Below are 57,671 nucleotides of genomic sequence, written 5' to 3'. Positions count from 1 at the left end.
AACAAATTAAAATGCGAGGTTTCGAAAAGAAACTCTTTACGTCCAATTTGTTAATGAAATACTTTAACATTGCTTCTGTAATTTCGAAATCTGCGATTACACCATCTTTTAGTGGACGAATGGCTACAATATTACCAGGCGTACGTCCCACCATACTTCTTGCTTCTTCACCTACTGCTAATACTTTACCTGTGTTACGATCAATAGCAACAACAGATGGCTCATTTAATACAATACCCTTACCTTTAACATGGATTAATACGTTAGCCGTACCTAGGTCAATTCCGATATCTCGCGCAAACATTCCCGTTTTTTCCTCCTCGATATTCAAAATCAGGTTACACCCGAATTCTTTTACACCTAATTTCTGATTTTATCATAAATTTAACAGAAACGTAATATTCGCAAAAAGAATTCTTCTGAAAAATATTACCGAATTGAAACGGAATGTTTGCGATCGCATACTTATTGACGTACCGGCTTTTCTACATCTTCTTTTCTATACTTTTGCTTTGTTGCTTCTCCGCCTCTTAAATGACGAATAGACTTATGATAATCAAGAATTTCTTTCACTTCATTTGCGAGCTCTGGATTAATTTCTGGTAGACGTTCCGTTAAGTCTTTATGGACTGTACTCTTTGATACCCCAAATTCCTTTGCAATGACACGCACTGTCTTTCTTGTCTCCACGATATACTTACCAATCTTGATAGTTCTCTCTTTGATGTAATCGTGCACACCACTCGCCTCCCTAAATTGGATGTGAGAAGGGTGAAATGAGCCTCGCTGCATACGACTTAGAAGTAAGTGTGAGTGCTGTTTGTAAGCGTTAAACATTCTTGGATTTATAATGAAATGATTCACGATTTCTCACCTCAAACACTCTCTTTGCTTTGGTTTATACCATTGTATTGCCCGCACTACTGATATATGCTACATGTTCACTATTTTTGCGGACTAAGTTAAGAAAAATTACGTTTTTTTGTGAGAAATACGTTAACAGTGACTATTTTGGCGAAAAAAATGACACCTTGTATACAAGGCGTCATTCTTCTCGCTCTAACTCTTCTTCTAACAATTGATGGTGGGGAACCTCTTTCTTACCGGCAATGTAATAATATAAAGTAAATAAAACAAACAATAAAATAATAGCAGTCGACAGAACAAACAAAAATGACACAGTATCCCCTCCTTTTTGTAATATATATTCGAGAATCTCGTCATTTTTCCTTGTTATTACAACTTTTTTCTCGAAATTGAGTATTTTTATATGGAAATAAAAAAATCAGCTCTCCTAGTGAGAACTGATTTTTTCACTTTCTTATTCTTGTGAAGAAGAACTGTTAGATGATTCTGTAGAACCATTTGTTGATTTTTCTTCTTTCTTCGGTTCTTCTTTTTTGTCACTAGTTGAACCGCTAGTTGATTTCTCTTCTTTTTGAGACTTGTCTTCTGTTTTACTTTCTGGTTTCGTGCTCGTTGACTTTTCTTCTTTTTGAGATTTGTCATCAGCTTTTTTACCAGAAGCGTTCGTTGCCTTTGCAGCACCTGCATCAGCTTTAATTTCTGCTACTGACTTATTTAAGTAGCGCTCAGGATTCACAGCCACATTGTCTTTACGTACTTCAAAGTGAACGTGAGAACCTGCTTCTTTATTCATGGCACTTAGACCGGATTTTCCTAATACTTCACCTTGTACAACTCGTGCACCTTTTTCTACTTTTACACTGCCTAAGCTTTGATAAGAAGCTGCTACACCATTTCCGCTATCAACTGTTACAACATAACCAAGAAGTGAATCTTTTTCAGCTTTCGTTACTGTACCACTTAAAGCAGCTGTAACATTGAATTCTTTTCCATTCTTCGCAGCAATGTCAATTCCTTTGTTCGGGGAATATGTGTTGTTATAAAAGACAAGTGCTTTTTCTTGTTCCGCCTCAGTTGCTGCATCTTCATAGAACTTCTTCTGTACAACTACTTCCGCATTAGCAGGAGCTGGCATTTTCACTACTTCTGAAGACTTCGTTACTGGTACTGCTGGATCTTCCGTTTGTGTATACGGCGTTGCTTGATCTTGGTTCGGAGTCTTCTTCGGATTAGCTCCTTGGAACCATAGCGCAACCATTAAGATTACCGCTGCACAAGCAATGTATAGTGCCGGAAATACCCATCTTTTTTGAAATAAATGTACTACCTTTTGCGACTTTTTATTATTTCTTCCTCGCATTCCATCATCACCTCAGCAATCATTTTGAACAATATTCACGCATCCTATACAACCTATAACTAATTACTTTTCGACAAAATCTGTAAAAATATGTATAGGAATTGTAAAATTTCCGAGGAAATGATAGAAAAAAGAAAAAACTGAGCATTTCGGCTCAGTTTTTAATCTAATTGTTTCTTTTTATACACGATTAAACATGCAATAAGTGAAATAATAAGCCAAGCTCCAACATTTATCATATGGCCACTAATACTACTAAATCCTGCACCCTCTACTAAGCTTTTAATTGCCTTTTCGAGATGAGATGTTGGAAGATAACTAATCATTGTCTTAATTACTTTATTTTCAACCATTGGCTCAAATTGTACAGCTAAATACATCGTCATTAATATTGGCATTCCAATTAGTGATGTTTGTGGGACAGACTCAGCTAGTAATCCAATCATCGTTCCAATTAAAGTAAATAGAATTGTTCCACATAAGAAAACAAATGCTAGTAATAAGAAATTTCCACTTAATTGATCCAAAATGAATAAGTTTACAATAGAAATACCTAACGTTAAACATACTGTTAATATACTTTTCCCAAAAAGAACTTCAACAGATGAAGCTGGTGATAGCATTAACACACGTAACGTATGCTTTTCTTTCTCTTCTGCAATTACCATTGATTGAACAAACCCTGCAACAAATAGAAAGGCCATTAAGGTAATAATGCCAACCCCTGCACTCCCTTGTCCAAACCTGCTATATATAAATGCAAATATAATTGGTAAAGATGCCATTAGCAGCACTTGTGAATTCGTCTTAAAATCTTGTACTTCTTTTCTAAAAATAGCTGATACACGTCTCATTGAAAATGTCATTATAATCCCCTCCCAGTAACTTCAATAAAGATATCGCCTAGCGTTGGTTCGTGTGAATGAATCGATAGTAACTCGCCTTTTTTCATCCATTCTGAAATGCGTTTTGCACCTAATTCGTCTTTTTGCACGACTTCTTTTTGCTTATCTTTTAATACGACCTGTATTTGATCTTTCGCGTACTGCAAGCGAAGATTTTCTGGTGTATCAAGCGCTACAATTTCTCCGCTACATAGAAAGGCAATGCGGTTACAAAGCGTCTCTGCTTCTTCCATATTGTGCGTCGTTAAAAAAATTGTCGTTCCTTCTTTATTTAAATCTTTTAAGACTTTATGAATGTTTTGTACGTTAACTGGATCGAGTGCAGATGTTGGTTCGTCTAAGAAGAGAATATCTGGTTTATGAAGTATTGCTCTAGCTAATGTAACGCGCTGCTTCATTCCTTTTGATAGTTTCTTTACTAATGTTTTTTTATCATCTAATAAGTTCACTTGCGCTAGTACTTCATCGATTCGTTCTTTTTTACAATCGTATAAGTCACAAAATAATAGTAAGTTATCATAAATGCTAAGCCTTTCATATAAGCCACTGTTGTCTGTTAAAATACCAATTCGTTTATAATCGATGCTGCTTGGCCCTGTAATATCTTTCCCTAATACTTTTACCGTTCCAACGCTATGAAGTAATTGAGAAGTTAATATTTTTACTGTCGTCGTTTTCCCAGATCCACTCGGTCCGAGGAATCCAAAAATCTCTCCTTGCTTCACTTCAATATTTACATTTCGAAGTGCTGTTTTTTCGTTGAAACTTTTCATTACATCTTTCATTTCAATTGCCAATGTCATCTCGTCATCCCCTTTGTTTTTTTCTTTTATAGATGAAAGTCGCTTTAGCGCTTTTCGTTTGTTTGTTTCGCTTTTCTTGACCCCATCATATGAAAATCAAAGGGTTTACGCAGTAAAATACCGGTAAAAGGAGTATTTTTACCGGTGAATGAATCGTATTTTGAGCTTATTGGAGTACTTCTTATAGCCCAATTACACCTTTCAACTCATCCATTCGTCCTTTCGAAAGCGGAATTGAACTTTTTCTTTCGTCGTCTAAAATTAAGCTGAAACTGTTACGAGTCCAAGTAATTACTTCTCGTACTCTTTGTAAATTCACAAGATAAGAGCGGTGACATCTAAAGAAACCAAAACCTGTTAATCTCGCTTCTAGTTCACTTAATGTTAATGCACATACGAAATCACCTTCACGCACATGAATATGTGTTACTCCGTTTTGCGTTTCAATAAAATGGATTTCCATCGGGTCTAATAAAATGATTTTATCGTTCACTTTCGCTGGTATTCTTTCTAACTTCATTTGTGGAATCATTTGAATGACTTTTTCTTCATCGACTTCTTCTGCTTCTTCTTGTTCGATTTCTATTTTTTTCACACCATCATTGTTTAATATGTATACATCTTCTGTTAACGAAAGGGCGTCCGATAGAAACGATGATGTAATAAAAATTGCCTTTCCTTGCTCTTTCATTTTCATAATTGCTTTTCGAATCATAATCGTACTCTCTGTATCTACATTTTGCTCTGGTTCTTCCAAAATAACTAAATCCGGATTATGGATCATAACTCGCCCAATATGAAGACGACGTTTCTCTGAAAATGATAGTTTTTCTATTTTAACGTTTAATTTATCTAAAAGGCCGACATATTGTACAACTTCTTCCGTACTCATATTTGATTCATAAAGCCCTATTAAGAACTTGAAGTATTCCTTTACCTTCAAACGATCATATGCTTCATCTTTCAAAAAACAAAAGCCGATGCGAGAATAATTTCTCTTTCCAATCACTTCATCTTCAAATAGCACATTGCCAGTTGAAGCTTCTTCCTCACCAATAATAATACGGTGTAACACTTTAGCTGTATGGTTATTACATTGCAAAACAACACATTGCCCCTTCTCAACCTTCAGTTCAACTGCCGGTAACTGGTTCGTCTTACCTAATTGTTTCAACTCCAGTAACGCCATTTTGTCTCCCCCAAATACTTTTTATCTTATTATACCAAACAATTAATGGAAAATTATGATATTTTAAACAAAAAGCAGGTGCCAGGAGACCCTGACACCTACTTCTTCACCATCAACTTACCTTCATAATCGTTCATCGTCTTTATTTTAACGCCTTTGTAGTAATGAGCGACGATATCTGTATATTTCTTACCTTCTGCTGCCATGCCGTTCGCGCCGTATTGGCTCATGCCAACGCCGTGACCGAAGCCCTTCGTCGTAACAACGATTTTATCTCCCTCTTGTTTCCACGTGAAATCAGAGGAGCGTAAATCTAATTTGTCACGCACATCTCTTCCGGTTAATGTTTTCCCTTGAAATGCTACATCTTTTACACGTTTTCCTTCCGTACGCCCTTTAATGTCGCCAACTTTTCCGTCTGCTAACACTTTCACACCGAGACGTTTTTGAAAGTCAGCTACGGTAAAGGTTTGCTCACTCGTAAATTTCGGAGAAGCTTGATCCCACGGACTATCTACACTCTTTAAGTACGGATAATCATTTCCCCAATAATCGGCTGCATTTTCTGTCCGGCCATTACTCGTTGAGAAGAAGGATGCTGAGATTGGCTTTCCGTCATACGTTAAAACTTGTCCTGCGGTTTTCGAAACAGCTTCTTCGATTTTCTTCAAATTATTTTCGTAGTTATTGCCCCATTGTTTTTTCAATTCTTCTTTGCTTTTGTACACTTGATCTTTCACCGTATCTGTCACGTCCGCATTGTTTTTCTTACCTCCGCTTAGCATACGCTGCACGACAAATGTTCTCGCTGCTAATGCCTGCGCCTTTAGCGCCTCTATTTCAAAACTGGCATTCATCTCAGAAGCTACTACACCGGTCACATACTCCTCCATAGGTAATGACTCTACCTTTTTCTGTTTCTCGCGATATACAGCAACTTGAACCGCTGTATCCACTTTCCCTGGAGCTGGTATACTTTCTATCGCTGGAGGAGTTTTAGAAGCTGCTTTTTCCTCTACTTTTGCTTTCGCAAACGGAATCACAAGAGCAGCAGGTACAATGATAACGAGCGCTATGAGAAGCGCTACTGTAATAAAAAGTGGCTTTGAAAATTTCATCTTATTTCCCCCAATATGAAAAAGCTTTACTCCATTCATTCTTATGGAACAACTCTTTCTTTTAGAACATACTTAAGGGGAACCATATAAAACAAAAATTTTCTAAATATTTTTACTGGTACGTGCATAAGTATAGAATTTCTTGACTATAACAGTAATAAGCCCAAAAAAATAGCCTCTATGTCAAAAGACATAGAGACTATTTCAATTAAGCGTGAAGATCAGAAACTTCTTGTTCTTTCACTTCTTCTACTTTTTCGTTTACACGTTCAATAGTTGCACCTAATGCAGCTAATTTCTTATGGAAGTTTACATAGCCACGGTCAAGATGTTTTAACTCAGTTACACGAGTGTAACCTTCTGATACTAAACCAGCTAAGATTAATGCAGCTGCAGCACGTAAATCAGTTGCTGCTACTTCAGCACCTTGTAAGCTGTTTGGACCGTTCATAATAACAGAACGACCTTCGATTTTAATATCAGCATTCATACGACGGAATTCTTCAACGTGCATAAAGCGGTTTTCAAATACCGTTTCTGTAATCATACTTGTTCCATCAGCTTGTAGTAATAATGCCATCATTTGTGATTGCATGTCTGTTGGGAAACCTGGGTGAGGCATAGTTTTAATATCAACCGCTTTTAACTTATCTGGGCCGATAACACGTACACCTTCATTTTCCTCAATAATTTTAACACCCATTTCTTCCATCTTCGCTGTAATTGAGCGTAAATGTTCAGGCACAGCATTTTCAATTAAGATATCTCCACCAGTAATTGCCGCTGCAACCATGAATGTTCCCGCTTCAATACGGTCAGGAATAATAGAGTGGTTTGCACCATATAATTTATCAACGCCTTCGATACGAATCGTTCCAGTTCCAGCTCCGCGTACTTTCGCTCCCATCGCATTTAAGAAGTTAGCTAAGTCAACGATTTCTGGTTCTTTCGCTGCGTTTTCAAGGATTGTTGTCCCTTTTGCTAATGTAGCTGCAGACATAATGTTTTCTGTCGCGCCCACGCTTGGGAAGTCTAAATAAATTTTAGCTCCTTTTAGTTCTCCCTCAACGTATGCCTCAACAAAACCGTTACCAACCTGTACTTTTGCTCCCATTGCTTCGAAGCCTTTTAAATGTTGGTCAATTGGACGTGAACCAATTGCACATCCACCAGGAAGTGCAATACGAGCACGACCGTTACGTGCTAATAAAGGTCCCATTACTTGAACAGATGCACGCATTTTACGTACATATTCAAATGGTGCTTCAATGTTTAGCTCTTTAGAAGCATCGATTGTTACTTTGTTATTTTCAAATACGACTTCAGCATTTAAATGACGTAATACCTCATTAATTGTGTATACATCAGACAAAACTGGTACTTCAGATAGTACATTCTTTCCATCACTCGCTAATAGGGCTGCAGCGATTATAGGTAATACAGCATTTTTTGCGCCCTCAACACGCACTGTGCCGTTTAACCGCTTTCCGCCACGGACGATGATCTTTTCCAAATTATTCCCCTCCGTGTCCTTTTTTCAGTATCTATTCACTCAATACTCAGAAGTTATGATCGGTGTGCCAACCACAATTGTATCTTTGTTGTCTGTAGAACGTATTGCTATTTGCACATTTATTTTCTCTCTATTTGTTGAAAGAGCGTCATCCCACTTTTTATTGTATGCGGAGACTGACACAAATGCTCTTTCTTCTATCTGTTCGATCGCTCTTGCTGAAAGATCTTTCAAAACCTGATTGGTTTTATTTTGCAAAACACCTTCAATCTTATCATTCAGTACACCTTGAACACAAGTGTAAATTATAGGTTTTTCACTAAAAATTTTATTCGTTTTCTGAATATACTTCGGGTCCCATTTTGCCCCGCTTACTTCAAAGATAATGAAAGTGTTTTCTTTAGTATTTTCCTTACTCCAAGTTACTACTACTCGTTCTTCATAGGAAGAAAATTTTTTATAGGATGTAGCTTTATATCCATCTGGAGATTGCTCTAATTCCCACTTTTGAATATTCGCCTTCTCCTTCACATCGTTTAACAACTTTTGAAACGTATGTATATTAGAAATTGTTTTTGTTTCTCGTGCTAACCATGACCATTTCTCTACTTTAGCATCATTTTTCTCTACAGCTGCGATCATGTTCTCCATCTTCTGTTCATCGCTTATCGGTTTCATCTCTCTATATCCAACCAAAAATAAAACAACACTAAGTGCAACAATAAGAATGGCTTTAAGCTTCAATTTCATCCCCTCCTATCCCCATTGTTAACGGAGATTTGAGGTTCTATACACTTACTTTACTAAATACGTTAAACTCTTTGAATAGCCTAAATAATCAAGGAAAAAGTTACTTACAGATGTCCCAATTGCAATTGTAATTAAGATGAGTAATACTCTCGTCTGCATCACCTTTCCAGGCTTCATTAAACGCTCAATGTGAATACCTTGTAAGGCCCACCACGTAATGGTAATAAACAATAAATGCGAAACGATGGCAATCAGTGCTTGTTGCCCTAAAAGATGTGCCAAAAAACCGACTCCTTTTTACCTAGCCACTACTTACGAAATACTATAAAAACGATACCATAATAAGTAGGAGCCACACTTTTTCAAATACAAATAAGCATCTTACATTTTACATCGTAATTTTCTCTTTAAAAGCGTATACTTATATGCATTTTCAATCGTAGTTCACACAAAATAAAAAGCGCAGAGTAACGACTCCACACCTTTTATTTTCACTATTGTACCACGTTCCCTAAGAAGAAGAAATCTTTCATTAATGGAAAATATTCATAAAAGAAATTGTATCCAATCATCGGCATAATCCCTAGTATTACAATCGAAATTGCGCAAAGGCTCATCACAACCTTTATATTGAGTGGCAAACGAATTTTCTCTTCTACTTCTCCTGTACGGAAAAACATTTGCTGTAAAATACGGAAATAATATACGAATGAAATGACTGTCGTCCCCATCATAATAGAAGCTAGTACGTAATGAGCTGGCTCTACATGAAGGGCCCCTAAAAAGATGTTAATTTTCCCAATGAAACCAGCTGTTCCTGGTATCCCCGCTAGCGATAAAATAAAAATCGTCATCACGATCGCTGTAAATGGCGACCTTTTATATAATCCAGTGAAAATGGTGATATTTTCTTTGTCGCTTTGTAAGATTAAGGCGTGGATAATTGCAAACGCGCCTATATTCATAAGCATATACGCAAGCATGTAAAACCACATGCTATCCATCGTAAATGGCGATAATGCTACAAGCGGTACGAATAAATATCCTGCATGCGCGATTCCTGAATAAGCAAATAAGCGTTTTACGTTATATTGCTTTAATGCGACTACATTTCCAATAATCATCGTAATACTAGCTAGCACAGCGATGTATATGCTCATACGTCCGTATAAAGATTGCATGTCTCCTTGCACCGATACACTTGCAAAAACCATGAGGAACAGACGAATAATGAGTAAAAACCCAGCAATTTTAGAAATCGTTCCAAGAAAAGCAGTAACGGGTGTAGCCGCTCCTTCATACACATCAGGCGCCCACATATGAAACGGCACTGTCGCAATTTTGAATGAGAGGCCAACGAGTAATAGTAGAAATGCGAGAGCTAGCAATAACTGAATACCACCAGCCAGTTCCCCGGCAAATACTTTTTGCATATCCACGATATTGGTTGACCCTGTAATACCGTACAAATAACTCATTCCAAAGAGCGTGATTGCCGTTCCAATTCCTCCATTAATGACATATTTCATTGCTGCCTCATTTGATGCACGGTTCTTTTTTCGTATCCCAACTAAAATATAAGAAGAAAGTGAAAGCAATTCTAGGCCGACGAAAAGTGTAATGAAGTCGACACTAGAAGCCATAAACATAGCCCCAAGAAGCGCCATTAAAAATAAGTAATAATATTCTCCCTTATCTTCAATTGGATTTTTCTTATCATCGCTCATTACGGTGCATAAGATGAGAGCCGCTCCGCCTAATAACAACGTTTTATATCCTTTTGAAAACCCATCTAACACAAACGAGCCATTTAAAATATCTCCCGCTGGTTCACCGTATAGCATAATTAATGATACGATTGCTAATACGATAGCTGCGATTGCACCAAGCGCTACATACCTATGGTTCAGCTTAAAAAACAAATCACATATGGAAAGAAGGATGGCAGCCCCGAGAATGATGAATTCTGGCTCCATGAGATGCCATGATAAGCTAAGTAACGTATTCATATCCACCCTACTTCACCCCCAATGTTTTCAATGTATTTTGAAGCGGATCCCCTAGTATTTCTGGCATTACTCCAATTGCAATAATGCAGAAGATAAGTAGCAAAATCGGGACATACTCCCATCCGTGTATATCAGCTTTCGCTTCCCACTCTTTCTTACCAAATGTTACTTGAAGGGTTGCTCTTAATACGTATACAGCGGTTAAAATGATGCCAAGTACTCCGGCCGCAGCAATAACTGGCTCCCCTTGGAATAAACCGAGAAAGGCAAGAAACTCGCTAACAAATCCAGACATTCCCGGCAATCCAAGCGATGCCATTCCTCCCGCTAAGAAGAAACCGCTAAGTACTGGTACACTTTTTGCAAGTCCGCCAAGCGCTGTAATATCCGACGTTCCAAAACGCTGTTCTATAACACCAAGTAAGAAAAAGAGTAAAGCTGCAATTAAACCGTGCGAAACAACTTGGAATAAAGCGCCTTGTGTACCTGGTGCATTTAACGCCCCAAGGCCCATTAATACAATACCCATATGTGAAATACTAGAGTAAGCAAGCACCTTCCGGAAGTCCGTTTGAATGAGCGCTAAGAAGGCTCCGTACAATAAATTGATGACTCCTAAAATCGCAATGAGCGTTGCAAACTCGCGAAAGTATTCCGGGAATAGTCCCTGTCCGAAGCGGATTATACCGTATGCTCCAATCTTCAGTAAAACACCTGCATGAAGCATAACGACAGCCGGATGTGCTTCAATATGTACATTGACCATCCAGCGATGTAACGGGAAAACGGGTAGTTTAATCGCAAAAGCAATCATTATGCTAAGAAACAAGCCGAACTGTAAGCTATTTGGGACAGCCATTCCTCCACCAGCACCTACACTCGTTAATATTTCTTTAAGCTCTGTAATATTTGTTGTACCTGTTTTCGCAAATAAAACCGAGAAAACGATAAGCAAAATAGCGGAGCCAATACCGTTATATATTAAATAACTATAAGCAGCCTTTTCACTCGACAATTTCCCCCACTTCCCAATTAATAAAAACATCGGTGGCAATGTAATTTCAAAGAAGATAAAGAACAACATTAAATTTTGAGCAGCGAAGACACCGAGCATCCCTATTTCTAACATGAGTAACAGCATATAAAATGCTTTCAAATTCCTTTTAATCGTAAATGCCGCAATTGCTGCAAGCATCGCTAGAAGGGCCGTCAGTACCATCATAACGAGCGATAAACCATCAATACCAAGCTCGTAATAAATGGAAAACCACCTTTTATCCACCGCTGCAAAATCCCCAAATGTAATCCATTTCACTTTTTCATCAAATAGAGACAAACTCTTTCCGGAAGCATATGTACAAGCGAGGACGATAGCCATTCCGAATGGAAGCACCGTTCCAAATAAACCGAGCGCTCGCACTGTACGTGATTCTTTTTTCGGTGTTAATGTAAGTAAGAGAATTCCTAAAAGCGGGGAAAAAATGAAGAACGTTAATAACAAATCATTCATCGTAAATCCCCTCCCGTATAGAGCAAAATAATGAAGAGTACTGCAAGTGAAACAGCTGTTACAGTCCCGTACACTTGTACATTTCCGTTTTGGAGTCTAGAGCCAATTGCACTTATCCCTTTCACTAAACTCCCTATTAAAACGGCAATTCCTTCGACTACATACACTTCAAATAGGCGAAGCACATGAGCGATTCCTTTCGTAATAGGAAGCACCGTCATATTGTATAGTTCATCCACATAATATTTTTCTTTCAAAAGTTTATAAAGAGGCGAGTCCTCGCCACCAGCCCAATCTCTAGCAATAGATTTCTTGCCATATATGAAATATGCAAGAGCAATCCCTGTCAAAGAAACGAGCGTCGCAACAATCATAATCCAAACTGGTCCGTGTGCCTCTCGCACTTTAAATGCTACATCTTTCGTAAGCCAATCCCCGAGAAACGTTCCAAACCACGGTGTATTTATATAGCCTGCCACGACTGCAAGAACGCCAAGGACAATCATCGGATACGTCATGATGCGGGGCGATTCATGCACATCTTCCTTCGTCTTCGCTTCCCCAGTAAAGACAAGAAAGTATAGGCGGAACATGTAGAACGCTGTTAGGAATGCTGCAATTATCGCTAAGACGAATAAAACATAATTGCCGTTCATCCAAGCTGCCGCTAAAATTTCATCTTTACTAAAGAAACCGGAAAGGAGTGGCACACCACTAATTGCAAGAGTACCGATTAAAAATAAGGCACCTGTTACTTTCATCTTCTTCTGTAAACCGCCCATTTTATTAATGTTTTGCGTATGCACGGCATGAATGACACTTCCTGCCGCCAAAAATAGCAACGCTTTAAAAAAAGCGTGTGTCGTTAAATGGAACACACCAGCTACATAACCGGCAGATCCTAATGCAAGCATCATATACCCGAGCTGGCTAACTGTAGAATAAGCAAGTACTCTCTTTATATCCGTTTGTACAAGACCGATGGAAGCTGCAAAGATTGCAGTAAAGGCGCCAACAATTGCTACCGTCTGCATCGCCACCGCACTTGCTGAAAATAGCGGAAACATCGTTGCCACTAAATATACGCCAGCTGCTACCATCGTCGCCGCATGAATAAGTGCCGAAACAGGCGTCGGCCCTTCCATCGCATCCGGTAACCACGTATGAAGCGGGAACTGACCTGATTTCCCCATCGCCCCGATAAAAATTAATATCGCCGTTATTGTAATCATTGTCGGAGTCAGATCACCCGTATGAATCGCTCTAAAAATTGCGTCATATTCAAAACTACCTGCATGCCAGAAAATTAAGATCATCCCAATAAATAAACCGACATCGCCAATACGTGTCATAATAAAAGCTTTTTTCGCAGCAGCCTTCGCTTCTTCTTTAAAGAAATAAAAACCGATGAGTAAGAATGAACCGAGGCCGACTAACTCCCAAAATATATAAAGCTGTAATAAATTCGGTGATATAACAAGCCCGAGCATCGCAAATGTAAAGAGCCCTAAATAAGCATAAAAGGTTGGTAATCTTTCCTCACCTTTCATATAACCTTTCGAATACACGTGTACAAGTAAACTCACAAGTGTAACGATAAACAGCATTAAAGCCCCTAATGCTGTCACTTCAAAGCCAAATGATATATCAATATCTCCAGCTCTAAGCCATACCCACTTATGCTTCACTGGTACTGTCGAAAATCTTTCTATTAATACAAGTACCGCAAATATAAAGGAGAGAAAGACGAAGAAAATACTAAGTACACTGCTTCCTTCTCTAATTTTCTTCCCGAATATAATTAATAACAAAAACGAAACAAGCGGGAAAAGCGGTATGAGCCATGCATAATCGATCATTGTTTCCTTCCCCCTTTTCGGTCACAATGTTATCCTTTAAGCGTATCCATTTCATCTATATGAACTGTCGTACGATTACGATATAAAGCAATTAAAATGGCGAGTCCTACCGCCGCCTCCGCTGCTGCTACGGCCATCGTAAACAGAGAGAAAATTTGCCCTGTTACATTTGGGAACAAACCTAATTTACTAAACGCTACTAAATTTAAATTGGCTGCGTTCAGCATTAATTCAATACAAACTAATACAATCACTGTATTGCGCTTCGTTAAAGCTCCAAACAAACCGATGCAAAATAAAATAATCGCAAGCGTTAAATACGCAGAAGCAGGCACGCTACTCATTGGAATCCTCCTCTTTCTCATCCTTCTTCGCAAGAATAATTGCACCGACAAGTGCTACAAGTAAAATAACTGAGGTTAGCTCAAATGGAATAATATATTTTGAATAGAGAAGTGTACCGATTTGAAGTGTGTTTTTTTCATGGAGAGGTAAACTTCCTTGTGTGCTTTCATTTGCAAAATCAATATTGTTAACAGCGAAATACATAACGGCCCCAAATGCTACAACCGCAAAGAAGATAATCCATTTTCGAAGAGTAAGACGCGATTCATTTTCTGCGTTATGTTTCGTTAACATAATGCCAAAAATCATAATAATGGTGATCGCGCCCGAGTAAAGTAAAATTTGTGCAACCCCGATAAATTCAGCTGATAAAAGAAAGTACAAACCTGCAATGCTGAGAAATGTTAGAACGAGAGCTAGCATCATATGCATGACCTTCGTTAAATTCAACATAAGAACGCCGCCGATAATTGCAGACAAGGATAGTATAAAGAATGCTATAAACTCGCCATTCATGCTTTATTCTCCTTCCTGACGTTTTCGTCGTTTTCATCAAGCCACTGCAAATTTTTAAATAAGTCATCCCGTGAATATTCCGCGAGTTCAAAGTTATTTGTCATAACAATCGCCTCTGTCGGACAAACTTCTGTACATAAATCACAAAGAATACAAATTTCAAAATTAATATCGTACGTGTCGATAATTTTTCCTTTTTTCGTAGGATCCGGATGTTTTTTCCCCGTTAACTGAATACAGTCTGTCGGACAAATATTGGAGCACTGGTTACAAACGATACACTTTTCTGGATAAAACTTTTGAATCCCTCGAAAACGATCTGGCAATGGCAACGGTTGATTCGGATAATCATACGTCACTTTCTTTTTACTCAAATTGCTTAATGTATATTTTAATCCTTTAAATAGCCCTTTCATCTCTTACTGGCACCCCCTTCATAGATTAGAAGAATAACTCCTTAATCAATGCCGTTAAGAAAATATTTGCAAGTGCAATTGGCAATAATACTTTCCAGCCAAACTCCATTAACTGATCACCTCTTATACGCGGAAACGTAACGCGGAACCAAATTAATAGAAAAACTACACTGCTAAACTTTAAAGCAAACCATACGGCACCTGGGATAAATCCAAGGAACATAACTGGATTCCATCCGCCTAAAAAGAGCACTGTAATTAAAGATGCCATCCCGAAGAAATATACGTACTCTGAAAGCATAAAGAACGCCCAGCGAAACCCTGAGTATTCCGTATGATATCCAGAAACAAGCTCCGACTCAGCTTCTGGTAAATCAAACGGCGTCCTATTTAACTCTGCTACTGCTGCGATTAAAAATACGATGAAACCGATTGGTTGCACGAAAATGTACCAAACATTTTCCTGCGCTGCTACGATTTCATTTAAATTTAAGCTACCAGCTAACAAAACGATCCCAATTACACTCATTACGAGCGGAATTTCATAAGAAATCATTTGCGCCGCTGCACGCATCCCTCCTAAAAGGGAATATTTATTATTCGATGCCCATCCTCCGGTTACGACACCAATCGTCGTAATGCCAGAAACAGCAATGTAATACAGTAAGCCTACGCCAATATCCGCGAACTGAAATTTATCAGTAAATGGGATGACTGCAAGCACCATAAATGCTGGTGCGAACGCAATGACAGGTGCTAATATAAACAACGGTTTATCTGCCGCCTTCGGAATACTATCTTCTTTCAATAATAGTTTTAAAACATCGGCTACCGTTTGCAACAGACCAAACCGGCCCCCGACTTGGTTTGGCCCAATCCGCCCTTGCATAAAACCCATCACTTTCCGTTCTGCCAAAATACCATATGTAACGAAGCCAAGGACTGCAAATAATAGGAGCACCGCTAATCCGAAAAAAATGAAGAAATTCGTCCAGCTAGAAGGTGATTGTAAGAGCGTTTCAATCATTAGCCATCAACCTCCCCAAGTACAATATCCACTCCACCTAAAATCGTAATTAAATTGGCGATGTTTTCGCCTTTCAATAACTTCGGTAAAATTTGCAAATTATAAAAAGACGGCCTGCGAAACTTCAAGCGGTACGGCTCTTTCTTTCCGTCACTAGCAATATAGCAACCAATCTCTCCTCGCGGCGACTCTATACGGACGAATGCTTCCCCTTTAGGAGCCTTAATAATTTTCGGTACTTTCGCAAGTACTGCTCCTTCTTTCGGGAACTGCTGGACTGCTTGCTCGACAATTTTTAACGACTCCTCAATTTCCTTCATGCGGCAAACGTAGCGATCCCAAGCATCCCCCACGCTCCCAACAGGAATATCGAAATCAAAACGGTCGTAAATGGAGTACGGTTCATCCCTGCGAAGATCCCAGTTTACTCCGGTGCACCGCAAATTCGCTCCGCTTAAAGAATACGAAATCGCTTCCTCCGCGCTATATATACCAACGCCTTTTACACGATTTAAGAAAATCTCATTGCCGCTAACAAGATCATGATACCCTGCCAATTGTTCTCTCATATACGGAACAAATTCTTCCACTTTTTCAATCCAACCATCCGGTGCATCCCACTTTACACCGCCGACTCTCATATAGTTAAAAGTGAGCCGGGCACCGCATAATTCGTTTAATAAATTTATAATCATCTCTCGTTCACGAAACGCGTACAAAAACGGGCTAACCGCTCCTATATCAAGAAGATTTGTCCCCCACCAAACGAGGTGGCTCGCAATCCTTCCAAGCTCCATTGCAAGTACTCGCAAGTATTCGGCACGCTCCGGGATTTCAAGCCCCATCATCGTCTCTACAGCATGGCAAATGACGTAATTATTCGTCATAGCCGATAAATAATCCATCCGATCTGTATAAGGGATAATTTGCGTATACTGTAAGCTCTCTGCAATCTTTTCGGTCCCGCGATGCAAATATCCAATAACCGGTGTAGCTTCTTTAATAATTTCCCCGTCAATTTTAATAACGAGCCTGAACACACCGTGCGTACTCGGATGCTGAGGACCTACATTCAAAAGCATTTCTTCCGTACGGATCATTTAGCTACACCTCCACATCATACGGTTCATAATCTTTCCTAAGCGGGTGCCCTACCCAATCATCAGGCATTAAAATACGTGATAAATTCGGATGCCCCTTAAATACAATGCCGAGCAAATCATACGCTTCTCGCTCTGGCCAATCTGCCCCTTTCCAAAGCGCTGTCACCGATTCCACTTGCGGTGCTTCCCTATCCAACTTCACCTTCACCGCTACTGACTGTTTCTTTCCATATGAAAATAAATGAACATACACTTCCATATGTGTCATAAAATCCGTCGCATGTAGCTCTGACATATAATCAAATGCAAGTCCCTCATGGAATCGCAGTAACTCCATTACTTCATAATATTTTGAGGGCTCCACTACAAGAGTTGGTACATCTTTGGAAAGTTTATTAATGTAGCAATCTACTAAAGCATCCTCTCCTACTTTTCCCTTAATAACTTCAACATACTGATTTAAATACGGTTGATTCACAGATGGCTCTTCCTGCTTCGTCTCTTCTTCCTTCTTACCTTCAGCACCCTTCATCTTCGCCCTTGCAGCCGCTGCCGCTTTTGCCTTCGCTGCTGCAATTGCCTTCGCCTTTTCATCCCCCGAATCCCCATTACCTTGCGATGCTTTCTGCTTCGCTAACGCCGCTGCTTTTGCCTTTGCGGCGGCGACTGCCTTCGCTTTCGCCTTGGCCTTTTCTTCTTCCGTCACTTCTTCTGTTCCTTCTCTTTTTTGTTTCGCTAACGCCGCTGCTTTCGCTTTTGCGGCTGCTGCTGCCTTCGCCTTTGCTTTGGCCTTTTCTTCTTCTGTTCCTTCTTCTGTTCCTTCTCTTTTTTGTTTCGCTAACGCCGCCGCTTTTGCCTTGGCCTTTTCTTCTTCCGTCACTTCTTCTGTTCCTTCTCTTTTTTGTTTCGCTAACGCCGCTGCTTTTGCTTTTGCAGCCGCTGCTGCCTTCGCCTTTGCTTTGGCCTTTTCCTCTTCCGTCACTTCTTCTGTTCCTTCTCTTTTTTGCTTTGCTAACGCCGCTGCTTTCGCTTTTGCGGCTGCTGCTGCCTTCGCCTTTGCTTTGGCCTTTTCTTCTTCCGTTACCTCTTCTGTCCCTTCTCTTTTCTGTTTCGCTAACGCCGCCGCTTTTGCTTTTGCCGCCGCTGCTGCACGTCGTTTTGCTTCTTCTATAGTCATATCGTCATTTTTTGGTAGCGCTTTCTCTTTTTCGCGATTTTCTTCCTCAAGTTTACTTATTTCCACACCATGTTTCGCAACAAGACGCTTTCTCGCCTCTTCTTTCGCACGCCTAGCCGCTTCTCTTTTTAAATCCTCTAAGTCTTTGTTAGGATCACTCATTTATTCGTCACCTGCTTTCCAGTCTTTGCTTCGTAACGAATTTTTTCTTTTAATTTATTAATTCCATAAATTAAAGCTGCAGGATTTGGTGGGCAACCAGGGATATACACGTCAACTGGCACAATTTGATCTACACCTTTCACAACAGCGTACGAATTTACATATGGACCACCTGCTGTCGCACAAGATCCCATTGCAATAACCCATTTCGGTTCAGGCATTTGGTCATATAAGCGCCGAACAATAGGAGCCATCTTCTTCGTTACCGTTCCCGACACAATCATAACGTCCGATTGCCTTGGTGAAGTCCGAAAAAATGACCCAAATCGATCTAAATCATAATGTGATGAACCTACTCCCATCATTTCAATTGCACAGCATGCCAGTCCGAATGTCATCGGCCATAAAGAATTACTTCTCGCCCATCCTTTCAACTGTTCCAATGTAGAAAAAAAGATATTTCGTTCTAATTCCGCTCGCTCATTTGGATGTAATTCCTCAAAATTTATAACCATTGTAACACCTTCTTTTTCCAAGCATACGCTAATCCAACTAGCAACATTACAACAAAGATGAGCATTTCAATCAGTGCAAATAAACCGAGGTTGTCATATGCAACAGCCCATGGATATAAAAATAAAGTTTCTACATCAAAGATGACAAACAATAAAGCAAAAATATAATAACGAGCATGAAACCGAATATTCGCATCATGAAAAGGCTCAATCCCGCTCTCATACGTCGTTGCTTTCGCTGCACTTGGTTTATTTGGGCGCAGCATCCTTCCTAATGTAAGAGCCACTACCGGCAGCAATATACCTAATAGCAAGAAAATCAAAACGATCATATAACTATTTTCATATACACTTGCCATTGTGAAACCCTCCCCCCTAAATTAAGAACAAGTTCACTTAGTAAACAATATGTCCTAGTTGCAGTAATTATTATTTTTAAATTTTTCTAAATAATGCAACTATTTTAATCATTATAGCAAACTTCAAATTCCTATGTCGATATGTTGGGGACAGAAACGAGAATTATTAAAATCTGTTTTTATAACTTGCTATACTTGCGCAAAATAAGTATATAGGTTATATATGTTTTTTAAGAAACTATAAAAAATACAAAAGAGGAATTTATATGTATATACCGTGGGTGAGATAGATGAAAAAACAAACACATGTAAGTATTCTTATAAGCATTACATTGCTATCTATAGTAATTCATTACGTGGCAATGCCTTTTCTATATGAATACTCATTTCCCTTTCAAATATTAATTGGAATGAGTACTTTATTCATTGATATTATCGCTTGTAGTTATATACTTTATTTTTCAAATATGAAAGAAGGGTTACCTCGTTTATTTTGGACGATATTATGCGTTGGAACTCTCTCTTATTTCATCGGGGATATCGTCGTTGCCTATCAACGTTTAATTTTAAAGGACTACTATACATTCGTTGATCCGTCCGACTTTTTTTATTTACTTTTTTTAATTAGCTTTGCATTCGCCTTTCTATATGAAATCATTTATAACCGAGATTTATTAGAAAAGCTTTTTATGATATGTGATATTTGTATTATTGTTACAGCACAATTCACTTTAAGTTACTACTTACTTATTGAAAGAACCATTCACATTTCTTCAACATCCTATATCGACATATTTGTTCAACTTACTTATCCAATGACCGATTTACTCTTTTTCCTCATAGGAATTAATCTGTTATTCAAGCCTTTATCTTTATTATCCAAAAAGGTTGGCGCACTTCTTGGCAGTGCTTTACTTTTATATGCTACTACAGATGCGATTTATGCTTATATCAAATACTTCATACCCGAGTATTCTATGTTTACAGTTACTCCTCTTTATCAAGTAACTTTAGTACTAGTAGCAATCGCATGTATTATTCATACAAAAGAACCTGAAAAACAAGAACAAGTGCTATTAACACCTAAATTTGGGGAAGCGATCAGATTATCATTACCTTATATTTCTGTCGTAATGCTTATTGTTTTCATATTAGTCGAATATGTTTTCGCGCCTATTGTAGTAATTGGGCTTATGATAACTTTCTCCTTCGTTCTCATACGCCATAGTTTAGTTCGAAAACAAAATAAAATATTATTATTAGCCCAAATGCAATTCAACTCAGAACTCGAAAAACAAATTGAACTGCGTACAGAAGATTTAGTAGAACAAAAAAATGAACTGTATCATAACCAACAAATGTTTAAATCTTTATACGAGCATCATCCAGATCCAATCTTCACATTAGATTTATACGGTAATTTTCTTAACGTGAATAACGCTGGTACGACTTTACTCGGTTATCAAACGAATGAATTATTAAATCAGCCTTACTATTCACTTACGTATGAAGAAGATTTGGAAGAAATCATTAATGCCTTTCATCGCGTAAAAAAGGGGAAATCTATTTCTTTAGAAATACGGGCATATCATAAAAATAGAGATATTTACTACTTGCATGTGACAGCTGTTCCTATCTTTTTAAAGGATCATATTTCCGGAGTTTATTTAATGATTAAAGATATTACGGAAAGCAAACAACAACAAGAACAAATTAATTTTCTAGCATATCATGATACACTAACAGAGCTTGCAAATCGACGTGCATTTCATCAATATGTAGAACAAGCAATTGCGCGATCCAAAATATCAAAAATGCCTTTTGCTGTTATGTTTCTTGACCTAGATCGCTTTAAAGTTATTAACGATACCCTCGGTCATAGGGTAGGAGACCTTCTATTAATTGCAGTAGCAAAAAGACTCGAAAGTATAGCGACACCAAATATGAAGCTTGCCCGATTAGCTGGAGATGAGTTCACAATCCTTATCGAAAATTATAAAAAGAGGCCAGACGTAAAAAAAATAGCTGATACAATTGTAGCAGCCATGAACGAACCATTCGAAATTGAAAATCAACATTTACAAATCTCACCGAGCATCGGGATTGCAATATATCCTGAAGCAGGTGAAGATCCGTTATCAATTTTACAACATGCTGATATGGCCATGTACGAAGCAAAAAATAAAGGAAAAAATGGTAGCTCTCTGTACACGAAAGAATTGTATAAAAAAACGGAACGAAAAGCCCGAATTGAAAAAGATTTACCACTCGCTTTAGTAAACGAAGAATTTTATCTCGTCTATCAACCACAAATTGATATTACGACGAAAAAGATTATTGGTGCTGAAGCATTACTACGCTGGAAACACCCACTCCTTGGTGACATTCCGCCATGTGAGTTCATTCCAATTGTAGAGGAGACTCCTCAAGTCATTCCACTTGGTCATTGGGTATTAAATGAATCTTGTCGTCAGCTAAAAATATGGCATACTTTTGGCTACAAAGATTTAAAAATAAGTGTTAACTTATCAGCTAAAGAGTTCCAGCAAAATAATTTAACCGAGAACATTTTACAAATAATAACAGACGTTAAAGTCGATCCAAAAGATGTAACACTTGAATTAACAGAACGAATTGCAATGATCGATGAAAAGGAAACGTTATCCAAGCTAAAACAATTAAAGGAATATGGTATTCAAACGTCCATCGATGACTTCGGCACCGGCTATTCTTCTCTCGCTTATTTATCCATTTTCCCTATTGATACATTAAAAGTACCGAGAGAATTTACACAACTCGCCGATCATCGCCCTGAAGAAAGGGCCATCGTTTCCACTATCCTTTCTCTTGCAAATACGTTAAACCTATCTGTCGTTGCTGAAGGAATTGAAACAGAAAAACAACTTAAGTTTCTACAAAAGAACAACTGTAAATATATGCAAGGTTACTATTTCAGTAAACCACTTACTAGTCATCAATTTATAAAATTTCTACAAAAAACACCTAGTATGAACCAATAACTCATACTAGGTGTTTTTATCATGCCATTTGCGGACTACAAAGCTATTCATCGACGCAGAGTGTCCGACTCACTTTATAATGTCGGAATTTTTTTCTCGTAATATTCCTCTGCAATCTCTTCATAAAAAGCTGCTGACGTCGTATAAAAATATGGAATTAGCCATAAGAATCCAATCCCGAGTGTAATACAACTTAATATAAACCAACCAATAAAACTCAAACATAAAATGAAATACTCCATCTTATGTCCATCCATCATACGACGGCTTTCTGTAATCGCTTGATTTATAGAATACTCCGGGTGATCATTTATAATAAAGTACGTCATCGCATAAGAAAATGATTTAATAATGCCTGGGATAATGAACAGCAACGTCCATAAGAAAAGATAAAAATTTACTAATAAATATAATAAAAATGACTTTAAAAATCTCTTTCCCTCTGAAAACCAAATGAACACATTACCGATACTAGCTTGCTTTTCACGAAGGATATTTAAAGCAAGATAATATCCACCTAAAGTTAAAGGCCCAGTAACAAAAAATGTAAGGATATTTATTGAAATTGAATTTTTCGTTTCTTTCCAATCAAAAATTGAAGAAAATCCCCACTCAATACTAAAACTAAAAATCATGATTAGAATTGAAATAAGTAATGTCGCCCCGACAGCTAATCCCCATTTCCCTTCTAATGAATCTAATGCTTCTCCTTTTAAATCACCAATCATACGTAACCTCCTATACACAATAACTCTATTAGTATAGCATGTTCCTACTACAATTCATCTTTTGAAATATAGCGGTAAAAATGCGCTGTCGTTGTACTCACGTACGGACTAAGCCATAGAAAACCTATTCCAAGTGTAAAAATCGCTAAAATAGCCCACCCTATAAAGCTTAGCCATAAAAGAAATAGATCTAATTTATGCCCCTTCATCAGATTCTTACTTTCTTTCATTGCTTGCGAAACACTGTATTCCGGTTTTTCAACCATCACATAATATGTCATCGAATATGAAAAATACAAAATAGCCATTACAATAAACGAAATAGCTAATAAAATAAAGAAAACAATTATAAATGATGGATTTGCATTCTCATCAAGAAAACCTAATAGCCCAAATACAATCGTTCCTAACATCGGAACCCATATACCTGTATATAACAAAATTGCAAGCATAGCCCACATTGTTTTCATCATTCTTTTAAAGCCACGAAATCCTTCAAATAAATAATCCACTCTAGCATCTTCTCGTTTGCTTATTTGTAGAAACAAATTCGTATGACCATATGTGGTAATGCCATAAGCCGCATAACTTAAAATTATCATAAGGCAGTAAAAAACCCCAAACGTAATAGCAGCTCCAATTGCCATTGTTTCTTCTTCAATTGAACCAGTTAAAATAGATGCTAAAATAAATATTATAACTCCTGGAATTAATACTATAAGCATTACAGCCATTGAAACGACGTAACTTACAATATGATATAAAATCGTTGATCCAACACCTAGTCCCCATTTTCCTTTTAAAGAGTGCAATGCTTCTCGCTTCATTTCACCGATCATTTATTCATCCCCTTTATAAATTGTTGTACATTCTCTACTTATACGAGCACCAATATAATTATACCATTTTTGTAAAATTATCCATTAACTACATAAAAAAAATCCGTAAAGGCTTTGCCTTTACGGATTTTTTTATTTCATATCGGAAACGTTTAAACGGTTCACAGCGCGTTGTAATGCCATTTCTGCACGTTTAAAGTCAACATGTGCTTGTTTATCTTGCAGACGTTGCTCAGCACGACGCTTCGCTTCATTTGCACGATGGATATCGATATGGTTTGCTTCTTCAGCAGATGATGATAATACAGTTACTTTATCTGGACGAACTTCGATAAAGCCACCACTTACCGCTACATAATCAGTGTGTCCACCATTTTTCAGACGAACTGCACTAATTTTTAATGGTGCAACAGTTGGAATGTGACCTGGTAAAATCCCCATTTCCCCACTCTCTGCTTTTACACTTACCATTTCTACTTCTTTTTCGTAAACCGGTCCATCAGGAGTTACAATACTGACTGGAAATGTCTTCATACTTCGTCCCTCCTAAGGCCTTACGCCATCATTTTCTTCGCGTTTTCAATAACTTCTTCAATGCCACCAACTAAGCGGAATGCATCTTCTGGAAGGTCATCATATTTTCCTTCTAGAATTTCTTTGAAACCACGAACTGTGTCTTTTACAGGTACGTAAGAACCTTTTTGACCTGTAAACTGCTCCGCTACGTGGAAGTTTTGAGATAAGAAGAATTGAATACGACGAGCACGATGTACAACTAACTTATCTTCTTCAGATAACTCATCCATACCTAAGATAGCAATGATATCTTGAAGCTCTTTGTAACGTTGTAAAGTTTGCTGTACTTGACGAGCCACTTCATAATGCTCTTCTCCTACGATTTCTGGAGAAAGTGCACGAGATGTAGATGCTAATGGATCTACGGCTGGGTAAATACCCATTTGTGTTAAACGACGCTCTAAGTTTGTTGTTGCATCTAAGTGAGCGAACGTTGTAGCTGGTGCTGGGTCAGTATAGTCATCGGCTGGTACATATACCGCTTGGATAGACGTGATAGACCCTTTATTTGTAGATGTAATACGCTCTTGTAATTGACCCATTTCTGTTGCAAGTGTTGGTTGGTAACCTACCGCAGATGGCATACGGCCAAGAAGGGCAGATACTTCAGAACCTGCTTGCGTGAAACGGAAGATATTATCGATGAACAGAAGTACGTCTTGTCCTTGCTCATCACGGAAATATTCAGCCATTGTTAAGCCTGTTAATGCAACACGTTGACGTGCTCCAGGTGGCTCGTTCATTTGTCCGAATACCATCGCAGTTTTCTTAATTACGCCAGAATCGCTCATTTCGTGGTATAAGTCATTACCCTCACGAGTACGCTCACCTACACCAGCGAATACAGAGATACCACCGTGCTCTTGTGCGATGTTGTTGATTAACTCCTGAATTAATACTGTTTTACCTACACCGGCACCACCGAATAGACCGATCTTACCACCCTTAATGTAAGGAGCAAGTAAGTCTACTACTTTAATACCAGTTTCAAGAATTTCTACTTTAGTAGATAATTCTTCGAATGCAGGTGCTTGACGGTGAATTGGATCACGGCGTACATCCGAAGGAACCTCACCATCTAAGTCAATAGCATCACCTAATACGTTAAATACGCGACCAAGTGTTGCATCACCAACTGGTACAGAGATTGCTTTACCAGTATCTTCTACTTCTGTGCCACGAACAAGTCCATCTGTGGAAGACATCGCAACTGTACGAACTGTATCATCACCTAAATGAAGTGCAACTTCAAATGTTAAGTTAAGTTCACCGTTTTCGTTGCTCTGTTTTACCGTAAGGGCGTTGTAGATTTCTGGTAGCTTTCCGCCATCAAACTTAACGTCTACAACCGGACCCATGATTTGCGTAACGCGCCCTTTATTCATCGGGTTCCCTCCTAGCTTTCTTTTAATTAGCTAACTTTCTACGAGCAGCTAGCTTTTCATTTTTTATTAGTTTATAGCTTACGCGACTCTTTTGACAGAGCCGCCTACGCTTTTTATTGAATCTAGCTCCAGCGGTTAGAATGTTCGGTGGCTTCGCTTTTTCCTGCGAGGCACAAATCGCCTCTACGTCAAAAGCTCCATCCCCCTCTCATTCTGAACGAACCGCCTACGCTTTTTATTACTATTCTAACGCTGCTGCTCCACCAACGATTTCCGTAATTTCTTGCGTAATCGCTGCCTGACGCGCACGGTTGAATGAAAGTGTAAGTGAATCGATAACTTCCATTGCGTTGTCTGTAGCACTCTTCATTGCTGTCATACGCGCTGCGTGCTCACTTGCTTTACCGTCTAGTAATGCACCGTACACTAAGCTTTCTGCGTATTGTGGCAATAGTACTTTTAAAATTTCTTCTTCAGAAGGTTCGAATTCATAAGCTGTCGTCGGTTTATCAGACGCCACATCAGTAAGCGGTAAAATTTTATTTTCCGTTACTTCTTGTGAAATTTTACTTACGTAATGGTTGTAGTAAATATACAGCTCATCATAAGCACCATCTGCGAACATCGCAATTGCTCGAGAAGCAAGGTCTTTAATATCAGTAAATGATGGGTGGTCAGATAATCCAACTACTTCATCAATGATGTTAAAGCCGCGACGTTTTAAATAATCACGTCCTAGTCGTCCAAGCACAATAATTGAATATTGGTTTGAATCCATATTATGACGTTCACGAATTACGTTACTTACTGTACGTAATACGTTACTGTTATAACCACCTGCTAGTCCGCGATCAGATGTAATAACGATGTATCCTGTACGCTTTACAGGACGCGCATTTAGCATTGGATGATTAATTCCTTTACTTCCTTGCGCAATGCTCGCTACTACTTCTTGAATCTTTTCCATATACGGAACGAAAGATTTAGCATTTTGCTCTGCACGGTTTAACTTAGATGCAGATACCATCTCCATCGCTTTCGTAATTTGACTCGTTTTCTTTGTCGAGTTAATCTTCGCTTTTATATCGCGTAAAGATGCCACAGGTTTTCACCACCTTTTTTCCGGAAGTTGGCACGATTAGTAAGAATCCTCTTCCTAATCTACGTTGCAAGATATTCTTGCTCATGATTGAAGGAAAAGAATAGGTGCACCTACTCTTTTCCTTTACATAACCGTCAGCAATCTCAGAAATTGAGATGCCTTTATATATTATCTAGCTCCGCCTCTTAGCCGATGGGGCTAAACAGTCGGCTTCACTTTTTATTATTCAGAAGCTACGAATACTTTTTTAAATCCGTTAATTGCTGCTGCAAATTTGTCGTCATCCGCAAGTTTCTTAGTTGTGCGGATTTCTTCTAATAAGTCAGTCGCATTAGAATCTAACCAAGCATGGAATTCTTCTTCGAAACGAGTGATATCTACTACTGGGATATCATCTAGGAATCCACGTGTTAAAGCGTAAAGAATGATAACTTGTTTCTCTACACGTAACGGTTTGTGTAATCCTTGTTTTAATACCTCAACAGTACGAGCACCACGGTTTAGTTTCGCTTGAGTTGCTTTATCTAGGTCAGAACCGAACTGAGCGAACGCTTCTAACTCACGGTAAGATGCAAGGTCAAGACGAAGTGTACCTGATACTTTACTCATTGCTTTAATCTGAGCAGATCCACCTACACGAGATACAGAAGTACCCGCATCGATCGCTGGACGTACGCCAGAGAAGAATAGGTCAGATTGTAAGAAGATTTGTCCATCCGTAATTGAGATTACGTTTGTTGGGATGTAAGCTGATACGTCCCCTGCTTGTGTTTCGATGAAAGGTAATGCAGTTAAAGAACCGCCGCCTTTTGCATCACTTAATTTTGCTGCACGCTCTAATAAGCGAGAATGTAAGTAGAATACATCCCCTGGGTAAGCTTCACGACCTGGAGGACGACGTAATAGTAATGACAGCTCACGGTAAGCTGCTGCTTGTTTTGATAAGTCATCATATACTACTAGTACGTGTTTACCATTGTACATGAACTCTTCACCCATTGTTACACCAGCGTAAGGAGCTAGGTATAATAATGGAGCTGGTTGAGAAGCAGATGCAGTTACAACGATTGTGTACTCTAATGCACCATGCTTACGTAGTGTTTCTACTACGTTACGTACAGTTGATTCTTTTTGTCCGATAGCTACGTAAATACAAATCATATCTTCATCTTTTTGGTTAATGATTGTATCTAGTGCAACTGCTGTTTTACCTGTTTGACGGTCACCGATGATTAACTCACGTTGACCACGGCCAATTGGTACAAGAGCGTCAATCGCTTTAATACCTGTTTGAAGTGGCTCATGAACAGATTTACGATCCATTACACCTGGTGCTGGACTTTCGATTGGACGAGTGTTTGTTGTATTGATTGGGCCTAAACCATCAACTGGTTGACCTAATGGGTTTACAACACGACCAATTAGTTCTTTTCCTACTGGTACTTGCATGATGCGACCAGTACGACGAACTTCGTCACCTTCACGGATTTCTGTGTAAGGTCCTAAAATGATAATACCTACGTTGTTTTCCTCTAAATTTTGTGCTAGTCCCATAACGCCGTTAGAGAACTCTACAAGTTCACCAGCCATAACGTTATCAAGACCATGAGCACGCGCGATACCGTCACCAACTTGGATAACTGTACCAACATCACTAACTTCGATTTCAGACTGATAGTTCTCGATTTGTTGCTTTATCAGTGCGCTAATTTCTTCAGCTCTGATGCTCATGTGCTTCACCCCTATCTATTCTTCATTAATTCACGCTGAATACGTGCTAATTTTCCTTGTAAACTTCCGTCATAAATGCGATTTCCAATACGTACTTTAATGCCGCCTAGTAAATCTTCATCTACAACATTTTTTACGCGAATTGCATCTTTTCCTGTTCTCTTTGCAAATGCTTCTGCAATGTTAAGCTTCTCTTCTTCCGATAGAAGACGAGTAGAATATACAGTTGCGTCCGCTACGTTACGTTCTTCATTAGCAAGAACAACATATTCATCTGCAATTTCAGGTAAGATATCAATGCGCTTGTTATCAATTAAAATATATAACGTATTTAAAATAGATTCAGAAACAGACCCGAATACGTTTGCAAGAAACGTTTTCTTTTGTTCCTTTGAAATGTTCGGTTGCGTTAAAAAGCTATGTAGTTCTCCGTTCTTTACATAAACGTTTTGTACAAGGCGTAATTCCTCTTCAAACATTTCTAATACGTGTTTTTCTTTAGCAATTTTAAAAAGAGCGACAGCATAACGTTTTGCTACAATCCCATTGCTCATCGCGCTTCTCCTACTTCTTTAATATAATCGCGAATTAACTTCACTTGATCTTCTTCTTTTAATTCTTTTTCAATTACTTTAGAAGCAATTTGAACAGATAAAGAAGCAACTTGTTCTTGTAAAGCAGCAATCGCTTGCTCTTTTTCGCGTTGAATTTCTTGTACAGCAGATGCTTTAATTGATTCTGCTTCTTCTTTCGCAGCAGCAACAATAGCATCTTTTTGATCTACAGCTTGTTTTTTCGCTCTTTCGATTAACTCTTGTGCTTCAACACGTGATTGTTTTAACATTTCACGTTGTTCTTCTACTAACTTCTTCGCTTCAGCATTACTTCTTTCTGCAGCGTCGATTTCATTAGTAACATGCTCTTCACGTTCTTTCATAATCCCCATTAAAGGACCCCACGCGAATTTGCGTAGCATTACTAATAGAAGTAAGAAAATGAACAATGTATAAGCAATCGTTCCAAATGGAATGGCAGCCCCTAATAATAAAGTTGGCACAAGGATTCACTCCCTTCAAAATATCTAAATTGATCATATGAAAAAAAAAGACATACGTTTCGTTCATAAAGCAATGGCGAAGAAAGTTCGAAAAAACACTCTTCGCCATCTATGTAAGGGGAGTCTCCCTTATTTGTTCATTACGATGAATGCAATAACTACACCGATGATTGGAAGTGCCTCAACTAAAGCAACCCCGATGAACATAATTGTTTGAAGTGCGCCTTTTAATTCTGGTTGACGAGCAACACCTTCGATTGTACGTGATACGATAAGACCGTTACCAATACCTGCACCTAATGCTGATAAACCAATTGCAATTGCAGCTGCGATTACACCTAAACTCATTTAATTTGTCCTCCTTTGTATTATAAAAAAATAAATTTTTTCTTACTTAAATTATATTAATGGTCATGACTTACTTTATGAGCCATATAAACCATCGTTAACATAACGAAAATAAATGCTTGGATTGATCCAACGAATACACTGAATCCCATCCATGCTAACATCGGCACAAGTGCACCTAATGCTCCAAGGAATGATGCTCCGCCCAACTTAGCAAGTAATCCTAATAAGATCTCACCTGCATAAATGTTACCAAATAAACGAAGACCTAACGTTAATGTGTTAGCAAACTCCTCAATAACCTTTAATGGGAATAAGAATTTCATAGGTTGGAAATAACCTTTTACGTATTCTTTCGTACCCTTCATCTTAATTCCATAATAATGGGTGAGGGTAACTACCATCACGGCTAATGTTAATGTAACTGCTGGATCAGACGTTGGTGATCTCCACCATGCAATATGTTCGCCAGCTTCAGTTGCTGAATACATGAATGGTAAACCAAGGAAGTTCGATACGATGATAAACATGATAAGCGTAACGCCAAGCGTTAAGAAACGTCCACCTGTTTTCCAGTCCATCGTACTATTGATAATCCCTTTCACGAAGTCAAACACCCATTCCATGAAGTTTTGCATTCCTGTTGGGCGAAGAGCTAAGCTGCGAGTTCCGATAACAGCGATTAAGAAAACAATAACTGCTGCTACAGTAACCATCATAACTGATGACAAATCGAACGTTAAACCTAGAAATTCAACTAATTTACCGTGTTCCACTAGTAATTCACCTCTCTTCCCTGCTCTTATACTCTAAATAAAGAAAATCTATGATCATGACAAGGTATCCTGTCAGCAATCCTACACCTAAGCCCCACATCGCAATTAACTCTTGATATTTGGCTGCAAATAAAATTAATAACCCAATCGTGGCGAATCTTGAATATGTACTTACCGCTGTCGCCTTAAACTTCACGTTTTCTCCATTTGTCACGCGATCCAACAGCTTGTCTGTCCTACGTGCAATGATGCGCAAACTAAGAAAACTGAAAATCGTTCCGATAATCAGTCCAAGAAATACATCCTTGTAAGAGGTGAATCCCCATCCTAGCACTAGAAGCGCAAGCAAGTAGTACATATATTTCTTTTGTCTTTGGACAAGTCCATGTACGTCTATCATCATTGCTCTCCCGAATAGTAATGTCGAATGAGTCGAATCATTGCGTATACCCCTGTTCCTAATCCGAGTAATAACCCTATAATAAGAAACAATGGAAACGTTCCAACCTTATTATCAATCCACTGCCCACCAAAGATCCCAACAAGAATAGAACCGACTAACTGAGCAAGAATACCTGACATTAAAGCATAAGCTTTTATATGGCTGCGATCGTTTTTTTGCAAGGATTCATCCCTCCAATATGTAGCCCTCATTCACGATGTGTTAATAATAACTCATTTTTTTGCATAAATCCTATACAAAATAAAAAGTTTACATTTTCGTCACGGAATAGATGTATTTTTGTCACTGAAAGCCCTACCATCTATCCCCGTTGTTAGCATACAATAGGGTATTAACAGTGTCAACGAGAAATCGTAAAAAATCAAAAAATTTGAGTATTAGTCATTTCCTCCCAAAAATGAAAACGTTCCCCTTCTAAATACTGGTTAGAGATATGCAATTTCTAACAGTTTTCTCTTTATAATAGAAGGAAATGTTCACAAGTTTGTCACTATTATATTTTTACGATATAACGCTTTCCTTCCATAATATAGTGCTCTTTAGACGTAAGACTTCTATATTATATGTGATGTGTATGCAACTTATGTTGTATATACTATGTATATTTATCCTCTCCCCTCCCCTACTTGCTTACATCAAAAAAAGACGAGCTGAGGAATCCCCCTGCTCGTCAGTTGTCTTACTTCGTTCCGAATAAACGGTCACCAGCATCACCAAGACCTGGTACTACATATCCGTGGTCATTTAATTTCTCATCTAATGCTGCTACATAAATATCAACATCAGGATGTTCTTCTTGTACTACTTTTACTCCTTCTGGAGCTGCAACGATACACATTAATTTAATTTGTTTTGCGCCGCGCTTTTTCAGAGAGTTAATTGCTTCAGCTGCAGAACCACCTGTTGCTAGCATCGGATCTAGTACGATAAAGTCACGCTCTTCTACATCCGTTGGAAGTTTCACATAGTATTCTACCGGTTGCAATGTTTTAGGGTCGCGGTATAAGCCAACGTGTCCTACTTTTGCTGCTGGAATTAATTTCAGAATTCCATCAACCATTCCTAAACCTGCACGTAAAATCGGAATTAAACCAAGTTTTTTACCAGCGATCACTTTTGTTGTCGCTTTGCTTACAGGAGTCTCAATTTCAATGTCTTTAAGTGGAAGATCGCGAGTAATTTCAAAAGCCATTAAGCTTGCTACTTCGTCCACTAATTCACGAAAATCTTTCGTACCTGTATTCTTGTCGCGAATATATGTAATCTTATGTTGAATTAACGGGTGATCAAATACATACAGTTTTCCCATGTGAATCTCTCCTTTAGATGATATTCATGCGTTTGCACGCTTTTTTACACTATTTACGATTGTAAAGAAAACGCTACTAATATTCAAGGGCAAATTTGGAAAAGTCATGATTTCCGATGAATCTATCTAGTATCTTTACCAATTATGGGAGCTGTATCCTTCATTATATCGCCAAAATTTATTCATCATTTGTATACATACTTAAAGAACAATATATGTCCACAAAAAAACTGCCAAAACAATTATGTCTCAGCAGTCTTCTTCAATCTATTATAGATTTGGATACATTGGGAATTTGCTCGTTAACGCTTCTACACGCTTACGCGCTTCTTCTAATGCAGCTTCATTTTCATGATTTTTTAATGTGTAAGCAATAAGTGACGCAATTTCATCCATTTCTTCTAAACCGAAACCACGAGATGTTACAGCTGCTGTACCGATACGTACACCACTTGTTACAAATGGGCTTGCTGTTTCAAATGGAATTGTATTTTTGTTCACTGTAATACCAACTTCGTCTAATACGTGCTCTGCTACTTTACCTGTGATTTCTAGGTTACGAACATCAATTAGGATTAAGTGATTGTCTGTTCCACCAGAAACAAGTGTAAGTCCTTCTTTTTGAAGACCTTCAGCTAAGCGGTTCGCATTGTTAATGATATTTTGTGCATATGTTTTGAAATCATCTTGAAGTGCCTCACCAAACGCAACAGCTTTTGCAGCGATTACGTGCATAAGTGGACCACCTTGAATACCAGGGAAGATTGATTTATCAATTTGTTTTGCAAATTGCTCTTCACATAAAATCATACCACCACGTGGACCACGTAATGTTTTATGTGTTGTTGTTGTAACGAAATGTGCATGTGGCACTGGATTTGGATGTAAACCAGCCGCTACTAAACCAGCGATGTGTGCCATATCAACCATTAAGTATGCGCCCACTTCATCTGCAATCTCACGGAATCGTTTGAAATCGATAACACGAGGGTACGCACTTGCACCTGCAACGATTAATTTTGGTTTATGTTCTTTCGCTTTTGCTAATACATCATCGTAATTAATACGGTGAGATTCAGCATCCACGCCATATTCTACGAAATTATATTGTACTCCACTGAAGTTAACAGGGCTTCCGTGTGTTAAGTGACCACCATGAGATAAATTCATACCAAGTACTGTATCGCCTTGCTCTAAAATCGTGAAGTATACTGCCATGTTCGCTTGTGCACCAGAATGAGGTTGAACATTTACGTGCTCTGCGCCGAAAATTTCTTTTACGCGATCACGTGCGATATCTTCTACTACGTCTACATGTTCACAACCACCATAGTAACGTTTCCCAGGATATCCTTCAGCATACTTATTCGTTAAAACAGAACCTTGCGCCTCCATTACTGCTTCACTTACGAAGTTTTCCGAAGCAATTAACTCAATCTTCGAACGCTGTCTTCCTAGTTCTGCCTCAATTGCAGCAAATACCTTTTCATCTTGACGTTTTAAATGATCCACCAAAATCCCCCTTTTCTGAACGAATTACATCGATTCCCAACAGTTTTTTCTTATTTATTCAGAAAAAACGAAAATTCAGGTTGTAATTCTTTCGAACCTTCATGTTTTCAACTACATTCTAACATGACTTTCTATATCATAAAAGAAAAAAAAGACCGAAAATCGGTCTTTTCTTTCTTCTATAATAAAGTCAGACAACATACCTTATTCATAACTTTAACGGCAAGTGATAGTCTCTTCCTTCGCCGCATAAACAGCACGTGCTCCACCAATTAGCTTTCCACGTGTTGTTGCCATCGTTACATGTGCACTTCCAATTTCCTTCACACTAGTACGAACCGGAACAGCTACGTGCTTTAAATGCATACCGATAAATGTATCACCAATATCCATTCCCGCATCTGCTTTAATAAACTCAATTACTACCGGATCTTTCAAATTGTGATAAGCATATGTTGCTAATGCACCACCTGCTGATCTAACAGGCGTAACTGTTACAATTTCAAATTGATATTTCATCGCCAACTCTTTCTCAACTACTAAAGCACGGTTTAAATGCTCACAACATTGAAACGCCAACTCAATACCTGTTTGTTCTTGAAATTGTTTTAACTCAGAAAAAATCGCCTCTGCTACTTCCATCGTTCCTGATGTCCCAATTCTTTCTCCTAGCACTTCGCTCGTACTACACCCCACTACAAAAATTTGACCACTTTGTAATGAAGCTTGTTCTTGGAAATCAGAAAGCGAAATTTGTAGCTGTTCTCTTACCTTTACGATTTCTGTCATTACGCCTCTTCCTTTCACAGGTTGGTTCACCAAATTATATTTCCTACTGCTTCTAGTTAGAATCTATTACTTTGCTTCGTATGTTTTAATTTTTCCTACGCGGTTTTCGTGACGGCCGCCTTCAAATTCAGTTGTTAACCAAATTTTTGCGATGTCGCGTGCTAGACCAGCACCAATTACACGCTCGCCCATTGCTAACATGTTTGTATCGTTATGCTCTCTCGTTGCTCTCGCACTGAAAGTATCATGAACTAACGCACAACGAATACCATTTACTTTGTTTGCAGCAATTGACATACCGATGCCTGTCCCACAAACTAAAATACCACGATCTACTTCGCCATTTGCTACCATTTCCGCTGCTGGAAACGCAAAATCAGGGTAATCAACAGAACCAGCTTCACATTCACAACCTAAATCAATATATTCAATATTTAACTCTTCTAATAAACTTACAAGTTCTTTACGGATATTCATACCGCCGTGATCAGATGCTACTACTACTTTCATTTTTACCCCTCCAAAGTTTCAATCCATTATCTTCATTCTCACTTAATCCTTTAATGGGACGAAGTGATCTCCAATATCGTATTATACACGAAACATCAACCTTCTGAATGTTTTTTCAGTAAAGTTTGTACAAGTTTTTCCATCTCTTCTAATGTTTCTTTATAAATAGAGAGAGATCCGCCGAACGGATCTGAAATATCCTTACTCATCCCCTCAGTTACTCCATATAATGTATCTACTTTCCCTTCAACACTTGGATAATGCCCAAGGATAATTTCCTTATGGTTTTCCGTCATTGTTACTACAATATCTGCCCAATCAATTAAGGCTTCGTTTACCTGCTGCGAAGCATGATCGATTGCAATTCCCTTTTCAGCTAAAGCTTCCTTTGCATGTACCGACGCATCACTTCCAGGATAGGCGAAAACACCAGCAGATTGCACTTCAAACTTACCTTCCCCATAATGGCGCAGTAACGCCTCAGCCATCGGACTACGGCATGTATTTCCAGTGCAAACAAATAATACTCGTTTCATCTAAACCCACCCCTTTTCTCTATTTCCTTCCTTTTATCATAGCGTACATTACAATAGAACAAAAGAAATGTGAATATACGAAAGGCGCATTTCTCTTATATTTTTTCTAAGAAAAATGCGCCTTATCCACATATATGTGAAACCCTATTTCCAAGTGCCCAAAGTATTTTACCATATATAAGGAACAGACTACAAAACAAAATAAGGAATCCATTTCATACGAAACGGATTCCTTTCATGTGATAATTATTTCATTGTAACTTTCATTACTTCTGTTGAACCTTTTGTAGCAGTTACACCTACAGTTGTCTTAATAGACTCAGCTGCGTCTGTGTTTGTAATAACGATTGGAGTAATTGTGCTTTTCGCTTTTTCACGAATTAATTCTAAGTCGAATGAGATTAATTTATCTCCAGCTTTTACAGCTTGTCCTTCAGAAACGTGAGCTTCAAAACCTTCGCCTTCCATTTTTACAGTTTCTAATCCAACGTGGATTAAAATTTCTGTACCGTTTTTCGCTTTAATTCCAATTGCATGTTTCGTGTGGAATAATTGTACGATTTCGCCATCAACTGGAGATACAACTACACCTTCAGTAGGATCGATTGCAACACCGTCACCCATCATACGACCAGCGAATACTGGATCTGGTACTTCTTCAATATTTTTCACCGCTCCAGTTAATGGAGCTACAATTGTTTCTTCATTTGTTTTTGAACCAAGACCGAATAATTTTTTAAACATAGGATAGTCCTCCTTATAATTTACCTAAAAGTTTATAGGGCAATCTCTATTAAAGATCAGAATAAACGTAAGACTTCATACTTCGAATATTATACTGTAAAAACGCTTTCGAAATAAATTACGTCATTACTACTAGACTCTTATTGTAGCGTCTCACAAAATTCCAGTCAATTCTGATTGTCTGAATAACAATAAGAAGTTAACTTCTACTTATATTTTCTCTTTTTTTACTTAACTTGTCTAGAGGTCTTTACTACATTTTATTTTTTGTTGTTAATTTGTAAAATTTTTTTCAAACTTTTTTCGAAATCCACTTGACTAAAGTAAGTAACTATTTTATTATTACTTACGTAAGGTAAGTTAATAACTTTTAGGAGGTTTTCAAAAATGATGGATTTCGGTCTTCTTATTATTCGTCTTATTATAGGTATTACATTCATGGGTCATGGTGCTCAAAAATTATTTGGTTGGTTCGGCGGTTACGGTTTAAAAGGAACAGGTGGCTGGATGGAATCAATCGGTTTACGCCCTGGTGTATTTATGGCATTTATGGCTGGTGCAACTGAACTATTAGGTGGTTTCTTATTCGCATCAGGTATTTTCACTGCAATCGGTTCATTATTTATTGTTGGAACAATGTTAATGGCGATCTTCACTGTTCATGGAAAAAACGGTTACTGGGTAACTCAAAATGGATATGAATATAACTTAATGTTAATCGCTGTTGCTATCGGTGTAGCTTTAATCGGTCCTGGCGCATACGTTTTACTATAATTTTTATCTTGAATCCGAGATTGTTTAGGTGGAACTTACTTCATTGTGGTTGAAGTAAGTTCTTTTTATGTAATAAAAATATTATTTTCAGCAGGAGTTTTCCACTAACATCTTGTAAACAAACAATAAGTCGTCATATTTAGAAAGGGGATTTCAATCATGTTATCCATTAATCCAAATGAACAATCGGAAAAAGAGAATTACAAATTACTTACAGGAAGTATTATTCCACGCCCTGTCGCATTCGTTACTTCTGTAACAAAAGACGGCGTATTAAATGGAGCACCATATAGTTATTTCAATATTGTTGCTGCTAATCCGCCACTTATCTCAGTTTCTGTACAACGAAAAGCTGGAGAAAGAAAAGACACTTCTCGAAACGCAATTGAAAAAGGAGAATTTGTTGTACATATCTCTGATGAATCATATGTAGCGGCAATTAACGAAACAGCAGCAAATCTCCCTCCAAATGAAAGTGAAATTGAATTAGCAAAATTAACACCAATTGAAAGTGATGTCATCTCCGTTCCAGGTGTAAAAGAAGCAAATATTCGAATGGAATGCGTACTAGAACGCGCAATCCCCCTTGGCGGAACAGAAGACTCACCAGCTTGCGATTTACTAATCGGACGCGTCGTTCGCTTCCACGTCGCAGAACACCTATACGAAAAAGGACGCATTCATGCCGAAGGACTAAAACCAGTAAGCCGCCTAGCAGGACACAACTACGCAAAACTAGGAGAACAATTTGAATTAGTGAGGCCAATCTAAAAGCGGAAGCGGCTCGTTCAGAATAGAAGTAACAATAATATAAAAGGGTGTACCAAATTAATTTGGTACACCCTTTTCATAGAAGAAGAAAAATAATTTTTCATTATTGGTCATCGACCTCTTTTCCCATTATTGGTCATCGGTAAAAAGTAACAGTGTGATTGGTTATTGGATGATTGGTTGTCCTTTGGCCATCACAAATCTCATTTTTACAAAAGTGGTCTTCTTCTATGCCTTGAAGCGGAGTCTCACCACTTCAAGGTTTAAAAGTATTTTTCACCATCAAAGTCTAGTTCAATGGCGTAGTTTTTCGCATTAATTAAGTTAGATAACCTATTAGCTTGTCTCTCTAACTCTAAACCTTTTACACGATATACTTCAGGATCAAACATGGCTACTTTTACAAGCGACGATGTTTCACCGTACGAATATACATGTTCTTCTTTCTTACTCACGCCAAACTCTTTACACTTTCGAGCTTTTGCACGTAACTGCGTTGCAAGTTCTATCGCTTCAACAATCGTTATATTCTCTCCGTTGAAATTCACTTCATTTCGGATATTTGCTTCATACATTAATTTATCTAAAAGACGAAAATCAGCGCGAACTTCATCTAGCTCCTGTTCAACTTGTACCAATGTACGCGTCTGTTTTGGAAGTGTATCACCTTTTTCAATTTCAACAAATCCAATTTGGTTCATCTCTTCTTCTAATTCATGTATTCTTTTCGATAATACACTTTTTAATTTTACAGCTTCTGCCAAAGAAATGTTAGACATAGTATCCCCCTTATATCTCTTCTTTCTGCTCCTCTAAAGTAGGTACTTTCTCTTTTTTCGGTTTCCCAAGCTTAATGACTAAGAAATATAGGGAAAGCAATGTAATAAGAAAAACAATTATAAATGGATACGGAGAATAAAAGGCACGCGCTGCCTCCGTTTTCCCTGCAACAAACTTCAATGACTCAATATCTAAAAACTCAGCAAACATTTGTACACCGAGCATACTAAACCAAAAAACAAAAAAACTAATAATAATACCAAAAACTTGCTTCAATCTCGTCATCCATCTCATCCTTTCTATATGTTTAATTTTTTAGCGCAATCAGTATAGTACAAACAAAACTATGCACAGAAAGGAACTATCTTACCATTCGCGAATTAATTTAATCCAACCTAAAATTGAAATTTGTAATATAATACCCCAAATAATAAGTAGTCGTAACCATCTCGGAAAAAAAGTTACAAATCGAATATACCATTCCAATAATTTGTTCATAACGCCCTCCCCCTTAAAATTATATAGGAAAAAGGAGATATAATCCAAATCCAACCAAAATGATACCACCTACTATCTCACCATATGTACCGAGCATACCTTTCGCATGCCTACCAATGAATAAACCAGTCCACGCTAATAACATACTAATAAATCCAAAGAGTAATATCGTAATAACTGTCTGTGCTCCGTAAATACCAAGACTAAGCCCTACTGAAAAACTATCTATACTAACACCAAATGCAAATACGAATAAACTAATTCCAATAGGGGCTGTTCTAGTCTCTTCATTCTCTAAAATAGAGGAATACACAATATAAAATCCTAGTCCTATTAATAAAATAGCACCTGCAAAATGTGCAATGTCTCCATACTGCTCTGATAAAAAACGACCTAATACCATCCCAATAAATGGCATGATAATATGAAATATCCCTATCGTCACACCGATATACAGGATCTGTCTTATCTTTAAGGCCATCATTCCCATACCAAGACTCACCGAAAATGCATCCATCCCTAAGGCGAATGCCATAATTATTAAAGGTATTAGCTGTTCAAACGTCATTCATGTCCCTCCTCGGACGTGCTACTTCACAATATGCTTATCCGAGGAGAAATATTCTGTTTGCTAATCGTACCTTATCATTCAGTAATAATATGATGTCCTGCCGCTTTTGTTAAGCGATTCATAATCGCGTTTCCTATTCCTTCATTCGGGAACGATTCACTAAAAATAACATCCACTTCACTTGCATCAAACGTTCTAAGTACATCATATAATTTAGTCGCAACGCTAGCTAAATCACTTCGAACACCACATGATAATACAACATCCGCATTATATATATGGTGATACTCTTCTGTCGTTAATACACCTACTTTGAATCCTTCTTCCTTCTTCTCATCCACAAGGCGCTGGATAAACTCACGTGATCCTTCAACGATACTGAGCGGCGCTTTCGGTGCATAATGTGTATACTTCATTCCAGGTGATTTCGGTTTTTCCTTCTCATCCTTTAGAGCCGGATCTAAAGAAACCGTGCCAATCACCGCTTCCAATTGTTCTTTCGTAATCCCACCCGGGCGTAAAATCGTTGGAACAGCGCTCGTACAATCAATTACAGTCGATTCAACACCGACTCCTGTTGCACCACCATCTACAATACCTGCGATTTTCTCATTTAAATCTTCATATACGTGAGATGCTAACGTCGGGCTTGGACGACCTGAACGATTCGCACTCGGTGCTGCAACAGGTACATTTGCCTCTTCAATAAGAGCAAGAGCTACCGGATGATCAGGCATTCTCACTCCAACTGTATGAAGTCCTGCCGTCACCTTCTCTGAAATTCCTTCTTTTCTAGGTAAAATAATTGTTAATGGACCTGGCCAAAAATGCTCCATCAACTTCTCTGCAACTGGCGGAATTTCCTTCACAATACCATCTAACTGCGATTTTGTCCCGATGTGGACAATAAGTGGATTATCACTCGGTCTTCCTTTCGCCTCAAAAATTTTCGCAATCGCTTCATCATTCATCGCGTTTGCACCTAGTCCATATACCGTTTCTGTAGGGAAGGCAATCGCCTCATTTTCCCTTAATAATTTTGCTGCTTCTTGTAACTGTGGATAATATTTTTTTCTTTCCACAACATTATCCACAACCCACATATTTGTATGCATTTTTTCCCACGTCCTTTTCTACCCTGAAATACTTGTCTATTTTTAGTTTACTATGAGATTTATCCAAAAGACAAACAAGGTTTATCCACAAAATGTGGATAAACCTAATTAATCCGTGGATAACTTTGTGAATAGCTGACAATTTAGTATTATTGCATTTGGCTCTTTTATATTTTTACAAAAGTGTTCTAACTGTCGAATTCCCTCTGGTACGTTCTCTTTCTCTATCGTAACAAAGTCAAAAAACTGAAAGATCGTTATAGATTGTGGATGATTTGTTAGTAAGTACAATTGTCGAATATTTTTTTCTTTCATATACTGCAAAAACATTTCAAAAAAATATAAGAAAGTCTGTTTATCCACATTAGGTGTGAATAAACAAGAACGAATAAGTGCGTTTTCTTCACTTTGTTCATATCCAATGACTGCCCGTATTTCTTCCGCCTCTTCCAAAATCATAAACTGTGCGTACAACTCATTTATTTTATCATCTTTTTTATTAGCTTGTCCGAAAAAAGAATGCAATCTTTCCACATCTGCCTTTGTCGCAAAATATACCTTCTTCATAATAAATCCCTCCTCTTTTTTATATATGAGAAGGGATTTACGAATAGTACTATTTAGAGAATAAAGATGTAAAAGCTTCTACAATAAATAACTTAACTTCCGGCTTTTCTTCTTCCTCTTCTACTTTTACATACTCATTTCGCTTTTCTTGTTTTTGTTCCACAGGTTTCTCCACTTTTTCCACAGTTTTTGTTTCCTCTTTACTTGCAGGTTGTTCTTCTACTTTCGTTTCATTTTTTACTACTTTTTTTTCAGAAGCTGTTACTTTTTTTGCGACTTCCTGCTTTACAACTTTCTTTTCTTTCACCTCATCCCCTTTTTTCTCTTCTGCATTTACTACTTCTTCATCATCTATTTGTTTCACTTGCTCCTCTTCAGGAGATTCAGCCTTCACAACATGTTCTTCTTTCCTTACAGCTGTACCACTTGAAAAATCTAAGAAACACATTGGTGGAAATAGTACACACCACCAGTTTGCCCCTTCACCTTCCCCAATTGTAATTAAGACTGCTTCATATTCCCCTGCCGGATAAATAAAATTCCCATATACCTTTGTAGGAAACTTTACATTTTTACTGAATTTCACTTGAAATGAATCTTTACTTCCTTCTTTTTTCAACGTATTTGCTACTGTTTTTTCGATTTCTGGAATATGACTTTGAATGACCTTGCGTGCCTCTTCAAATGAAGTTAAATCAGCTACCCATCCATCAATTTGTGCTTTTACTTCATCACGCACTTTGCGCTTTAACGCCTGGTCTTTATCTGAATCACTATTTGCTAAAATCCGTAATCGAACGGCCTCTTTCGGAATAACTGAAGGCCCTTTCGCATCAGCTTTCATATATCCAAACTGCACAAGTAACTGTGCACCAATTAATAATAGAAGAAGATAAGCAATAACTTGTTTTTTCATTTCCTCCACCGTCCCTTCTACAAACAGTGTGGACAGACTTTCATCTTTCTAAACTATTAAATTCAAAATCTATATGAATTTTTCCACAAAAAAAATAGAGTAAGGTGTAAACCTTACTCCATCTCCGCAAATACCATACGATCTTTTCCATTAATATCAAAAACAACCTCAACATGAGCATGTGGAAATGCTTGTTGTAACAGCCCTTTCACGTCCTCACCTTGCCCTACTCCAATTTCAAATGCGACAATTGCTTTCTTCTGCAACACATTCGGCAACTCTTCCATAAAGCGGCGATAGAAATCTAATCCGTCTTCACCACCAACAAGCGCTCTCTTTGGCTCATGCTCTTTCACCACTGGAGAAAGACCACGCCAATCTTCTTCCGGTATATATGGAGGATTTGAAACAACAACATCTAACTTTTGACCCGTTTCATAAAATGGTGATAATAAATCACCATGATAGAACGTTACTTCTGCGCCCAAAGTTTTCGCATTTTCTTTTGCAACTTCAATCGACTCCTGCGCAATATCTACCGTATACACATGAAGATTTTTATTTTCTAAAGCAAGTGTAATCGAAATTGCTCCGCTACCTGTACCAATATCTGCTACATGTATTTTCTCATCACCAAAATGACGCTCGATTCTTTCTAACACTCCTACTATAAGCTCTTCTGTTTCTGGTCTTGGTATTAATACTTCTTCATTCACAAAGAACGATCTTCCATAAAACATTTCATGACCAATCATATATTGAATAGGAATACCTTCTACATGCTTGTGGATAAACTCTGTAAAACTTTTTTCTTGTTCCGCAGTTATTTCTTCACGCATGTTCATCAATAATCCTGTTCTATTCGTCTTTAATACATGACAAAGGACAATTTCTCCCGCATTTTCATCTCGTCCATTCTCCTGTAAAAAAGAAGAAGCCCATTTCAGGGCTTCATAGACACGCATTACTCAGCTGCCTCCATCCTTTGAGCCTGATCTTCCATTACTAAGGCATTGATGAAATCATCTAACTTACCTTGTAAGATTTGATCTAACTTTTGAATCGTTAAACCGATTCGATGGTCTGTAACACGGTTTTGCGGGAAGTTATACGTACGAATACGCTCTGAACGATCACCCGTACCAACAGCTTGTTTACGGTTTTGATCATACTCAGCTTGTGCTTCTTGTCTAAACTTATCATAAACACGTGCGCGTAATACTTTCATCGCTTTTTCTTTATTCTTAATTTGTGATTTCTCATCCTGACATGATACAACTACACCAGTCGGTAAATGCGTTAAACGTACCGCTGACATCGTTGTATTAACGCTCTGTCCACCAGGTCCACTAGAAGCGAATGTATCAACACGAACATCTTTCTCATGAATATCAATTTCTACTTCTTCTGCCTCTGGTAATACAGCTACAGTTGCTGTAGATGTATGGATACGTCCACCAGATTCCGTTTCAGGAACACGTTGTACACGGTGAGCGCCATTCTCGAATTTCAGCTTCGCGAAAGCACCTTTACCGTTAATCATAAAGATAATCTCTTTATATCCACCTAACTCTGTATAGCTAGCCTCGATAATCTCCGTTTTCCAACCTTGCACCTCAGCATAACGGCTATACATACGATATAAGTCACCAGCAAATAAAGCGGCCTCGTCGCCACCAGCAGCTCCACGAACCTCAACGATAACGTTCTTATCATCGTTAGGGTCTTTTGGTACAAGTAAAATTTTCAGACGCTCTGATAATGTTTTTTCTTGTGATTCTAACTCAGAAACCTCTTCTTTTACCATTTCACGCATTTCTGCGTCTAACTTATCTTCTAACATTGCTTTCGCATCTTTTAATTGCTCACGAACATCCTTATACTCACGATACACCTCTACCGTTTCCTGTATATCAGACTGTTCCTTTGAATATTCACGAAGCTTATTTGAATCACTAATAATTGCTGGGTCGCTTAGCAATTCATTTAACTTCTCATAACGATTTTCTACAGCTTGCAAACGATCTAACACATCATTCACCTCTACATCCTAGTATCTAATACAAATAGTATATGGTACTTACTCAAAAAAACGCAAATTATATTTAAAAGCGTAAGCGGCTTGCTCAGAATCGCAGGCCATTGGAACTCTCGACCTTGAAGCGCTTTTTGCTTCAAGCGAGAGAGTGAAATGGCCGGAGATTCTAGCCGCTGGAGCTAGATATTACAACTTAAAGCGCAAGTGGCTCACACCACTCACACTCTCTATTCTGAAAAAAACCCGCCTTGCGCAGCGAGTTTTACTTATCTTTGTTTGTAGGAACTGCATGACAATGACGACAGCGTGGTTCATACGATTCTGAAGCACCAACTAAAATAATCGGATCATCAAATGCCGCTGGTTCTCCATCAATTAATCGTTGTGTACGACTTGCCGGAGATCCACATGCAGAACATACTGCTTGTAGTTTTGTTACATGTTCAGCAATCGCCATCAGCTGAGGAACTTGTCCAAATGGTAGACCACGGAAATCTTGGTCTAAACCAGCTACAATGACACGATAGCCACGATTTGCCAATACTTGCACCACTTCCACAATGTCCCCATCAAAGAATTGCACCTCATCGATTGCAATTACATCCATTTCTTCAGTGATATGTTCAAATATATCTTTTGAAGCTGAAACAGGAACTGCTTTTACCTTTAATCCGTTATGTGATACAACGTCTTCTTCACTATAGCGATTATCAATACATGGTTTAAATACAATTGCATGTTGTTTCGCAAATTGCGTACGACGCACACGGCGGATAAGCTCTTCTGATTTACCAGAAAACATACTACCGCAAATCACTTCAATCCAACCGTTCTGATTTATTAAGTACATGAAGCTCTCCTTTCATCTACTTTTTAATTAAAAGTAGGGTAAAGGTATAATATTTTCGCAAAAAAAACAGACAAGCGAATAGATACACTTGCCTGTTTTATGTTTTTATTACTTAAGACCGTATTTCTTATTGAAGCGGTCAACGCGTCCGTCTGCAGTAGCAAACTTCTGACGTCCAGTGTAGAATGGGTGAGAATCAGAACTGATCTCAACTTTTAGTAATGGATAAGTGTTACCATCTTCCCACTCAACAGTTTCGTTAGATCCTCTAGTAGATCCGCTTAAGAATTTGAAGCCTGTGTTTGTGTCCATGAATACAACTTTCTTGTAATCTGGGTGAATTCCTGCTTTCATTCTTTTCATCTCCTTCCGCCCTGAATCATTTTCGAAACAGAGTTTTTCATCTTCAGCTGCATACACAACTATATTGATGAAACACATATGATGAAATTATAACAAGGCTAACTTCATTTTGCAACTACCTGTTTTTGTCTTTTTAATTTTAAAAGCAGAAGCGGCTCGTTCAGAATGGGAGGGGGATGGAGCTTCTGACGTAGAGGCGCTTTTTGCCTCGTAGGAAGACGCGAAGCCACCGACCATTCTAGCCGCTGAAGCTGGATATTATCTTTAAAGTGGAGGGGGCTCGCTCAGCTCTGACCAGCTAAGGTTCTTTCGACCTAAAGGTGCTTTTTACCTTTCGGGCGGAAGGTTCTTAGATGCGAAGAGCTAGCCACCGGAACTGGATATCATTTAAAAGCAGAAGCGGCTCGCTCAGAATCGCAGGCTATTTAGAACTCTCGACCTTGAAGCGCTTTTTGCTTCGAGCGAGAGAGTGAAATGACCGGAGATTCTAGCCGCTGAAGCTGGATATTATCTTAAAATGGAGGCCGCTCATCTCTCTTTAAGATCACCTAAAAAACATAAAAAACTCGCTTACCATAAAATAAGCGAGTCCCAATCTTTTCCCTTTACTTCGTTGTTACATATCTTTTCGAATCTGCAACAATGTTTTGTAAAAATTCTTCATTTGTCTTTGTTTGACGAAGTTTACGTAAGAAACCTTCAACAAAGTCTGGTGTATCACGCATTGTTTTACGAATACCCCATAGTTTGTCTAAATGTTCTTTCGGAATTAATAGATCCTCTTTACGTGTACCAGAACGGCGAATATCAATTGCCGGGAAGATACGACGCTCAGCTAATGAACGATCTAAATGAAGTTCCATATTTCCAGTTCCTTTAAATTCTTCGTAAATTACATCGTCCATACGAGATCCTGTATCAACAAGAGCTGTTGCTAAAATTGTTAAGCTACCGCCTTCTTCGATATTACGTGCAGCTCCAAAGAAACGCTTCGGTCTATGGAAGGCAGCTGGGTCGATACCACCCGATAATGTTCTACCACTTGGCGGAATAACAAGGTTGTAAGCTCGCGCTAAACGGGTAATACTATCCATTAAAATGATAACATCTTTTTTGTGCTCTACAAGACGCATTGCACGTTCTAACACAAGTTCTGCTACTTTAATATGATTTTCTGGTACTTCATCAAAAGTAGAGCTTACAACATCTCCTTTAACAGAACGTTCAATATCTGTTACTTCCTCTGGACGCTCATCAATTAAAAGGACAATTAATTCAGCTTCCGGATGATTTGTTGTAACACTGTGTGCGATTTCTTTTAATAGACTAGTTTTACCAGCCTTTGGAGGCGCGACAATTAAACCACGTTGTCCAAATCCAACTGGTGCAATTAAATCCATGATGCGTGTCGGTAACTTTTTCGGTTCCGTTTCCAATTTCATTTGGCGATCTGGGTATAATGGTGTTAATGCAGGGAAATGCACACGCTCTTTTGCTGACTCTGGATCATCTCCGTTTACAGCTTCAACTTGTAATAATCCAAAGTAGCGTTCATTTTCTTTCGGAGGTCGTACTTTACCAGAAACCTTATCTCCATTACGTAAATCGAAACGACGAATTTGCGAAGCTGAGATATAAATATCTTCTGAGCTTGGAGAGTAGTTGATAGGACGTAGGAATCCAAATCCTTCTGATTGAATAATTTCTAATACGCCTTCCATGAAGAAGAAACCTTCTTTTTCTGCTCGAGCTTTTAAAATGGCGAAGATTAACTCTTTTTTCGTTAATTTGCTATAATACGAAATTTTAAATTCTTTCGCAAGCTCGTATAACTCTTTTAATTTCATGTTTTCTAATGCTGCAATTGACAAATTCATTCAGACACCACACTTTAACGTTATTCTCTTTTCACATGGGTAAAGGGAAAAAATACGGAAGGCAAATAATTAATAATGAAAGGCAATAAGTTCAAGTAGGGTAATATTCACTATTGTAACCCTTTTATCTAGTTTTAATCAATACGTTGAAACACAAATACAAGAAGCGAAGACAAGAAAATTTGTCTTCGCTTTTTATTTAATCCAGCTTCAGCAGCTAGAATGGTCGGTGGCTTCACTTCTTCCTACGAGGCACAAAACGCCTCTTCGTCAGGAGTTCCAATGCCTTCCCCTTCTGAGCAAGCCACCTCCGCTTTTTACTTAATAACCAAGTTCGGTTTTTTATTTAAGCTGTGACGTCCGTCTACGAAGCGTACTGTGCCTGATTTTGCGCGCATAACAAGGGATTGTGTTGTTCCTACGCTACCTTTAAATTGAACGCCGCGTAGTAGTTCTCCGTCTGTTACGCCTGTTGCTGCGAAGATTGCATCGTCACCTTTTACTAAGTCCTCCATGCGAAGGATGCGGTTGATGTCTTCTATGCCCATCTTTTTGCAACGCGCCAATTCAGCTTCGTTTTGTGGTAATAATTTCCCGTGAATTTCTCCACCTAAACATTTTAATGCAACTGCTGCTAACACACCCTCAGGCGCGCCACCAGAGCCGAATAAAATATCTACACCTGTACGATCAAATGCGGTGTTGATTGCACCAGCTACGTCTCCATCATTAATCAATTTAATGCGAGCACCAGCTTTACGAATTTCTTCAATAATTGCTTGATGACGTGGACGGTTTAAAACTGTCGCTACAACATCTTCAATATCTTTGTTTTTCGCTTTCGCAACTGCACGTAAGTTATCGATAATAGGCGCATCAATATCGACCGCCCCAACTGCTTCTGGGCCAACCGCGATTTTATCCATGTACATGTCAGGAGCATGTAACAAATTACCATGATCTGCAATTGCAATAACAGCAAGAGCATTCCATCCACCAGCTGCTACAATGTTTGTCCCTTCTAAAGGATCAACTGCAACGTCTACACGCGGACCATATCCTGTACCTAATTTTTCTCCGATATATAGCATTGGTGCTTCATCCATTTCACCTTCACCAATTACAACTGTACCTTTCATCGGAATTGTATCAAATACATCACGCATAGCTGATGTTGCTGCACCGTCTGCCTCATCCTTTTTCCCGCGTCCCATCCAACGCGCTGATGATAAAGCTGCAGCCTCTGTTACACGTACTAACTCCATAGATAAACTTCTTTCCACGATAATCCCTCTCCTTTAAGTCTTTATATTTCTGCCGTATTTTGTGAACCGTGTTTTTCTATAAAGTGTACTTCCGCAAGTAGTGATGCTTCGCTTCCCCCTCGCGGAAGTATCACTTATGCGTTCTTCATTTCTTCAATTTCTTGCTTTGTCATTTGTTCTCGCCAAATGTTTGCACCAAGCCCTTTAAGCTTGTCTACTATATTTTCATAGCCACGATCAATATGCTCAAGTCCGGTTACTTCTGTAATTCCATCCGCCATCAATCCTGCAATAACAAGAGCTGCTCCAGCTCGCAAATCACTCGCTTTCACTTTTGCACCTTGTAATAAAACAGGACCAGTTACGATAGCTGACCGACCTTCTACTTTAATTTGCGCATTCATGCGACGTAATTCATCAATATGTTTAAAACGTGCGCCATAAATCGTATCCGTTACAACACCCGTTCCATGCGCCTTTGTTAAAAGTGTTGTAAATGGCTGTTGTAAATCTGTTGGGAAACCTGGATATACAAGCGTTTTTATATCAACTACTTTTAATCTTCTATCACCGTTCACTGTAATCTGGTCATCATTCGTTTCAACTTGGACACCAGCTTCTCTTAATTTTGCAGTAACTGACTCCAAATGCTGAGGAATAACATTATCAACTGTTACTTCTCCTCCTGACGCAGCACCTAAAATCATATACGTACCCGCTTCAATACGATCTGGAATGATCGTATGATGACAACCGTGCAATGAATCCACACCATCAATTCGGATTACATCTGTACCAGCACCTTTAATGCGTGCTCCCATGCTAGTTAACAATGTAGCTACATCAATAATCTCTGGTTCTTTCGCTGCGTTTTCAATAACAGTTCTACCTTTCGCTCGTACAGCTGCTAGCATAATATTAATCGTAGCTCCTACACTAACAACATCTAAATAAATACGTGCCCCTCGTAGTTCATCTGCTCTTAAATAGATAGCACCTTGTTCATTCGTAACATGTGCACCTAACGCTTCAAATCCTTTAATGTGCTGATCAATCGGCCTCGGTCCTAAGTGACATCCACCTGGAAGCCCAATAACAGCTTTTTTAAAACGGCCAAGCATCGCACCCATTAAATAATAAGAAGCACGCAATTTTTTCACTTTTCCATTTGGTAAAGGCATTGCAACCATGTTAGAAGGATCGACTACCATCTCTTCCTCCTGTCCATACGTTACTCTTCCTCCAATTTCCTCTAGTAAGTCTCCTAACATTTTCACGTCCGAAATATTAGGGACACCACCAATAGTTACTGGAGTATCTGCTAAAATTGTCGCTGGAATTAGTGCAACGGCACTGTTCTTTGCACCACTCACACGAATTGTTCCATTTAAAGCTCTTCCGCCTTCAATTAGCAATTTTTCCATATTGAGCTCCCTTCTTGTGAATGTATTTACTTTCTATATTTTTATAGAAAGCTCCCCCTTAAGAATCTCAATCACTCTTTCCACCCTAACACTCAATAAATAGGAAACCATCATCTTCATTTCTCCTGTAATACAAAAAGATAAAGATTAACTATTTATCGAATTTACTTTATCAATTTAGATACATTATCACATTTATTAATAGGACTATGCACATTATTTTCTATTTCAAAAACAAAATGATAAAATCTTTAGACTTGTTCACGCTTTCATTATACAACGAAAGGAAACCGTCTAAAAGAGTAGACGGTTTCCAAAACGGAATTTTATTCTTACGCTTTACCGTTAGAACCGAATTCGCGAATTTTACCAATAACAGTTGCTTTGATAGCGTCGCGGCCAGGTCCGATAAATTTACGAGGATCGTAAACTTCTTGGTCTTTGTTTAATACTTCACGAACAGCTTTTGTAAACTCAATTTGGTTCTCAGTGTTTACGTTGATTTTTGAAGTACCTAAAGAGATAGCTTTTTCGATATCAGCAGTTGGGATACCAGTACCACCGTGTAATACTAAAGGTACGCCAGTGAAGTCACGAACTTGTTCCATTTCAGCGAATCCTAAGTTAGGCTCACCTTTGTAAGGACCGTGTACAGAACCTAAAGCTGGAGCTAGGCAATCGATACCTGTTGCTTCAACAAGGTGCTTACACTCAGCTGGGTCAGCGTAAATTACGCCTTCAGCGATTACGTCGTCTTCTTGTCCGCCAACTGTTCCAAGCTCAGCTTCAACAGATACGTTACGAGCGTGTGCGTATTCTACTACTTTTTTAGTAGTTTCTACGTTTTCTTCGAATGGGTGGTGAGAAGCGTCGATCATTACAGATGTGAAACCTGCATCGATTGCTTCTTTACATTTTTCGAAGCTTGAACCATGGTCAAGGTGAATCGCTACAGGAACAGTGATGTTCATTTCTTCGATTAAAGCTTTAACCATAGCTACAACTGTTTTGAAACCAGTCATATGACGAGCTGCACCCTCAGATACACCTAGGATTACAGGAGATTTTTCTTCTTCCGCAGCAGCTAAGATAGCTTGAGTCCACTCTAAGTTGTTCATGTTGAATTGACCAACTGCGTATTTTCCTTCTAGTGCTTTGTTTAGCATTTCTTTCATAGAAACTAAAGGCATGGTGAATCCTCCTAAAAAACGTTTTTTGTATCCGATAAGTTCTTATCGCTGGTAGTATGACCAGAATAAGGTAAAATATGTATATCTACATACCGGACTTTTTTCTACACTCAATAGGATAACAACTTGTACTCAAAAACTCAACCGTATTCACCTGCACAATAGTCCATGTAAACGCTTTTTTCCATATTTTTTATAAAAAATTCATTTTTAAGCCTCTACAGCGAGTTCATTTCTCACCGCTTGACGAATTTCATCAATATCAAATGGTTTAGCAAAATGCATTAAAGCACCTAAATCTTTTGCTTCTTGGATCATATCAAGCTCTCCATAAGCAGTCATTAAAATCACTTTAATACTCTCATCAATTTCTTTTACATGCTTTAAAATCTCTATACCATCCATACCTGGAATTTTCATATCTAACACAACTAAATCTGGATTATCTTTTTTCACGATATCTAAAGCTTGAAATCCATTCGCTGCTTGGAATGTCTGATAACCTTCTTTTTGGAACACTTCATGTAATAACACACGAATGCCATATTGATCATCAACGATTAAAATTTTCCCTTCCATAACTCCCAACCTTTCTGTGTAAGTACAAGATTTAAAGCTTCTTATATCTTAACGATTAATTTTCGCTATTCTTTACCAAATTCCTTCCTATTTCTTTCTTATTTTACCGTTTCCTATTTTGTTATGCCACCTTCGATTTCACCTTTCTAAAAAAATAAACTATAATGAAAGCCGGTAAACACGTACGAAGGGAGTAACATTATGTTAAAAATTTTTTCAACCCAATTAAGCGGTTATTTCTCCAGAGTTTCTCAAAAAGAGGAAATGAATATAGAAGATAGCGCCCGTCTACTTGCTCAAGCATTAGTTGGCGAAGGTTTCATTTATTTACATGGTACAAATGAAATGGAGGGCGTTGTTGCTGAAGCACTATTCGGTGCTGAACCAATGAAGCAAGCAAAACGATTTTTTGAAAATGGTAAAGAAGTAGAAGTAACTTCTGCAGATCGTGTGCTTCTTATTAGCCGTTTTTCAACAGATGAAGAAGTTGTAGCAATAGCAAAAAAACTGCAAGCAGATGGACACTCTATTGTCGGCATCTCTGCTATTCAAGAAGGCAATGAATCACTAGAACAATATACAGATGTACATATTGATACAAAACTGTTAAAAGGGCTTATTCCAGACGATGAAGGTAATCGCTACGGATTCCCAAGCTTAATGATAGCTTTATTTGCATATCACGGAATCAAATTTACAATCGATGAAATGTTAAATGAATATTAAAAAAAGCGCCCTATTTCAGGCGCTTTTTTATTACTTGCTCTCTTTATTCGTAATAGAAGCTTTTACGAAGTCATGGAACAATGGCTGTGGACGGTTTGGACGAGAAACAAGTTCTGGGTGGAACTGTGCTGCCACGAACCAAGGGTGATCTTTTAATTCAATGATTTCAACTAGACGGCCATCTGGGCTTGTACCAGAGAATACAAATCCTTCTTTTTCCATATCCGGACGGAATTGATTGTTGAACTCATAACGATGACGATGACGCTCATATACAACCGGCTCATTGTAAGCGTTGTAAGCATTTGTTTCTTCAGCAAGCTTACATGGATATAGACCAAGACGAAGTGTACCACCTAAGTCTTCTACATCTTTTTGTTCTGGTAATAAGTCGATGATTGCGTAAGGTGTGTCAGGATTGATTTCAGAAGAGTTAGCTCCTTCTAATCCTAATACGTTACGTGCGAATTCGATTGATGCAAGTTGCATACCTAAGCAAATTCCTAGGAATGGAACCTTGTTTTCACGAGCATATTGAATTGCAACGATTTTACCTTCTACACCACGATCACCGAAGCCACCTGGTACAAGGATACCATCTGTGTCTCCTACTAATTCTTGTACGTTCTCTGCTGTTACGTGCTCAGCATTTACCCATTTCACTTCTACATCTGTGTCGAAAGAGTAACCCGCATGACGAAGTGCTTCTACAACAGAAATGTATGCATCTTGAAGCTCTACGTATTTACCAACAAGAGCGATTTTTGTTTTCTTAGAAAGGTTACGCACTTTTTCAACTAGCGCAGTCCACTCTGTCATATCTGCAGCTGGATTGTCTAATTTTAAGTGATCGCAAACGATTTGGTCCATATTTTGCTCTTGAAGAGATAATGGAACTGCATATAAAGTATCTGCATCGCGTGCTTCAATAACTGCTTTTGTATCAATGTCACAGAATAATGCAAGCTTGTCTTTCATATCTTGAGAAACAGGCATTTCTGTACGAACAACGATAATATTTGGTTGAATACCTAAACTGCGAAGCTCTTTAACGCTATGTTGCGTTGGTTTTGTTTTCATTTCACCCGCTGCTTTTAAGTACGGGATTAACGTACAATGAATGTACATTACATTGTCACGACCGATGTCGCTCTTAATTTGACGGATTGCTTCTAAGAATGGTAGAGACTCGATGTCACCAACAGTTCCACCGATTTCTGTAATAACAACGTCCGCGTTTGTTTCGCGACCAGAACGGTATACGCGCTCTTTAATTTCGTTAGTAATGTGAGGAATAACTTGAACTGTTCCTCCTAGGTATTCACCACGACGCTCTTTTTGAAGAACTGAAGAGTAAATTTTACCTGTTGTTACGTTGCTGTATTTGTTTAAGTTGATGTCGATGAAACGCTCATAGTGACCAAGGTCTAAGTCAGTTTCTGCACCATCATCTGTTACGAATACCTCACCGTGTTGGTATGGGCTCATAGTCCCTGGGTCTACGTTAATGTATGGATCAAACTTTTGAATTGTTACGTTTAAACCACGATTTTTTAAAAGTCTTCCAAGAGATGCTGCTGTAATACCTTTACCTAAAGACGATACTACACCGCCTGTTACAAAAATATACTTAGTCATGAAAAAGCTCCCTTCTATTTTGCTGTTATATAATCACCGTTGCAAAGCGCAACGTATGTAGATAACACTGTATCCATCTTATTGTTAGACTCTTTTTATTTTCTAAACAAAAAACAAAAAAGAAAATTGCTCCCCTCATCACATAAAGTAATAAGTAGGGAGCAATTTTCTTTTATATTTACACTTTAAAAGTATTATCGTCCTTTTTTAAAGAGCCCAAAAATGATTCTACATGGACGATAATGAAAAGTCAAGAACTACAGTTCTTCCTCTTCTTCTTCTTCAGTTTCATCATACTCAAGTTCTTCTTCAGCGAAGTCATCTTCATCGTCCTCTAAATCATCAAGATCATCGTCGTCTCCGTCTTCGTCTTCAAGAACCTTGTCCAAATCTTCTACATCATCATCTTCGTCTTCATTTCCGTCTACATCATCAAAGTCATCTTCATCTTCTTCAATGTAGTCGTCAAAACCGTCTTCTTCAACTTTACGTTTCTTCTTCGGTTTTGGTTGAGGCAAGATTTCTTCATCAATTTGCTCATATGGGTACCAGCTACGTAATCCCCAACGATTTTCTCCTAAATTAATGAAACGTCCATCGATGTTTAAGTCTGTATAAAATTGTGCGATCTTCGCATTAACTTGCTCTTGAGATAGTCCCAGCACTTGAGCGATTTCTTGAACCAACTCGTTGAATGTCGTTGCTTGTTTTTTATCCCCTAAAACGCTATGTACAACTTCAATCATTGAACATTCTTTTAGCTCTTCTGGTGAATATTGCTTAAAATCCACTTATGCGGCACTTCCTTTCATCAAATATAACCTTATATATAACGGCCTGCTTAAAAAAATCCATACTATTCATTATAAACAAAAGTCGCACAAATATGCTACAAAAAAAACGGGAAACTTTTATAGGGTAGTAAAATTATAATTTGTGCATTCCTTATTTCGGAAGCATATGGGCCCCTTGTAATACATACCTAATTTGCATGTCTGTATATTCCTCGAGCGTATATAGCTTTTGCAACGCCCAACGTCGAAATCCCCACATCTGTCCTTGTATAAAAATATTATGCGCAAGAAGCTGTATTTCTTTTTTATTTAATGTAAATGTTCCGTTTTCCGTACACTGTTCTAAAATATTCTCAAACATTCCTACCATTTGAAACTCCTTTTCTAATACGTACGGGAGTGATTCTTTCGGTAAAAAGCGTACCTCTTGATACATTATTAATACTTCTTCCTGCAATTCGTCCATCACTTTAAAATAATTCGTTATTGCTATCTTTAAACTTTCTACACTTCCTTTTTCCGTACAAACTACTTCCTCTAATCTTTCTTTTACATGTTCATAAATACTATCACAAACTAAATACAAAACATCATCTTTTGTACGAATGTATTCATAAAGCGTTCCAATACTAAATCCAGCTGCCTTTGCAATCTCTCTCGTTGTTGTACGCGGAAATCCTTTTTGTTTAAACAGTTGTACTGCACCTTTAATCATTTGTTCACGCCTTAACGCAACTAATTTTTCATCTTTCACTGATGCATGCACATTATGTTTAACCATCCCCTTCACCTCTCTATTATTTTTTGGAAGGAAAAAGCGTAGGAAAATACCTACGCCTTTGATCCTACTTCGTTAACATACGAGAAATTACGAGCCTTTGAATCTCTTGTGTTCCTTCATATATCTGTGTAATCTTTGCATCTCGCATGTATCGCTCTACTGGATAATCTTTCGTATAACCGTAACCACCAAATACTTGTACCGCTTCCGTCGTCACCTTCATCGCTGCATCACCTGCAAATACTTTTGACATCGCTGACTCTTTCCCATACGGAAACCCTTCCGATTCCAGCCAAGCTGCTTGATATGTTAGAAGACGCGCCGCCTCCACATCCGTTGCCATATCTGCAAGTTTAAAGCCAATCCCTTGCTGCGCCGCAATCGGCTTCCCAAACTGATGACGCTCTCTTGCATATTCTACGGAAGCATCTAAAGCCCCTTGTGCAATACCGACCGCTTGCGCCGCAATACCGTTACGGCCACCATCTAATGTTTGCATCGCTATCTTAAACCCTTGTCCTTCTTCCCCTAGTAAATTCTCTACAGGAATACGGCAATCTTCGAACATAATTTCAGTTGTTGGTGAAGAGCGAATCCCTAATTTACTCTCCTTCTTCCCAACTGAAAATCCTGGTGTATCACTTTCCACTATAAATGCACTCGTGCCACGCTGCTTCGATTCAGGATCAGTTAATGCGAAAACAACATAAATATCAGCAATACCACCATTAGTGATAAATATTTTTGATCCATTTAATACATAATGGTCTCCATCTCTTTTGGCGATCGTCTTCATTCCACCAGCATCCGATCCAGACCCTGGCTCCGTTAAGCCGTACGCACCAATTTTCTTTCCTTCAGCCATCGGTCGTAAAAATGTTTGCTTTTGCTCTTCTGTTCCAAATTTAAAAATTGGCCAACCAGCAAGCGAAGTATGTGCAGACAATGTTACACCTGTAGAAGCACATACACGCGATAATTCTTCAATAGCAATTACATATGCTAAGTAATCGCTTCCAATTCCGCCGTATTCTTCAGGCCACGGAATACCAGTTAAACCAAGCTCGGCCATTTGATCAAATATTGCACGATCAAATCTCTCTTCTTCATCACGCTCAGCTGCCGTCGGTGCTACTTCATTCTTAGCAAAGTCTCGAACCATTTTTCTTATCATTTCATGTTCTTCTGATAGTTTAAAATGCATGCCCGTCTCCCCCTTGTGCTTT

General features: G+C 38.4%; 66 protein-coding genes (2 of these 66 only partly in view). 4 read left to right on the top strand and 62 right to left on the bottom strand.

Annotation, left to right across the window (positions count from 1 at the left end):
- The 22 genes from PDQ40_RS15440 to nuoA all read right to left on the bottom strand — a co-directional run.
- Window positions 1-304 carry the start of a rod shape-determining protein gene (locus PDQ40_RS15440; protein ID WP_000457987.1) on the bottom strand. It extends 698 nt beyond the left edge of the window, so the window shows 304 of its 1,002 coding nt (coding positions 1-304); its start codon is at window positions 302-304; the stop codon falls past the left edge of the window.
- A 161-nt stretch (window positions 305-465) separates the two neighbouring features.
- Window positions 466-738: a sporulation transcriptional regulator SpoIIID gene (spoIIID, locus tag PDQ40_RS15435; protein ID WP_000544012.1), complete on the bottom strand. Its 273-nt coding sequence runs from the start codon at window positions 736-738 to the stop codon at window positions 466-468.
- A gap of 307 nt (window positions 739-1,045) precedes the next feature.
- A complete protein-coding gene (locus PDQ40_RS15430; RefSeq protein WP_000008903.1) occupies window positions 1,046-1,180 on the bottom strand; it encodes a hypothetical protein in 135 nt (44 codons plus the stop codon).
- A 141-nt stretch (window positions 1,181-1,321) separates the two neighbouring features.
- The gene (locus PDQ40_RS15425) at window positions 1,322-2,227 is read right to left on the bottom strand and encodes a M23 family metallopeptidase (RefSeq protein WP_001214941.1); all 906 of its coding nucleotides are present in this window, start codon (window positions 2,225-2,227) and stop codon (window positions 1,322-1,324) included.
- 161 nt (window positions 2,228-2,388) lie between these two features.
- Entirely contained in the window at window positions 2,389-3,093 is a 705-nt protein-coding gene (locus tag PDQ40_RS15420) for an ABC transporter permease (protein ID WP_000144473.1), read from the bottom strand.
- Entirely contained in the window at window positions 3,093-3,935 is an 843-nt protein-coding gene (locus tag PDQ40_RS15415) for an ABC transporter ATP-binding protein (protein ID WP_000170843.1), read from the bottom strand. The genes PDQ40_RS15420 and PDQ40_RS15415 overlap by 1 nt, the downstream gene beginning before the upstream one ends.
- Window positions 3,936-4,116: 181 nt before the next feature.
- A complete protein-coding gene (locus PDQ40_RS15410; protein WP_163073048.1) occupies window positions 4,117-5,124 on the bottom strand; it encodes a LytTR family transcriptional regulator DNA-binding domain-containing protein in 1,008 nt (335 codons plus the stop codon).
- A gap of 98 nt (window positions 5,125-5,222) precedes the next feature.
- Window positions 5,223-6,242 carry a stage II sporulation protein D gene (gene spoIID, locus PDQ40_RS15405; RefSeq protein WP_270691484.1) on the bottom strand — a complete coding sequence of 340 codons (1,020 nt, stop codon included), beginning with the start codon at window positions 6,240-6,242 and terminating at the stop codon, window positions 5,223-5,225.
- 208 nt (window positions 6,243-6,450) lie between these two features.
- Window positions 6,451-7,755: a UDP-N-acetylglucosamine 1-carboxyvinyltransferase gene (murA, locus tag PDQ40_RS15400; RefSeq protein ID WP_000411259.1), complete on the bottom strand. Its 1,305-nt coding sequence runs from the start codon at window positions 7,753-7,755 to the stop codon at window positions 6,451-6,453.
- 39 nt (window positions 7,756-7,794) lie between these two features.
- Window positions 7,795-8,499 carry a YwmB family TATA-box binding protein gene (locus tag PDQ40_RS15395; protein ID WP_370647184.1) on the bottom strand — a complete coding sequence of 235 codons (705 nt, stop codon included), beginning with the start codon at window positions 8,497-8,499 and terminating at the stop codon, window positions 7,795-7,797.
- A gap of 51 nt (window positions 8,500-8,550) precedes the next feature.
- Entirely contained in the window at window positions 8,551-8,787 is a 237-nt protein-coding gene (locus PDQ40_RS15390) for a DUF1146 family protein (RefSeq protein WP_000940742.1), read from the bottom strand.
- 212 nt (window positions 8,788-8,999) lie between these two features.
- Window positions 9,000-10,514, bottom strand: coding sequence for an NADH-quinone oxidoreductase subunit NuoN (gene nuoN, locus PDQ40_RS15385; protein ID WP_002170351.1), 1,515 nt, complete (start codon window positions 10,512-10,514; stop codon window positions 9,000-9,002).
- 7 nt (window positions 10,515-10,521) lie between these two features.
- Window positions 10,522-12,024 carry an NADH-quinone oxidoreductase subunit M gene (locus PDQ40_RS15380; protein ID WP_000998917.1) on the bottom strand — a complete coding sequence of 501 codons (1,503 nt, stop codon included), beginning with the start codon at window positions 12,022-12,024 and terminating at the stop codon, window positions 10,522-10,524.
- Window positions 12,021-13,883 (bottom strand): NADH-quinone oxidoreductase subunit L, encoded by a 1,863-nt coding sequence (gene nuoL, locus PDQ40_RS15375; RefSeq protein ID WP_071742082.1) that lies wholly within the window; start codon window positions 13,881-13,883, stop codon window positions 12,021-12,023. The genes PDQ40_RS15380 and nuoL overlap by 4 nt, the downstream gene beginning before the upstream one ends.
- Window positions 13,884-13,912: 29 nt before the next feature.
- On the bottom strand, window positions 13,913-14,227 hold the full coding sequence (gene nuoK / locus PDQ40_RS15370) for an NADH-quinone oxidoreductase subunit NuoK (RefSeq protein WP_071742081.1): 315 nt from the start codon (window positions 14,225-14,227) through the stop codon (window positions 13,913-13,915).
- On the bottom strand, window positions 14,220-14,744 hold the full coding sequence (locus tag PDQ40_RS15365; protein ID WP_001012803.1) for an NADH-quinone oxidoreductase subunit J: 525 nt from the start codon (window positions 14,742-14,744) through the stop codon (window positions 14,220-14,222). Before PDQ40_RS15365 ends, nuoK begins: the two co-directional genes overlap by 8 nt.
- Window positions 14,741-15,160 carry an NADH-quinone oxidoreductase subunit NuoI gene (nuoI, locus tag PDQ40_RS15360; RefSeq protein WP_000677191.1) on the bottom strand — a complete coding sequence of 140 codons (420 nt, stop codon included), beginning with the start codon at window positions 15,158-15,160 and terminating at the stop codon, window positions 14,741-14,743. Before nuoI ends, PDQ40_RS15365 begins: the two co-directional genes overlap by 4 nt.
- 25 nt (window positions 15,161-15,185) lie before the next feature.
- Complete coding sequence (nuoH, locus tag PDQ40_RS15355; RefSeq protein WP_000573429.1) at window positions 15,186-16,187, bottom strand: NADH-quinone oxidoreductase subunit NuoH; 1,002 nt, start codon at window positions 16,185-16,187, stop codon at window positions 15,186-15,188.
- Window positions 16,187-17,287 carry an NADH-quinone oxidoreductase subunit NuoD gene (gene nuoD / locus PDQ40_RS15350; RefSeq protein ID WP_071742079.1) on the bottom strand — a complete coding sequence of 367 codons (1,101 nt, stop codon included), beginning with the start codon at window positions 17,285-17,287 and terminating at the stop codon, window positions 16,187-16,189. The genes nuoH and nuoD overlap by 1 nt, the downstream gene beginning before the upstream one ends.
- A gap of 4 nt (window positions 17,288-17,291) precedes the next feature.
- The gene (locus tag PDQ40_RS15345; RefSeq protein WP_270691483.1) at window positions 17,292-18,629 is read right to left on the bottom strand and encodes an NADH-quinone oxidoreductase subunit C; all 1,338 of its coding nucleotides are present in this window, start codon (window positions 18,627-18,629) and stop codon (window positions 17,292-17,294) included.
- A complete protein-coding gene (nuoB, locus tag PDQ40_RS15340) occupies window positions 18,626-19,144 on the bottom strand; it encodes an NADH-quinone oxidoreductase subunit NuoB (protein WP_000236331.1) in 519 nt (172 codons plus the stop codon). The genes PDQ40_RS15345 and nuoB overlap by 4 nt, the downstream gene beginning before the upstream one ends.
- A complete protein-coding gene (gene nuoA / locus PDQ40_RS15335) occupies window positions 19,135-19,503 on the bottom strand; it encodes an NADH-quinone oxidoreductase subunit NuoA (RefSeq protein ID WP_000179275.1) in 369 nt (122 codons plus the stop codon). The genes nuoB and nuoA overlap by 10 nt, the downstream gene beginning before the upstream one ends.
- Window positions 19,504-19,793: 290 nt before the next feature.
- Between nuoA and PDQ40_RS15330 the strand changes: the two genes are divergently transcribed.
- On the top strand, window positions 19,794-22,523 hold the full coding sequence (locus PDQ40_RS15330; protein ID WP_073541402.1) for a putative bifunctional diguanylate cyclase/phosphodiesterase: 2,730 nt from the start codon (window positions 19,794-19,796) through the stop codon (window positions 22,521-22,523).
- A 74-nt stretch (window positions 22,524-22,597) separates the two neighbouring features.
- Here the strand turns inward: PDQ40_RS15330 and PDQ40_RS15325 are convergent, their stop codons facing one another.
- The 19 genes from PDQ40_RS15325 to PDQ40_RS15235 form a co-directional block, all read right to left on the bottom strand.
- Entirely contained in the window at window positions 22,598-23,251 is a 654-nt protein-coding gene (locus tag PDQ40_RS15325) for a DUF975 family protein (protein ID WP_000578699.1), read from the bottom strand.
- A 47-nt stretch (window positions 23,252-23,298) separates the two neighbouring features.
- Window positions 23,299-24,090, bottom strand: coding sequence for a DUF975 family protein (locus PDQ40_RS15320; RefSeq protein ID WP_000578798.1), 792 nt, complete (start codon window positions 24,088-24,090; stop codon window positions 23,299-23,301).
- 132 nt (window positions 24,091-24,222) lie between these two features.
- Complete coding sequence (gene atpC, locus PDQ40_RS15315) at window positions 24,223-24,624, bottom strand: F0F1 ATP synthase subunit epsilon (protein WP_000847211.1); 402 nt, start codon at window positions 24,622-24,624, stop codon at window positions 24,223-24,225.
- Window positions 24,625-24,644: 20 nt separating this feature from the next.
- Complete coding sequence (gene atpD, locus PDQ40_RS15310; protein ID WP_001032592.1) at window positions 24,645-26,051, bottom strand: F0F1 ATP synthase subunit beta; 1,407 nt, start codon at window positions 26,049-26,051, stop codon at window positions 24,645-24,647.
- Window positions 26,052-26,292: 241 nt separating this feature from the next.
- Window positions 26,293-27,153 (bottom strand): F0F1 ATP synthase subunit gamma, encoded by an 861-nt coding sequence (gene atpG, locus PDQ40_RS15305; RefSeq protein WP_000157696.1) that lies wholly within the window; start codon window positions 27,151-27,153, stop codon window positions 26,293-26,295.
- Window positions 27,154-27,375: 222 nt separating this feature from the next.
- A complete protein-coding gene (gene atpA / locus PDQ40_RS15300) occupies window positions 27,376-28,884 on the bottom strand; it encodes a F0F1 ATP synthase subunit alpha (protein WP_000027518.1) in 1,509 nt (502 codons plus the stop codon).
- 11 nt (window positions 28,885-28,895) lie between these two features.
- Window positions 28,896-29,438, bottom strand: a complete 543-nt coding sequence (gene atpH / locus PDQ40_RS15295) for a F0F1 ATP synthase subunit delta (protein ID WP_000064683.1) — start codon at window positions 29,436-29,438, stop codon at window positions 28,896-28,898.
- A complete protein-coding gene (atpF, locus tag PDQ40_RS15290; RefSeq protein ID WP_001142617.1) occupies window positions 29,435-29,941 on the bottom strand; it encodes a F0F1 ATP synthase subunit B in 507 nt (168 codons plus the stop codon). The genes atpH and atpF overlap by 4 nt, the downstream gene beginning before the upstream one ends.
- 129 nt (window positions 29,942-30,070) lie before the next feature.
- The gene (gene atpE, locus PDQ40_RS15285; protein WP_000052064.1) at window positions 30,071-30,289 is read right to left on the bottom strand and encodes a F0F1 ATP synthase subunit C; all 219 of its coding nucleotides are present in this window, start codon (window positions 30,287-30,289) and stop codon (window positions 30,071-30,073) included.
- A 56-nt stretch (window positions 30,290-30,345) separates the two neighbouring features.
- The gene (gene atpB, locus PDQ40_RS15280) at window positions 30,346-31,065 is read right to left on the bottom strand and encodes a F0F1 ATP synthase subunit A (protein WP_000399870.1); all 720 of its coding nucleotides are present in this window, start codon (window positions 31,063-31,065) and stop codon (window positions 30,346-30,348) included.
- A 7-nt stretch (window positions 31,066-31,072) separates the two neighbouring features.
- Entirely contained in the window at window positions 31,073-31,465 is a 393-nt protein-coding gene (locus tag PDQ40_RS15275) for an ATP synthase subunit I (protein ID WP_000567600.1), read from the bottom strand.
- The gene (locus PDQ40_RS15270; protein WP_001171223.1) at window positions 31,465-31,689 is read right to left on the bottom strand and encodes an AtpZ/AtpI family protein; all 225 of its coding nucleotides are present in this window, start codon (window positions 31,687-31,689) and stop codon (window positions 31,465-31,467) included. The genes PDQ40_RS15275 and PDQ40_RS15270 overlap by 1 nt, the downstream gene beginning before the upstream one ends.
- 26 nt (window positions 31,690-31,715) lie before the next feature.
- Window positions 31,716-31,829, bottom strand: coding sequence for a DUF4024 domain-containing protein (locus tag PDQ40_RS15265; protein WP_000232961.1), 114 nt, complete (start codon window positions 31,827-31,829; stop codon window positions 31,716-31,718).
- Between the two features lie 378 nt (window positions 31,830-32,207).
- Window positions 32,208-32,837: a uracil phosphoribosyltransferase gene (gene upp, locus PDQ40_RS15260; RefSeq protein WP_000517539.1), complete on the bottom strand. Its 630-nt coding sequence runs from the start codon at window positions 32,835-32,837 to the stop codon at window positions 32,208-32,210.
- A gap of 270 nt (window positions 32,838-33,107) precedes the next feature.
- Window positions 33,108-34,349 (bottom strand): serine hydroxymethyltransferase, encoded by a 1,242-nt coding sequence (gene glyA, locus PDQ40_RS15255; protein ID WP_000349817.1) that lies wholly within the window; start codon window positions 34,347-34,349, stop codon window positions 33,108-33,110.
- 216 nt (window positions 34,350-34,565) lie between these two features.
- The gene (locus tag PDQ40_RS15250; protein WP_000136362.1) at window positions 34,566-35,138 is read right to left on the bottom strand and encodes a TIGR01440 family protein; all 573 of its coding nucleotides are present in this window, start codon (window positions 35,136-35,138) and stop codon (window positions 34,566-34,568) included.
- Between the two features lie 66 nt (window positions 35,139-35,204).
- Entirely contained in the window at window positions 35,205-35,648 is a 444-nt protein-coding gene (rpiB, locus tag PDQ40_RS15245; RefSeq protein WP_000869919.1) for a ribose 5-phosphate isomerase B, read from the bottom strand.
- Between the two features lie 95 nt (window positions 35,649-35,743).
- Complete coding sequence (locus tag PDQ40_RS15240; protein ID WP_000832384.1) at window positions 35,744-36,184, bottom strand: low molecular weight protein arginine phosphatase; 441 nt, start codon at window positions 36,182-36,184, stop codon at window positions 35,744-35,746.
- Between the two features lie 246 nt (window positions 36,185-36,430).
- A complete protein-coding gene (locus PDQ40_RS15235; protein ID WP_000473666.1) occupies window positions 36,431-36,928 on the bottom strand; it encodes a PTS sugar transporter subunit IIA in 498 nt (165 codons plus the stop codon).
- 387 nt (window positions 36,929-37,315) lie between these two features.
- Here PDQ40_RS15235 and PDQ40_RS15230 point away from each other — a divergent pair, with 387 nt between their 5' ends.
- Both PDQ40_RS15230 and PDQ40_RS15225 read left to right on the top strand, forming a co-directional pair.
- Complete coding sequence (locus PDQ40_RS15230) at window positions 37,316-37,702, top strand: DoxX family protein (RefSeq protein ID WP_000968618.1); 387 nt, start codon at window positions 37,316-37,318, stop codon at window positions 37,700-37,702.
- A 159-nt stretch (window positions 37,703-37,861) separates the two neighbouring features.
- Window positions 37,862-38,473 carry a flavin reductase family protein gene (locus PDQ40_RS15225; protein WP_000949039.1) on the top strand — a complete coding sequence of 204 codons (612 nt, stop codon included), beginning with the start codon at window positions 37,862-37,864 and terminating at the stop codon, window positions 38,471-38,473.
- A gap of 263 nt (window positions 38,474-38,736) precedes the next feature.
- On the opposite strand, the gene PDQ40_RS15220 is transcribed toward PDQ40_RS15225, so the two are convergent.
- The 16 genes from PDQ40_RS15220 to spo0F all read right to left on the bottom strand — a co-directional run bounded on the left by PDQ40_RS15220 (window position 38,737) and on the right by spo0F (window position 52,506).
- Complete coding sequence (locus tag PDQ40_RS15220; protein ID WP_000065590.1) at window positions 38,737-39,252, bottom strand: hypothetical protein; 516 nt, start codon at window positions 39,250-39,252, stop codon at window positions 38,737-38,739.
- Window positions 39,253-39,262: 10 nt separating this feature from the next.
- Entirely contained in the window at window positions 39,263-39,538 is a 276-nt protein-coding gene (locus PDQ40_RS15215) for a DUF3935 domain-containing protein (protein ID WP_000197468.1), read from the bottom strand.
- An 81-nt stretch (window positions 39,539-39,619) separates the two neighbouring features.
- Window positions 39,620-39,751, bottom strand: coding sequence for a hypothetical protein (locus tag PDQ40_RS15210; RefSeq protein WP_001037626.1), 132 nt, complete (start codon window positions 39,749-39,751; stop codon window positions 39,620-39,622).
- A gap of 19 nt (window positions 39,752-39,770) precedes the next feature.
- A complete protein-coding gene (locus PDQ40_RS15205; protein ID WP_000142468.1) occupies window positions 39,771-40,319 on the bottom strand; it encodes a manganese efflux pump MntP in 549 nt (182 codons plus the stop codon).
- A gap of 77 nt (window positions 40,320-40,396) precedes the next feature.
- Window positions 40,397-41,437, bottom strand: a complete 1,041-nt coding sequence (locus tag PDQ40_RS15200) for an L-threonylcarbamoyladenylate synthase (protein WP_000557336.1) — start codon at window positions 41,435-41,437, stop codon at window positions 40,397-40,399.
- 108 nt (window positions 41,438-41,545) lie between these two features.
- Complete coding sequence (locus PDQ40_RS15195) at window positions 41,546-42,004, bottom strand: mechanosensitive ion channel protein (protein WP_000758435.1); 459 nt, start codon at window positions 42,002-42,004, stop codon at window positions 41,546-41,548.
- Window positions 42,005-42,053: 49 nt separating this feature from the next.
- Window positions 42,054-42,920: a stage II sporulation protein R gene (gene spoIIR, locus PDQ40_RS15190; RefSeq protein WP_002163457.1), complete on the bottom strand. Its 867-nt coding sequence runs from the start codon at window positions 42,918-42,920 to the stop codon at window positions 42,054-42,056.
- 113 nt (window positions 42,921-43,033) lie between these two features.
- Window positions 43,034-43,885, bottom strand: coding sequence for a peptide chain release factor N(5)-glutamine methyltransferase (prmC, locus tag PDQ40_RS15185; RefSeq protein WP_001267033.1), 852 nt, complete (start codon window positions 43,883-43,885; stop codon window positions 43,034-43,036).
- The gene (gene prfA / locus PDQ40_RS15180; protein WP_000887065.1) at window positions 43,885-44,952 is read right to left on the bottom strand and encodes a peptide chain release factor 1; all 1,068 of its coding nucleotides are present in this window, start codon (window positions 44,950-44,952) and stop codon (window positions 43,885-43,887) included. Before prfA ends, prmC begins: the two co-directional genes overlap by 1 nt.
- A 268-nt stretch (window positions 44,953-45,220) precedes the next feature.
- Entirely contained in the window at window positions 45,221-45,808 is a 588-nt protein-coding gene (locus PDQ40_RS15175) for a thymidine kinase (protein ID WP_000280862.1), read from the bottom strand.
- A gap of 108 nt (window positions 45,809-45,916) precedes the next feature.
- Window positions 45,917-46,162 (bottom strand): type B 50S ribosomal protein L31, encoded by a 246-nt coding sequence (locus PDQ40_RS15170; RefSeq protein ID WP_000643437.1) that lies wholly within the window; start codon window positions 46,160-46,162, stop codon window positions 45,917-45,919.
- 614 nt (window positions 46,163-46,776) lie between these two features.
- The gene (gene rho / locus PDQ40_RS15165) at window positions 46,777-48,048 is read right to left on the bottom strand and encodes a transcription termination factor Rho (protein ID WP_001053898.1); all 1,272 of its coding nucleotides are present in this window, start codon (window positions 48,046-48,048) and stop codon (window positions 46,777-46,779) included.
- A gap of 317 nt (window positions 48,049-48,365) precedes the next feature.
- Window positions 48,366-49,331, bottom strand: coding sequence for a class II fructose-bisphosphatase (gene glpX, locus PDQ40_RS15160; RefSeq protein ID WP_000442336.1), 966 nt, complete (start codon window positions 49,329-49,331; stop codon window positions 48,366-48,368).
- Window positions 49,332-49,447: 116 nt separating this feature from the next.
- Window positions 49,448-50,737, bottom strand: a complete 1,290-nt coding sequence (murA, locus tag PDQ40_RS15155; protein WP_000413260.1) for a UDP-N-acetylglucosamine 1-carboxyvinyltransferase — start codon at window positions 50,735-50,737, stop codon at window positions 49,448-49,450.
- A 332-nt stretch (window positions 50,738-51,069) separates the two neighbouring features.
- Window positions 51,070-51,927, bottom strand: a complete 858-nt coding sequence (locus PDQ40_RS15150; RefSeq protein ID WP_001131850.1) for a class II fructose-bisphosphate aldolase — start codon at window positions 51,925-51,927, stop codon at window positions 51,070-51,072.
- A gap of 210 nt (window positions 51,928-52,137) precedes the next feature.
- Window positions 52,138-52,506 (bottom strand): sporulation initiation phosphotransferase Spo0F, encoded by a 369-nt coding sequence (gene spo0F, locus PDQ40_RS15145; RefSeq protein ID WP_000398594.1) that lies wholly within the window; start codon window positions 52,504-52,506, stop codon window positions 52,138-52,140.
- 201 nt (window positions 52,507-52,707) lie between these two features.
- On the opposite strand from spo0F, the gene PDQ40_RS15140 reads away from it, so the two are divergent.
- Window positions 52,708-53,232 carry a DUF2529 domain-containing protein gene (locus PDQ40_RS15140; protein ID WP_000912421.1) on the top strand — a complete coding sequence of 175 codons (525 nt, stop codon included), beginning with the start codon at window positions 52,708-52,710 and terminating at the stop codon, window positions 53,230-53,232.
- Between the two features lie 30 nt (window positions 53,233-53,262).
- On the opposite strand, the gene pyrG is transcribed toward PDQ40_RS15140, so the two are convergent.
- From pyrG to PDQ40_RS15115, 5 genes are all read right to left on the bottom strand, one after another.
- Window positions 53,263-54,870: a CTP synthase gene (pyrG, locus tag PDQ40_RS15135; RefSeq protein ID WP_000170454.1), complete on the bottom strand. Its 1,608-nt coding sequence runs from the start codon at window positions 54,868-54,870 to the stop codon at window positions 53,263-53,265.
- A 257-nt stretch (window positions 54,871-55,127) separates the two neighbouring features.
- Complete coding sequence (gene rpoE / locus PDQ40_RS15130; protein WP_000346283.1) at window positions 55,128-55,661, bottom strand: DNA-directed RNA polymerase subunit delta; 534 nt, start codon at window positions 55,659-55,661, stop codon at window positions 55,128-55,130.
- A gap of 154 nt (window positions 55,662-55,815) precedes the next feature.
- Complete coding sequence (locus tag PDQ40_RS15125) at window positions 55,816-56,445, bottom strand: TetR/AcrR family transcriptional regulator (RefSeq protein WP_000238604.1); 630 nt, start codon at window positions 56,443-56,445, stop codon at window positions 55,816-55,818.
- A 64-nt stretch (window positions 56,446-56,509) separates the two neighbouring features.
- Complete coding sequence (gene acdA, locus PDQ40_RS15120; protein ID WP_270691482.1) at window positions 56,510-57,649, bottom strand: acyl-CoA dehydrogenase AcdA; 1,140 nt, start codon at window positions 57,647-57,649, stop codon at window positions 56,510-56,512.
- 21 nt (window positions 57,650-57,670) lie between these two features.
- Window position 57,671, bottom strand: a 1-nt sliver of a protein-coding gene (locus PDQ40_RS15115) for an acyl-CoA dehydrogenase (protein WP_001011168.1). The gene runs 1,130 nt beyond the window's last position; a 1-nt sliver of its 1,131-nt coding sequence is all that appears in the window; the start codon falls outside the window, past its right edge; the stop codon is cut by the window's right edge — 1 of its three bases falls inside, at window position 57,671.

The sequence above is a fragment of the Bacillus cereus group sp. Bc061 genome, assembly GCF_027715825.1.
GTDB lineage: Bacteria > Bacillota > Bacilli > Bacillales > Bacillaceae_G > Bacillus_A > Bacillus_A paranthracis.
The sequence above is the reverse complement of the archived record's forward strand: the minus strand, read 5'-3'. Positions and strand labels throughout refer to the sequence as shown.

What these genes read in the sequence shown, in the direction of transcription:
- PDQ40_RS15425 (WP_001214941.1), bottom strand. Translation starts at nt 2,227, where the DNA reads ATGCGAGGAAGAAATAATAAAAAGTCGCAAAAGGTAGTACATTTATTT.
- PDQ40_RS15420 (WP_000144473.1), bottom strand. Translation starts at nt 3,093, where the DNA reads ATGACATTTTCAATGAGACGTGTATCAGCTATTTTTAGAAAAGAAGTA.
- PDQ40_RS15415 (WP_000170843.1), bottom strand. Translation starts at nt 3,935, where the DNA reads ATGACATTGGCAATTGAAATGAAAGATGTAATGAAAAGTTTCAACGAA.
- PDQ40_RS15410 (WP_163073048.1), bottom strand. Translation starts at nt 5,124, where the DNA reads ATGGCGTTACTGGAGTTGAAACAATTAGGTAAGACGAACCAGTTACCG.
- spoIID (WP_270691484.1), bottom strand. Translation starts at nt 6,242, where the DNA reads ATGAAATTTTCAAAGCCACTTTTTATTACAGTAGCGCTTCTCATAGCG.
- nuoN (WP_002170351.1), bottom strand. Translation starts at nt 10,514, where the DNA reads ATGAATACGTTACTTAGCTTATCATGGCATCTCATGGAGCCAGAATTC.
- PDQ40_RS15380 (WP_000998917.1), bottom strand. Translation starts at nt 12,024, where the DNA reads ATGAATGATTTGTTATTAACGTTCTTCATTTTTTCCCCGCTTTTAGGA.
- nuoL (WP_071742082.1), bottom strand. Translation starts at nt 13,883, where the DNA reads ATGATCGATTATGCATGGCTCATACCGCTTTTCCCGCTTGTTTCGTTT.
- nuoK (WP_071742081.1), bottom strand. Translation starts at nt 14,227, where the DNA reads ATGAGTAGCGTGCCTGCTTCTGCGTATTTAACGCTTGCGATTATTTTA.
- PDQ40_RS15365 (WP_001012803.1), bottom strand. Translation starts at nt 14,744, where the DNA reads ATGAATGGCGAGTTTATAGCATTCTTTATACTATCCTTGTCTGCAATT.
- nuoI (WP_000677191.1), bottom strand. Translation starts at nt 15,160, where the DNA reads ATGAAAGGGCTATTTAAAGGATTAAAATATACATTAAGCAATTTGAGT.
- nuoH (WP_000573429.1), bottom strand. Translation starts at nt 16,187, where the DNA reads ATGATTGAAACGCTCTTACAATCACCTTCTAGCTGGACGAATTTCTTC.
- nuoD (WP_071742079.1), bottom strand. Translation starts at nt 17,287, where the DNA reads ATGATCCGTACGGAAGAAATGCTTTTGAATGTAGGTCCTCAGCATCCG.
- PDQ40_RS15345 (WP_270691483.1), bottom strand. Translation starts at nt 18,629, where the DNA reads ATGAGTGATCCTAACAAAGACTTAGAGGATTTAAAAAGAGAAGCGGCT.
- nuoB (WP_000236331.1), bottom strand. Translation starts at nt 19,144, where the DNA reads ATGGTTATAAATTTTGAGGAATTACATCCAAATGAGCGAGCGGAATTA.
- nuoA (WP_000179275.1), bottom strand. Translation starts at nt 19,503, where the DNA reads ATGGCAAGTGTATATGAAAATAGTTATATGATCGTTTTGATTTTCTTG.
- PDQ40_RS15330 (WP_073541402.1), top strand. Translation starts at nt 19,794, where the DNA reads ATGAAAAAACAAACACATGTAAGTATTCTTATAAGCATTACATTGCTA.
- PDQ40_RS15325 (WP_000578699.1), bottom strand. Translation starts at nt 23,251, where the DNA reads ATGATTGGTGATTTAAAAGGAGAAGCATTAGATTCATTAGAAGGGAAA.
- PDQ40_RS15320 (WP_000578798.1), bottom strand. Translation starts at nt 24,090, where the DNA reads ATGATCGGTGAAATGAAGCGAGAAGCATTGCACTCTTTAAAAGGAAAA.
- atpC (WP_000847211.1), bottom strand. Translation starts at nt 24,624, where the DNA reads ATGAAGACATTTCCAGTCAGTATTGTAACTCCTGATGGACCGGTTTAC.
- atpD (WP_001032592.1), bottom strand. Translation starts at nt 26,051, where the DNA reads ATGAATAAAGGGCGCGTTACGCAAATCATGGGTCCGGTTGTAGACGTT.
- atpA (WP_000027518.1), bottom strand. Translation starts at nt 28,884, where the DNA reads ATGAGCATCAGAGCTGAAGAAATTAGCGCACTGATAAAGCAACAAATC.
- atpH (WP_000064683.1), bottom strand. Translation starts at nt 29,438, where the DNA reads ATGAGCAATGGGATTGTAGCAAAACGTTATGCTGTCGCTCTTTTTAAA.
- atpE (WP_000052064.1), bottom strand. Translation starts at nt 30,289, where the DNA reads ATGAGTTTAGGTGTAATCGCAGCTGCAATTGCAATTGGTTTATCAGCA.
- PDQ40_RS15275 (WP_000567600.1), bottom strand. Translation starts at nt 31,465, where the DNA reads ATGATAGACGTACATGGACTTGTCCAAAGACAAAAGAAATATATGTAC.
- PDQ40_RS15265 (WP_000232961.1), bottom strand. Translation starts at nt 31,829, where the DNA reads ATGGTAGGGCTTTCAGTGACAAAAATACATCTATTCCGTGACGAAAAT.
- upp (WP_000517539.1), bottom strand. Translation starts at nt 32,837, where the DNA reads ATGGGAAAACTGTATGTATTTGATCACCCGTTAATTCAACATAAGATT.
- PDQ40_RS15250 (WP_000136362.1), bottom strand. Translation starts at nt 35,138, where the DNA reads ATGACAGAAATCGTAAAGGTAAGAGAACAGCTACAAATTTCGCTTTCT.
- rpiB (WP_000869919.1), bottom strand. Translation starts at nt 35,648, where the DNA reads ATGAAAGTAGTAGTAGCATCTGATCACGGCGGTATGAATATCCGTAAA.
- PDQ40_RS15240 (WP_000832384.1), bottom strand. Translation starts at nt 36,184, where the DNA reads ATGAAACGAGTATTATTTGTTTGCACTGGAAATACATGCCGTAGTCCG.
- PDQ40_RS15235 (WP_000473666.1), bottom strand. Translation starts at nt 36,928, where the DNA reads ATGTTTAAAAAATTATTCGGTCTTGGTTCAAAAACAAATGAAGAAACA.
- PDQ40_RS15230 (WP_000968618.1), top strand. Translation starts at nt 37,316, where the DNA reads ATGATGGATTTCGGTCTTCTTATTATTCGTCTTATTATAGGTATTACA.
- PDQ40_RS15225 (WP_000949039.1), top strand. Translation starts at nt 37,862, where the DNA reads ATGTTATCCATTAATCCAAATGAACAATCGGAAAAAGAGAATTACAAA.
- PDQ40_RS15220 (WP_000065590.1), bottom strand. Translation starts at nt 39,252, where the DNA reads ATGTCTAACATTTCTTTGGCAGAAGCTGTAAAATTAAAAAGTGTATTA.
- PDQ40_RS15215 (WP_000197468.1), bottom strand. Translation starts at nt 39,538, where the DNA reads ATGACGAGATTGAAGCAAGTTTTTGGTATTATTATTAGTTTTTTTGTT.
- PDQ40_RS15210 (WP_001037626.1), bottom strand. Translation starts at nt 39,751, where the DNA reads ATGAACAAATTATTGGAATGGTATATTCGATTTGTAACTTTTTTTCCG.
- PDQ40_RS15205 (WP_000142468.1), bottom strand. Translation starts at nt 40,319, where the DNA reads ATGACGTTTGAACAGCTAATACCTTTAATAATTATGGCATTCGCCTTA.
- PDQ40_RS15200 (WP_000557336.1), bottom strand. Translation starts at nt 41,437, where the DNA reads ATGCATACAAATATGTGGGTTGTGGATAATGTTGTGGAAAGAAAAAAA.
- PDQ40_RS15195 (WP_000758435.1), bottom strand. Translation starts at nt 42,004, where the DNA reads ATGAAGAAGGTATATTTTGCGACAAAGGCAGATGTGGAAAGATTGCAT.
- spoIIR (WP_002163457.1), bottom strand. Translation starts at nt 42,920, where the DNA reads ATGAAAAAACAAGTTATTGCTTATCTTCTTCTATTATTAATTGGTGCA.
- prmC (WP_001267033.1), bottom strand. Translation starts at nt 43,885, where the DNA reads ATGCGTGTCTATGAAGCCCTGAAATGGGCTTCTTCTTTTTTACAGGAG.
- PDQ40_RS15175 (WP_000280862.1), bottom strand. Translation starts at nt 45,808, where the DNA reads ATGTACTTAATAAATCAGAACGGTTGGATTGAAGTGATTTGCGGTAGT.
- PDQ40_RS15170 (WP_000643437.1), bottom strand. Translation starts at nt 46,162, where the DNA reads ATGAAAGCAGGAATTCACCCAGATTACAAGAAAGTTGTATTCATGGAC.
- rho (WP_001053898.1), bottom strand. Translation starts at nt 48,048, where the DNA reads ATGAATTTGTCAATTGCAGCATTAGAAAACATGAAATTAAAAGAGTTA.
- murA (WP_000413260.1), bottom strand. Translation starts at nt 50,737, where the DNA reads ATGGAAAAATTGCTAATTGAAGGCGGAAGAGCTTTAAATGGAACAATT.
- PDQ40_RS15150 (WP_001131850.1), bottom strand. Translation starts at nt 51,927, where the DNA reads ATGCCTTTAGTTTCTATGAAAGAAATGCTAAACAAAGCACTAGAAGGA.
- spo0F (WP_000398594.1), bottom strand. Translation starts at nt 52,506, where the DNA reads ATGGAAGGGAAAATTTTAATCGTTGATGATCAATATGGCATTCGTGTG.
- PDQ40_RS15140 (WP_000912421.1), top strand. Translation starts at nt 52,708, where the DNA reads ATGTTAAAAATTTTTTCAACCCAATTAAGCGGTTATTTCTCCAGAGTT.
- pyrG (WP_000170454.1), bottom strand. Translation starts at nt 54,870, where the DNA reads ATGACTAAGTATATTTTTGTAACAGGCGGTGTAGTATCGTCTTTAGGT.
- PDQ40_RS15125 (WP_000238604.1), bottom strand. Translation starts at nt 56,445, where the DNA reads ATGGTTAAACATAATGTGCATGCATCAGTGAAAGATGAAAAATTAGTT.
- acdA (WP_270691482.1), bottom strand. Translation starts at nt 57,649, where the DNA reads ATGCATTTTAAACTATCAGAAGAACATGAAATGATAAGAAAAATGGTT.